At 34.6% G+C, this 57,671-nt stretch carries 42 protein-coding genes (1 of these 42 running past the window's edge); 15 read left to right on the top strand and 27 right to left on the bottom strand.

Annotated elements, in window-relative coordinates:
• Positions 1–1,308, top strand: the 3' portion of a protein-coding gene (fumC, locus tag A6I66_RS09290; RefSeq protein WP_067148237.1) for a class II fumarate hydratase. The gene continues 90 nt to the left of window position 1, outside the view; only the last 1,308 of its 1,398 coding nucleotides appear in the window; its start codon lies beyond the left edge, outside the window; the stop codon is at positions 1,306–1,308.
• Between the two features lie 216 nt (positions 1,309–1,524).
• Here fumC and A6I66_RS09285 read toward each other — a convergent pair whose 3' ends face one another.
• Together A6I66_RS09285 and A6I66_RS09280 are read right to left on the bottom strand one after the other, a co-directional pair.
• Positions 1,525–2,100, bottom strand: coding sequence for a Crp/Fnr family transcriptional regulator (locus tag A6I66_RS09285; protein WP_067148234.1), 576 nt, complete (start codon positions 2,098–2,100; stop codon positions 1,525–1,527).
• Positions 2,101–2,272: 172 nt separating this feature from the next.
• Positions 2,273–3,157: a chromosome partitioning protein ParA gene (locus tag A6I66_RS09280; protein WP_067148231.1), complete on the bottom strand. Its 885-nt coding sequence runs from the start codon at positions 3,155–3,157 to the stop codon at positions 2,273–2,275.
• Positions 3,158–3,264: 107 nt separating this feature from the next.
• Between A6I66_RS09280 and A6I66_RS09275 the strand changes: the two genes are divergently transcribed.
• The gene (locus A6I66_RS09275) at positions 3,265–4,284 is read left to right on the top strand and encodes a formimidoylglutamase (RefSeq protein ID WP_067148228.1); all 1,020 of its coding nucleotides are present in this window, start codon (positions 3,265–3,267) and stop codon (positions 4,282–4,284) included.
• Between the two features lie 50 nt (positions 4,285–4,334).
• Here the strand turns inward: A6I66_RS09275 and nudK are convergent, their stop codons facing one another.
• From nudK to A6I66_RS09260, 3 genes are all read right to left on the bottom strand, one after another.
• A complete protein-coding gene (gene nudK, locus A6I66_RS09270) occupies positions 4,335–4,919 on the bottom strand; it encodes a GDP-mannose pyrophosphatase NudK (RefSeq protein ID WP_067148225.1) in 585 nt (194 codons plus the stop codon).
• Between the two features lie 78 nt (positions 4,920–4,997).
• Complete coding sequence (gene ettA, locus A6I66_RS09265) at positions 4,998–6,689, bottom strand: energy-dependent translational throttle protein EttA (protein WP_067148222.1); 1,692 nt, start codon at positions 6,687–6,689, stop codon at positions 4,998–5,000.
• 30 nt (positions 6,690–6,719) lie between these two features.
• Positions 6,720–6,902 (bottom strand): CAL67264 family membrane protein, encoded by a 183-nt coding sequence (locus tag A6I66_RS09260; protein ID WP_067148219.1) that lies wholly within the window; start codon positions 6,900–6,902, stop codon positions 6,720–6,722.
• A 454-nt stretch (positions 6,903–7,356) separates the two neighbouring features.
• Between A6I66_RS09260 and A6I66_RS09255 the strand changes: the two genes are divergently transcribed.
• The gene (locus tag A6I66_RS09255; RefSeq protein WP_067148215.1) at positions 7,357–8,538 is read left to right on the top strand and encodes an MFS transporter; all 1,182 of its coding nucleotides are present in this window, start codon (positions 7,357–7,359) and stop codon (positions 8,536–8,538) included.
• A gap of 87 nt (positions 8,539–8,625) precedes the next feature.
• On the opposite strand, the gene A6I66_RS09250 is transcribed toward A6I66_RS09255, so the two are convergent.
• From A6I66_RS09250 to A6I66_RS09240, 3 genes are read right to left on the bottom strand one after another with little or no spacing between them, the layout of a single operon-like run.
• Positions 8,626–9,348 carry a pirin family protein gene (locus A6I66_RS09250; RefSeq protein WP_067148211.1) on the bottom strand — a complete coding sequence of 241 codons (723 nt, stop codon included), beginning with the start codon at positions 9,346–9,348 and terminating at the stop codon, positions 8,626–8,628.
• 18 nt (positions 9,349–9,366) lie between these two features.
• Complete coding sequence (locus A6I66_RS09245; RefSeq protein ID WP_084399604.1) at positions 9,367–9,804, bottom strand: MarR family winged helix-turn-helix transcriptional regulator; 438 nt, start codon at positions 9,802–9,804, stop codon at positions 9,367–9,369.
• Positions 9,805–9,806: 2 nt separating this feature from the next.
• Entirely contained in the window at positions 9,807–10,337 is a 531-nt protein-coding gene (locus tag A6I66_RS09240) for an NADPH-dependent FMN reductase (RefSeq protein ID WP_067148205.1), read from the bottom strand.
• 193 nt (positions 10,338–10,530) lie between these two features.
• Here A6I66_RS09240 and A6I66_RS09235 point away from each other — a divergent pair, with 193 nt between their 5' ends.
• Both A6I66_RS09235 and A6I66_RS09230 read left to right on the top strand, forming a co-directional pair.
• Complete coding sequence (locus A6I66_RS09235) at positions 10,531–12,159, top strand: acyl-CoA carboxylase subunit beta (protein ID WP_067148202.1); 1,629 nt, start codon at positions 10,531–10,533, stop codon at positions 12,157–12,159.
• 69 nt (positions 12,160–12,228) lie between these two features.
• Positions 12,229–12,651 carry a DoxX family protein gene (locus A6I66_RS09230; RefSeq protein ID WP_067148199.1) on the top strand — a complete coding sequence of 141 codons (423 nt, stop codon included), beginning with the start codon at positions 12,229–12,231 and terminating at the stop codon, positions 12,649–12,651.
• Between the two features lie 133 nt (positions 12,652–12,784).
• Here the strand turns inward: A6I66_RS09230 and sppA are convergent, their stop codons facing one another.
• From sppA to A6I66_RS09190, 8 genes are read right to left on the bottom strand one after another with little or no spacing between them, the layout of a single operon-like run.
• Positions 12,785–14,548, bottom strand: coding sequence for a signal peptide peptidase SppA (sppA, locus tag A6I66_RS09225; protein ID WP_067148196.1), 1,764 nt, complete (start codon positions 14,546–14,548; stop codon positions 12,785–12,787).
• Positions 14,549–14,598: 50 nt separating this feature from the next.
• A complete protein-coding gene (locus tag A6I66_RS09220; RefSeq protein ID WP_067148193.1) occupies positions 14,599–15,669 on the bottom strand; it encodes an AMP-binding protein in 1,071 nt (356 codons plus the stop codon).
• On the bottom strand, positions 15,653–16,630 hold the full coding sequence (locus A6I66_RS09215) for a CPBP family intramembrane glutamic endopeptidase (RefSeq protein WP_067148190.1): 978 nt from the start codon (positions 16,628–16,630) through the stop codon (positions 15,653–15,655). The genes A6I66_RS09220 and A6I66_RS09215 overlap by 17 nt, the downstream gene beginning before the upstream one ends.
• A 5-nt stretch (positions 16,631–16,635) precedes the next feature.
• Entirely contained in the window at positions 16,636–17,670 is a 1,035-nt protein-coding gene (locus tag A6I66_RS09210; RefSeq protein WP_067148187.1) for an o-succinylbenzoate synthase, read from the bottom strand.
• Positions 17,671–17,675: 5 nt separating this feature from the next.
• Positions 17,676–19,997, bottom strand: coding sequence for a patatin-like phospholipase family protein (locus A6I66_RS09205; protein WP_084399602.1), 2,322 nt, complete (start codon positions 19,995–19,997; stop codon positions 17,676–17,678).
• 21 nt (positions 19,998–20,018) lie between these two features.
• Positions 20,019–20,696: a metal-dependent hydrolase gene (locus A6I66_RS09200; protein ID WP_067148183.1), complete on the bottom strand. Its 678-nt coding sequence runs from the start codon at positions 20,694–20,696 to the stop codon at positions 20,019–20,021.
• A 34-nt stretch (positions 20,697–20,730) separates the two neighbouring features.
• Positions 20,731–21,645 (bottom strand): 1,4-dihydroxy-2-naphthoate octaprenyltransferase, encoded by a 915-nt coding sequence (gene menA, locus A6I66_RS09195; RefSeq protein ID WP_245683450.1) that lies wholly within the window; start codon positions 21,643–21,645, stop codon positions 20,731–20,733.
• Entirely contained in the window at positions 21,633–22,472 is an 840-nt protein-coding gene (locus tag A6I66_RS09190) for a 1,4-dihydroxy-2-naphthoyl-CoA synthase (protein ID WP_067148177.1), read from the bottom strand. Before A6I66_RS09190 ends, menA begins: the two co-directional genes overlap by 13 nt.
• Positions 22,473–22,934: 462 nt before the next feature.
• Between A6I66_RS09190 and A6I66_RS16655 the strand changes: the two genes are divergently transcribed.
• Positions 22,935–23,111, top strand: a complete 177-nt coding sequence (locus A6I66_RS16655) for a hypothetical protein (RefSeq protein ID WP_157614167.1) — start codon at positions 22,935–22,937, stop codon at positions 23,109–23,111.
• A 72-nt stretch (positions 23,112–23,183) separates the two neighbouring features.
• Here A6I66_RS16655 and A6I66_RS09185 read toward each other — a convergent pair whose 3' ends face one another.
• Positions 23,184–23,849: a uracil-DNA glycosylase gene (locus A6I66_RS09185; protein WP_067148174.1), complete on the bottom strand. Its 666-nt coding sequence runs from the start codon at positions 23,847–23,849 to the stop codon at positions 23,184–23,186.
• A gap of 15 nt (positions 23,850–23,864) precedes the next feature.
• A complete protein-coding gene (holA, locus tag A6I66_RS09180; RefSeq protein WP_067148171.1) occupies positions 23,865–24,869 on the bottom strand; it encodes a DNA polymerase III subunit delta in 1,005 nt (334 codons plus the stop codon).
• 104 nt (positions 24,870–24,973) lie between these two features.
• On the opposite strand from holA, the gene A6I66_RS09175 reads away from it, so the two are divergent.
• The 3 genes from A6I66_RS09175 (at position 24,974) to A6I66_RS09165 (ending at position 27,335) form a co-directional block, all read left to right on the top strand.
• The gene (locus A6I66_RS09175) at positions 24,974–25,417 is read left to right on the top strand and encodes a type I restriction enzyme HsdR N-terminal domain-containing protein (RefSeq protein ID WP_067148168.1); all 444 of its coding nucleotides are present in this window, start codon (positions 24,974–24,976) and stop codon (positions 25,415–25,417) included.
• Positions 25,417–26,412 (top strand): glycosyltransferase family 2 protein, encoded by a 996-nt coding sequence (locus A6I66_RS09170; protein ID WP_067148165.1) that lies wholly within the window; start codon positions 25,417–25,419, stop codon positions 26,410–26,412. The genes A6I66_RS09175 and A6I66_RS09170 overlap by 1 nt, the downstream gene beginning before the upstream one ends.
• 86 nt (positions 26,413–26,498) lie before the next feature.
• Positions 26,499–27,335 carry an OmpA/MotB family protein gene (locus A6I66_RS09165; protein WP_067148334.1) on the top strand — a complete coding sequence of 279 codons (837 nt, stop codon included), beginning with the start codon at positions 26,499–26,501 and terminating at the stop codon, positions 27,333–27,335.
• Positions 27,336–27,408: 73 nt separating this feature from the next.
• Here the strand turns inward: A6I66_RS09165 and A6I66_RS16650 are convergent, their stop codons facing one another.
• Positions 27,409–27,576 (bottom strand): hypothetical protein, encoded by a 168-nt coding sequence (locus A6I66_RS16650; RefSeq protein ID WP_157614165.1) that lies wholly within the window; start codon positions 27,574–27,576, stop codon positions 27,409–27,411.
• Between the two features lie 285 nt (positions 27,577–27,861).
• Here A6I66_RS16650 and A6I66_RS09160 point away from each other — a divergent pair, with 285 nt between their 5' ends.
• The 5 genes from A6I66_RS09160 to A6I66_RS09140 all read left to right on the top strand — a co-directional run bounded on the left by A6I66_RS09160 (position 27,862) and on the right by A6I66_RS09140 (position 35,520).
• The gene (locus A6I66_RS09160; protein WP_067148162.1) at positions 27,862–31,179 is read left to right on the top strand and encodes a SusC/RagA family TonB-linked outer membrane protein; all 3,318 of its coding nucleotides are present in this window, start codon (positions 27,862–27,864) and stop codon (positions 31,177–31,179) included.
• 4 nt (positions 31,180–31,183) lie between these two features.
• The gene (locus A6I66_RS09155) at positions 31,184–32,611 is read left to right on the top strand and encodes a RagB/SusD family nutrient uptake outer membrane protein (RefSeq protein WP_067148159.1); all 1,428 of its coding nucleotides are present in this window, start codon (positions 31,184–31,186) and stop codon (positions 32,609–32,611) included.
• A gap of 15 nt (positions 32,612–32,626) precedes the next feature.
• Positions 32,627–33,574 (top strand): substrate import-associated zinc metallohydrolase lipoprotein, encoded by a 948-nt coding sequence (locus A6I66_RS09150; RefSeq protein ID WP_067148156.1) that lies wholly within the window; start codon positions 32,627–32,629, stop codon positions 33,572–33,574.
• Between the two features lie 36 nt (positions 33,575–33,610).
• Positions 33,611–34,939, top strand: coding sequence for a DUF4302 domain-containing protein (locus A6I66_RS09145; protein WP_067148154.1), 1,329 nt, complete (start codon positions 33,611–33,613; stop codon positions 34,937–34,939).
• A 155-nt stretch (positions 34,940–35,094) separates the two neighbouring features.
• A complete protein-coding gene (locus A6I66_RS09140) occupies positions 35,095–35,520 on the top strand; it encodes a copper resistance protein NlpE N-terminal domain-containing protein (RefSeq protein ID WP_157614163.1) in 426 nt (141 codons plus the stop codon).
• Between the two features lie 227 nt (positions 35,521–35,747).
• Here the strand turns inward: A6I66_RS09140 and A6I66_RS09135 are convergent, their stop codons facing one another.
• The 7 genes from A6I66_RS09135 to A6I66_RS09105 form a co-directional block, all read right to left on the bottom strand.
• The gene (locus tag A6I66_RS09135) at positions 35,748–39,230 is read right to left on the bottom strand and encodes a T9SS type B sorting domain-containing protein (RefSeq protein WP_157614161.1); all 3,483 of its coding nucleotides are present in this window, start codon (positions 39,228–39,230) and stop codon (positions 35,748–35,750) included.
• A 113-nt stretch (positions 39,231–39,343) separates the two neighbouring features.
• Complete coding sequence (locus A6I66_RS09130; RefSeq protein ID WP_067148142.1) at positions 39,344–41,212, bottom strand: OmpA family protein; 1,869 nt, start codon at positions 41,210–41,212, stop codon at positions 39,344–39,346.
• A gap of 18 nt (positions 41,213–41,230) precedes the next feature.
• A complete protein-coding gene (locus A6I66_RS09125) occupies positions 41,231–42,166 on the bottom strand; it encodes a PorP/SprF family type IX secretion system membrane protein (protein WP_067148138.1) in 936 nt (311 codons plus the stop codon).
• A 34-nt stretch (positions 42,167–42,200) separates the two neighbouring features.
• Positions 42,201–48,710 (bottom strand): choice-of-anchor J domain-containing protein, encoded by a 6,510-nt coding sequence (locus tag A6I66_RS09120; protein ID WP_067148136.1) that lies wholly within the window; start codon positions 48,708–48,710, stop codon positions 42,201–42,203.
• A gap of 159 nt (positions 48,711–48,869) precedes the next feature.
• Complete coding sequence (locus A6I66_RS09115; protein ID WP_067148133.1) at positions 48,870–49,997, bottom strand: tetratricopeptide repeat protein; 1,128 nt, start codon at positions 49,995–49,997, stop codon at positions 48,870–48,872.
• A gap of 29 nt (positions 49,998–50,026) precedes the next feature.
• A complete protein-coding gene (locus A6I66_RS09110; protein ID WP_067148130.1) occupies positions 50,027–51,583 on the bottom strand; it encodes a helix-turn-helix domain-containing protein in 1,557 nt (518 codons plus the stop codon).
• Between the two features lie 347 nt (positions 51,584–51,930).
• Complete coding sequence (locus tag A6I66_RS09105; protein ID WP_067148128.1) at positions 51,931–54,948, bottom strand: T9SS type A sorting domain-containing protein; 3,018 nt, start codon at positions 54,946–54,948, stop codon at positions 51,931–51,933.
• 530 nt (positions 54,949–55,478) lie between these two features.
• Here A6I66_RS09105 and A6I66_RS09100 point away from each other — a divergent pair.
• Positions 55,479–56,588 (top strand): T9SS-dependent choice-of-anchor J family protein, encoded by a 1,110-nt coding sequence (locus A6I66_RS09100; protein WP_067148124.1) that lies wholly within the window; start codon positions 55,479–55,481, stop codon positions 56,586–56,588.
• Between the two features lie 144 nt (positions 56,589–56,732).
• Here the strand turns inward: A6I66_RS09100 and A6I66_RS09095 are convergent, their stop codons facing one another.
• Positions 56,733–57,353 (bottom strand): L-threonylcarbamoyladenylate synthase, encoded by a 621-nt coding sequence (locus A6I66_RS09095; protein ID WP_067148120.1) that lies wholly within the window; start codon positions 57,351–57,353, stop codon positions 56,733–56,735.
• Positions 57,354–57,671 lie beyond the last annotated feature (318 nt).

Below are 57,671 nucleotides of genomic sequence, written 5' to 3'. Positions count from 1 at the left end.
AACTTTAAAATTGGACCAGTGGCTTCTATGCCTTTAGAAATTGTTTACGGATTTGCCTACTTAAAAAAAGCGGCTGCCCATACCAATTGTGAATTGGGTGTTATGGATGCTGAAAAACGTGACTTAATTTCTCAAGTTTGCGATGAAATTTTAGAAGGAAAACACGACGATCAATTTCCTTTAGTAATTTGGCAAACAGGTTCTGGAACTCAAAGTAACATGAATGTGAATGAGGTGATTGCAAATAGAGCGCACCAAATAGCAGGAAAAGTGATTGGAGAGGGCGAAAAAACCATCCAGCCTAATGATGACGTAAACAAGTCACAATCTTCAAATGATACCTTTCCTACAGGCATGCATATTGCAGCCTATAAAAAGATTGTTGAAACAACGATTCCTGGTGTTAAAAAACTAAGAAATACCTTAAATGATAAATCTAAAGCTTTCAGTGATGTGGTAAAAATAGGTAGAACACACCTTATGGATGCTACACCTATTACTTTAGGTCAGGAAATCTCTGGGTATGTCGCTCAGTTAGATCATGGTTTAAGAGCTTTAGAAAACACATTACCTCACTTAAGTGAACTAGCACTTGGAGGAACAGCTGTAGGAACTGGCTTAAATACACCTCAAGGTTATAGTGAATTAGTTGCAAAATATATTGCAGATTTTACAAAATTACCATTTGTAACAGCTCCAAATAAATTTGAAGCTTTAGCAGCACATGATGCGCTTGTAGAAACTCATGGTGCTTTAAAACAATTGGCTGTTTCTTTAAACAAAATAGCAAATGATATTAGATTAATGGCTTCTGGTCCACGTTCTGGTATTGGTGAAATCATCATTCCTGCCAATGAGCCAGGAAGTTCTATTATGCCAGGAAAAGTAAACCCAACACAATGTGAGGCTATGACAATGGTTTGTGCTCAGGTTATGGGTAATGATGTTGCTGTTTCTGTGGGTGGTTTACAAGGTCACTACGAGCTTAACGTTTTTAAACCTGTTATGGCTGCAAACGTATTACAATCAGCTCAATTAATTGGTGATGCCTGTGTTAGTTTTGAAGAGAATTGTGCCGTTGGTATTGAACCAAACCAAGAGGTTATTACCAAATTATTAAACAACTCTTTAATGCTTGTAACGGCGTTAAACCCTAAAATTGGTTACTACAAAGCTGCTGAAATTGCTAATACAGCACATAAAAATGGTACGACCCTTAAGGAAGAGGCTATCAATTTAGGATATGTTTCTGCTGAAGATTATGATGCTTGGGTAAAACCAGAAAACATGGTTGGAAGTTTAAAATAAACAATCAACATACTTAAAATAAAAAAGCAGGTTATATAAAATGACCTGCTTTTTTTATGGTTGGTTAATTAGTGTATCATTAAAGAATAAACCTTTAGTGAATTACCCAAATATAAAACTAACCATTTAACCTTTAGTTAACATTTGTTAATAATGTTAATGAAAACATAAATTTTAACATTTCCCTACAAAATACTTACAAATTTTTGTAAGCATTTATTGTGACTTTAATTTCTTTCGGATTCTACTTAACTGAACTGGAGTAATACTTAAAAAACTCGCTATTTGAAATTGTGGTAAAACTTTTTCGATATCGGGCATTTCCTTTTGTAGTTTTAAATACCTAGCAGTTGCATCCATAGAAATTAATTCTAATTGTCGCTCTTCATATTTAATAAAAATGTGCTCTAAGACTTTATTATATAGTGCACTTATATTTAAATCCTTATTACAAAGTTCTTTGAAGTTAGCAAAGTTTAATTCGTACACCTTGCAATCGGTTAATGCTTCGTAAATTAATTTTGATGGACATTTTTGTACTAAAGCCGTTAATGACCCAACAAAACTAAAAGCAGTAAAAAAGCTTTTAGTGTACTCCTTACCTTCTTTGGAACTCAAATAAGCACGCATCGTACCAGATACTAACAAATAAATCTTAGTAGGAACCTCTCCATTTTTAGAGACTTGATCTCCGGCCTTTAAATCTCTAATTGTAGACAATTCTAATAACTGCTTATAACTCTCTTCGGAAACATCTAAGAAAGTGTTTAAAAAAGCATGGTTTACATCCATGTATGCATCATTTAAAAATTAGCATTAATAATTTGGGGAGGGAAGTGATAGCAATATAGTGCTATTAAATTTGGTTTAAAGATATGTAAAATTAAATAATTTCATATTCGGGTATAAAAAAACCTCAAACTTGACATTTGAGGTTTTAGGTACTTTAAGTGTTTATATTTTATTATTTCAAAGTAAATTCAGTTGTAGAAACTAAATCCTTTTGGTTGTAAACATTAACAATGTAACGTCCTTTTTCAAAATCAGCATCACCTTTTAGATCTACAAATTCACATATATTTAAATTAGCATTTTCGTAGTTAAATTTACTAATGATACTGTAATTAAAAATTTTACCATCAAACTCAACTTGTTCGTTAAGGCCTAATGTCGTGTTTTTAGGATCGATAACTTGAACATATAATTCTTGATCTCCTGCTTGAACTAAAGCGTTTTTAGCAACTGTAAAACACACACGAACTTTATCTGCTCTTCTTGCACGCTCGGTAGGAATAACTTTCCCTGATGTTCTTTCAATAACCCCAGATCCTTTCAAATCTATAGTATTCAAAATCGAAGCATTCTCTACAACTTCAGCCAAAGCATTATTTTGTACTAATAATGAATCGGTAAATACAGTACGCTCCTCTAAACGAACACGCGTGCTATCTAATGATGTTGCTAAGTATGAGTTTTCAATTCTAAGTGAATCGTTTTGAGCTAAAATAGCATCCATTTCTTTTTGAAGTGAAGCATATTTCTGCTTGTATCTCCACAAACTTTTCACATTAGTTTCAGAAATTTTTAAAGAATCTATTAATCCTTGAATTCGACCTCTAGCTTCAATTAAGTTATTATTAGTGATTTCACTTTCGCTAATCGCCTCATCATATTGTTTTGCCATGGCGTTTAGATCATTCATCACTAATTGTTTTTGTTCTGCCAATTCCTTTTTATCATCATTAGACTGCTTATAAAGGTTCATGGTATAAAATGCGGTTCCTAAAAATAAAACAATGGCGATACCTAAAGCAATTTTTAATCCAGAACTAGTTTTGTTATTTTCCATAATTTTGTTGATTTAATTTCGATAAAGTTAAACGTAATTTTTAATTTTTGGTTTTTAAGGTTATAAAATATTTATAATGTATTTTTAATACTCAAATTTCACTTATCATGGATAAACTGGTTTTATTTAACACTGCTACACGTAACAAGTTATTAAACAAACGATTGGGTGAATCCAAGTTCGGTCAACATATTAAAATGCTGCCGCGCGTCACTAATATATACGAACAACTTTTAAATTTGGATGTTGATTTTGTAATCATAGGACTTCCTGAGGATGTAGGTGTTTTTGCCAATTACGGTAAAACGGGCACCTCCAATACATGGGAATCTACCCTGAAAGTACTGTTAAACATACAGAGTAATTCGTTTACAAAAGCAGACCACGTATTAATACTTGGTCATCTAGATTTTAGTCCAGAATTAGAAACTTTAGAAAAGTTAAATGGCTCTAAAAAGAAAGATATTTTAAAAGCCAGAAAGTTAGTTGAAACCATAGATGAATATGTTTCTCATCTTATTTATCAAATTGTTTTAGCAGGAAAGAAACCTATAATAATTGGTGGTGGTCATAATAACGCTTATGGTAATATCAAAGGATCCAGCTTGGCTTTAGGACAGCCGATAAATGCCATTAATTTAGATGCGCATTCCGATTTCAGATCTGAAGAAGGCCGTCATAGCGGAAATGGTTTTAGTTACACTGCCGCGGAAGGCTTCCTCAATCATTACTTTGTTTTTGGTTTACATGAAAACTATTCGTCCGATCAAATTTTAAAAACACTAAACGATTCCAAAAACATTAAGTATAATACTTTTGAAGCCTTAGAAGTAAGAAATGAATTAAAGTTCAGAAAAGAATTAAAACGAGCAGCCTTATTTATTTGTGAAGAACCTTTTGGTATAGAAATCGATTGTGATGCTATTGAAAACATAGCGAGCAGTGCTATAACTCCAAGCGGATTTAGCGCTACTAAAGCAAGACAATTTCTTCATAAATTTGCGATGCATGAAAATGCCGCTTACCTTCATTTATGTGAGGCAGATGCCTCAAAAAAGAAAGGCGCTCTTGTTGGAAAACTACTTACTTACCTCATTACCGATTTTATAAGAGCTGCGACTAAATGATATGAATAGGGTTACTTAATCCAAATTTGTATTAAAATATGACATTGTAATTAGCATAAAAGTCTATGAATTTGAGCGTATTGCAACAATACAATAGTTCGGGTGTCATGTATTTCACCTTGATTAAGCATTTCAATAGCTTCAGAAAAAGGGATTTCTAAAACCTCAATATCTTCATGTTCTTCTTCTAAACCTCCCCCAGAACTAACTTTCATGTCATCGGTATATTCGCCAATAAAAAAATGCATCTTTTCGGTCATAACACCTGGTGAAGAATAAGCTTCGAATACTTTTTTAACCTCTTTTAACTTATAGCCTACCTCCTCTTCAGTTTCTCGAATAACACATGCTTCTGGATTATCTTTGTCTAACATCCCAGCACAAATTTCAACCAACATACCATCTGGATTTTCATTTAAATAAGTTGGCATTCTAAATTGTTTTGTTAAAATAACGGTCTTTTTTAATGTATTATAAAGAAGAATTCCGGCACCATCGCCACGATCGTAAACTTCTCGCATTTGATTAACCCATTTTCCGTTAGACATTAGGAAATCAAAACTGAATTTTTTAAGGATGTAATAGTTGTCCGAAAGCAAGCTGCTTTCAATATTTTTAATTTTAGGATCTGTCATTTTTAATTAAAATCTTTCTAGTCTTAAACGAATTGACATAAAAAACGCCCACTTTACAGTGAGCGCTTACTATTAAAATTATCTTACTAACTTTCTATATTTTATACGTTTAGGCATTAAGTCTCCTCCTAGTCTACTTTTCTTGTTTTCCTCATATTCTGAGAAAGAACCTTCAAAGAAATACACTTGAGAATCGCCTTCAAAAGCTAAAATGTGTGTACAAATTCTATCTAAGAACCATCTGTCATGCGAAATCACCACAGCACACCCTGCAAAGTTTTCCAAACCTTCCTCTAAAGCTCTTAACGTATTTACATCTAAATCGTTGGTTGGCTCATCTAGTAATAAAACGTTTCCTTCTTCTTTTAAGGTCATGGCCAAATGCAGACGGTTACGTTCTCCACCAGATAGTAAACTTACTTTTTTATTTTGCTCACTTCCCGAAAAGTTGAAACGACTTAAATAAGCTCTTGAATTCACTTGTTTTCCACCCATCATCACTAATTCTTGCTCGTCGCTAAAATTTTGCCAAATGGTTTTTTCTGGATCGATATTGGAGTGACTTTGATCCACATATGCGATCTTAGCCGTTTCTCCTACAGTGAACTCTCCTTTATCTGGAGTTTCTTCACCCATAATCATTCTAAAAATAGTGGTTTTACCTGCACCATTCGGACCAATAATACCAACAATTCCAGCTTGAGGTAGGTTGAAATTTAAATTATCATATAATAGTTTATCGCCATAGCCTTTCGCAACACCCTTTGCTTCAATCACATTAGTTCCTAAACGTGGTCCGTTTGGAATATAGATTTCAAGCTTTTCATCAAGCTGTTTTTGGTCTTGACTTAATAACTTATCATAATTTTTTAAACGTGCTTTTTGCTTCGTTTGGCGTCCTTTAGCACCTTGCTTCACCCATTCTAGCTCACGTTCTAATGTTTTCTGACGTTTAGAAGCCGCTTTACCTTCTTGAGCCATACGTTTAGATTTTTGATCTAACCAAGATGAATAGTTTCCTTTCCATGGAATACCTTCTCCTCGATCCAATTCTAAAATCCATCCCGCTACATTATCTAGAAAGTATCTATCGTGCGTAACAGCAATCACTGTTCCTTTGTACTGCGCTAAGTGATGCTCTAACCAATGCACAGATTCCGCATCCAAGTGGTTGGTTGGCTCATCTAAAAGTAATACATCCGGTTCCTTTAAAAGTAAACGACATAAAGCAACACGACGTTTTTCTCCACCAGACAACACGCCTATTTTTTTGTCTCCGTCTGGAGTTCTTAAGGCATCCATAGCAATTTCAAGCTTGGTGTCCAGTTCCCAGGCGTTAGCCGCATCAATTTGATCTTGCAACACCGCTTGGCGAGCCATAAGCTTCTCCATTTTATCAGGATCAGAATACACTTCTTCCAATCCGAAACTATCGTTAATCTTGTTGTATTCGTCAAGAATCGCTACCGTTTCTGCAGCTCCCTCACGAACAACTTCCATAACCGTTTTATCATCATCTAGTTTAGGTTCCTGTTCTAAGTACCCTACAGAGTAATCCTGAGAAAAAACCACATCACCTTGGTAATTTTTATCAACACCAGCAATGATTTTTAACAGGGTTGATTTCCCTGAACCATTAAGACCTAAAATTCCAATTTTAGCGCCATAGAAAAAGCTTAAATATATGTTTTTAAGTACAGGCGTATTTGCACTTTGAAATGTCTTGGTTACACCAGACATTGAAAAAATAATTTTTTTATCGTCACTCATAGTAAAAGTAATTTTCTGTATTAATATCGATTATACACGTCCTTTTAAAGCATTAAACACCCAGGCTACAGCAAAAAAGCCGATGCCTACAGCCGCAAATCCCCAGCCTGCCACATCGTTATATCTAAAAGCACCAAGTGCAATTAATGCCAATCCTACAATTATCATAATCCATGTTGCCCACGCTAATACCGTGTTTTTATTCATCGCCATAATTTAATTTCTTGTTTATACATTTAGTTTTAATTAAAATTCACTAAACGTTATAGTTTTAAGTTGTCAATTCATATAAAATAAGGAAAAACAGCCACCTACTCTTCCTTGAAGTCAAGTAGCAAATATCGTATTTTTAACAGTAATTTTTAGTAAATATTATGAAGATTATTACTTCAACCAAGATTTTCTCATTTTCATATGTAAAAACCAAAATTTAGTATTTATAGTTAAGACATAAAATTGAAGCATGTTTTTTAAACATTTTTAGTGAATTTTCTCCAATTCACGCTATCAAATTAATAATAGATTATATGATTAATTAAAATAATTTAATGGTTAGATTAAAAATTTCTCAGTTTTACAATTAACTTTTATTTAAATCTTTTTGCCAAAATAAGTTGTCATTTTAGGCTTTACTTTGTGTCTTTAATAAAATGTAGGTTTTACTAAAATGAATAAAGCTTTATTATCGTTATCCATAGGAGGTTTTGGCATAGGATTAACAGAATTTGTAATAATGGGAATTCTGCCAGAAGTGGCCACTGCATTAGATATTAGCATTCCTAAGGCCGGACATTTTATTTCGGCGTATGCCCTTGGTGTTGTTATTGGTGCCCCTGTGCTTACTGGATTAGGTAGCAAATGGCCTGCAAACAAAGTGTTATTGGTTTTAATGCTATGGTTTACTGTATTTAACACGCTTTCAACCTTTGCTAACGGGTATCATTCGTTATTAATTTTAAGATTTCTTTCTGGTTTACCCCACGGTGCTTTTTTTGGAATTGGTGCTGTTGTTGCTGGAAAATTATCTAAACCTGGAAAAGAAGCCCAGGGAATTGCCATCATGTTTAGCGGCTTAACATTTGCAAATCTTTTAGGTGTGCCCTTAGGCACATACCTTGGTAAACACTTTAGTTGGCATGTTTCGTTTTATATGGTGGGCATAGTTGGTATTCTAGCAGTTTTAAGCGTTCATTTTTGGATTCCGGCTTTAAAACAATCTTCAGAAGTCTCTTTTCTAAAGGAATTAAAAATTTTTAAACGCCTAGAATTATGGCTTATCATTTTACTTACCACTATTGGTACCGGCGGATTCTTTGCATGGTATAGCTATATTGCCCCATTAATTACCGATGTAGCTGGTCATCCTGACTCTATGGTATCAATAGCAATGATTTTAGCTGGTCTAGGTATGGTCATCGGAAACTTTCTTGGAGCCAAATTGGTCGAAAAGTTTACTCCTATTTACGCCATTATTATCACTTTAATTTTCATGGTAATCTGCTTGGTACTAAATACCTTTTTGGCTTCAGATAAAATACTTGTTTTAGTGATGACTTTTATTATTGGAGCGGTTACATTTTGCTTATCAACGCCAATTCAAGTGGCTATTATCAACGCTTCAAAAGGTTCTGAAACCTTGGGGTCTTCATTAAATCAGAGTGCTTTTAATATAGGAAATGCTTCGGGTGCGTATTTTGCAGGACTTCCCATTGCAATGGGTTATGGCTACACTTCTGCTGATTTGGTTGGCGCAGTTATGGCAGGCATAGGCGTTCTTATTGCTATTGGAATTATTTTCTTAAGAAAGAAACAAGTAAATCACAAAAACTTAAATCCTGTCTGCGATTAATTATTCAAAAGACTTCAAAAAATAAATCACAAACTCATTACATTTTAATGAATTTGTGATGTGTTGTATTTCAATCAGTTTCTATATTTAAAACTGCATCGGTACTTCAATAAATAGTAACGAGGTATCTTCTTTCGCTTCCGCGGAAAAAGTTGCCGTTTCACTTATACCAATGGCATCTCTGGTTTCAAGTACTACATCACCAAAAGCAACTTTCCCATAAACCACCATGACATAAACGCCGTGTTGAGCGGATTTCACCTTATAGTTTAATGCTTTACCAGCTTCCAAATCTATGCGTGATATTTTAGCGTCTTGATGAATCTTCAATATGTTTTCATTTTCATCATCCATTGAAGATACCAATAATTGAAGCTTGTTTTTCCTATCCGCTTCTTTAAATGCCTTTTGATCGTAACGTGGTTCAACCTGTTGCTGATTTGGCATAATCCAGATTTGAAACAATCCGAGATGCTCCTCCTGAGACCCATTAATTTCTGAATGTTGAACACCCGTTCCTGCCGACATCACCTGCACTTCTCCAGGTAGCACAGATTCCCAAGAATTATGCATAGAATCTCTATGTTTTAATACGCCTTTTAAGGGAATGGTGATGATTTCCATTTTATCATGAGGATGTGTTCCAAAACCCATTTTAGGCGCTATAACATCGTCATTTAGCACACGAAGCGCACCAAAATTGATTTTAGCTGGGTCATGATAATTTGCAAAACTAAATGAGTGATTGGCTTGTAACCAACCATGATTTGCAAAACCACGACTATCTGCTTTATGAATAACTGTTTTCATCTTATTTATTCTTTCTATTTATCTTATTTTATCTAGTAAATCACTTAATTGTATAGCTTCCGATTCGGTAAGGTTTACAAGCAAGTCTTCTTTAAAATCTTTAGAAATTTCTTCTAATAAAGTTAAACCTAAATCGGTAATTTCTATATGAACAACGCGTCTATCCCCTGGACAAGGCAGTCTATTTATCAACTTTTTAGTGCATAATTTATCCATTAAACGCGTGGCATTTGGGGCACGCTCTAACATACGCTCTTTAATGGTTTGCACACTAATAGGCTCACCTGCTCCTCGCAAAATTCTTAAAATATTAAACTGCTGAGGCGAAATTCCAAAAGGCTTAAAAAATTCATTTTGATGGCTATTTATCCAGTTTGCCGTATAAATAATATTGATTAATGCTTTTACTTTAGCATTTGGGAATTTTGATTGAATGTCCTTTGAAATATCTCCCATACCTACAATGCATTTTGAAAAGTTTCCACTTTTTTTGTTAAATCGGCATTAAAACCACTATCCGCTATTTTATTATCAGCAAAGTGTTCTCCAAAAAATGGTAAAGAAAAGGTCTCCACTATTTCCGCATTATGAAACGGAAACCTTCCTGAAGCAATTTCCAAAACTGATTGCCCCCCTCTACCTCCTGGTGAAGTAGCTAAAAGCAACATTGGTTTACCGTAAAAAGTTTTACTTTCAATACGTGTCATCCAATCGAATAAATTTTTAAAAGCTGTGGAATAGGCTCCGTTATGTTCGGCAAGTGATAAAATAATACCATCTGAATCCTTTATTAAATTTAAAAAATCATGAGCCTTTTCTGGAACGCCTATTTCTGATTCTAAATCGACACCAAAAAGCGGCAGTTCAAAATCATTTAAATCCAAAATGTTAACGTCTATATTTTCCAATAAACTGGAAGCGTAAACGGCTAATTGCTTATTTATTGAGGTTTTACTATTACTTCCTGCGAATGCTATTACTTTTTTCATATCTATATTTTTGATGATACAAATTTAAGCAAAATAAATTTATATTCCAAGGAATATATTTCCATGTAAAATATATAAACAACCATTAACTTACAATAAAAAATAATTAGACTGATTAAGGATCACACAATTTACTTGTATACATTAAGCTAGAATAGCTATTTTTGTGCTTAGCTTAATAATCAAACACATTATGGATCTTAACTTCAATAAAAACGAAGATCACAATAAACTTTTACTCTCAGACCTTAACCAACGCTTTATAAAAGTTAGCCTTGGCGGCGGAAAAAAACGCATTGAAAAATTACATAGTCAAGGCAAAATGACGGCTAGAGAGCGTATTGACTATTTATTAGACGAAAAATCTAAATCCATTGAAATTGCCGCCTTTGCAGGTGAAGACATGTACGAAGAGCACGGTGGATGCCCTTCTGGCGGCGTAGTTGTAAAAATAGGATACATACAAGGTAAACAATGTGTTGTTGTGGCAAATGATGCGACTGTAAAAGCTGGTGCCTGGTTTCCTATTACAGGAAAAAAGAATCTTAGAGCACAAGAAATTGCCATAGAAAACAAGCTCCCAATTATTTATTTAGTTGATTCTGCAGGCGTTTATCTCCCTTTACAGGATGAGATATTCCCTGACAAAGAACATTTCGGTCGCATATTCAGAAACAATGCGATTATGAGTAGTATGGGTATTACCCAAATAGCTGCTGTTATGGGTAGTTGTGTCGCTGGTGGTGCTTATTTACCTATTATGAGTGATGAATCTATAATCGTGGATAAAACGGGCAGTATTTTCCTTGCTGGAAGTTATTTAGTTAAAGCCGCGATTGGAGAATCCATTGACAATGAAACTTTAGGCGGTGCAACTACTCATTGTGAGATTTCTGGGGTTACCGATTATAAGGCTAAAGATGATGAAGATGCTTTAAATACTATAAAAAATATCGTAGGTAAGATTGGTGATTATGACAAAGCTGGTTTTAATCGTATTGAAGCCAAAAATCCTCTAGAGAATCCAGAAGATTTATTCGGAATTATTCCGAAATCTAGAGCCGATCAATATGATATGTATGAGGTTATCAAGCGTTTAGTGGACAACTCCGAATACGATGAATATAAAGCTGGTTACGGACAAACCATAATTACCTGTTATGCTAGAATTGATGGCTGGGCGGTTGGTATCGTAGCTAATCAGCGAAAACTGGTTAAAACCAAAAAAGGTGAAATGCAATTTGGAGGTGTTATTTACAATGATAGCGCCGATAAAGCCACCCGTTTTATAGCAAACTGCAACCAAAAGAAAATTCCTTTAGTTTTTTTACAAGATGTTACTGGATTTATGGTTGGTAGTAAAAGTGAGCACAGTGGCATTATTAAAGATGGCGCTAAAATGGTAAATGCAGTAAGTAATTCGGTGGTTCCTAAGTTTACCATTATCATCGGTAATAGCTATGGTGCTGGTAACTATGCCATGTGTGGAAAGGCCTACGACCCTCGATTAATAGCCGCTTGGCCAAGTGCAGAATTGGCTGTAATGAGTGGTAATTCGGCCGCAAAAGTTTTGTTACAAATAGAAAAAGCTTCCTTAGAAAAATCTGGAGAGAAAATAACTCCTGAAAAAGAAGCGGAATTATTCAATAAAATTAAGGACCGTTACGACAATCAGGTGTCGCCATACTATGCAGCAGCCAGAATTTGGACCGATGGTATTATTAATCCGTTAGACACCCGAACTTGGGTAAGTATGGGTATTGAAGCAGCAAACCACTCTCCTATTGAAAAAGCTTTTAATTTAGGTGTCCTACAAGTTTAACAAAGGGATTTATTTTTAAATACAAGTAATATTTCGTATCTTATTGATTGAAAATCAACAACTTCAGTCATGGATACAATTAAATCATTAAACAAATGGGCGAACACACACACCTATTTGCCTTTAGATATGGTTCGTGTGGCCTTGGGTGTATTTCTTTTCTTTAAAGGCATTAACTTTATGGCCCATACCGAATTGCTTATGGGACTTTTCGAACCTATTGAAAACTTTGCGGGCGGCATGCTTGTACTGCATTATATTGCACCTGCTCACTTTATTGGTGGTGTGCTTATTGCCTTCGGACTATTAACTCGTTGGGCTATTATTGCACAGCTCCCTATTTTAATTGGAGCCATACTTATCAATTTTGTTGGAGAAATGCATGTAAACAACCTGATACTCGCTATTTCAGCACTATTAGTATGTAGCTTCTTTTTAGTTTACGGTTCTGGAAGACATTCAGCGGATTATTATTTTAAAATGCAGCAGTAAATGGCTTATTCCATTAATCTATGCTTAGATTTTTAGATTCCTAAAATCTAAATGACCACAAAAAAAATTCTTTAATAGTTCTAAGTTTAAATGACCTAGAACTATTAAAGAATTATAAAATCAAATAATTTTATTATTTAATTTCCGTGCTAAACGGAAATAACAATTGTACACCTTTTTTATCAGTTAAGGCTTTAATTTCCTTTAAAAGCTTATAGTTTTCTACACCTAGTTCTTCTTCTAAAATCGTTTCTTTTGCTTTTACCAATCCAAATTCTCGAAGCATTTTATCAAGGTCTTTTTCAAAAACAGGAAATTCATTAATTCTATACGTTTCAATATTTGCAGCTTCAGCAGCGCGTTTAAGCGCCAAATCTAAACCACCTAGTTCATCTACTAATCCTATTTTAATCGCATCAGATCCTGTCCAAACTCTTCCTTGTGCAATTTCTTCTACTTGCTCTCTAGTTAAATTTCTTCCGTCGGAAACGCGAGTAGAAAACAAATCATAAATATCAATGATGCCTTCCTTAATATACTTATGTTGTGCTTCGCTTAAAGGCTCAAAAAAGCTGTAGGTTACAGCATTTGTATTAGTAATAACTTGCTCGGCGTTAATCCCCATATTTTCCGCCAATTGTTTTCCATTAGGCAACATTCCAAAAACACCTATACTTCCAGTAATTGTAGTAGGTTCTGCAATAATTTTATGTGCATTTGAAGCGATGTAATAACCACCAGAAGCAGCCAAATCACCCATAGAAACAATAACAGGCTTAACCTTTTTAGTCAGTTCTATTTCTCTCCAAATAAGCTCACTAGCTAATGCCGATCCTCCTGGAGAATTGATTCTTAGTACCACTGCTTTTACTTTTTCATCTTCGCGTGCTTTTTTAAGCGAAGCATTCATAGAGCCCTGACCAATAGTATTTTCATCACCTTCACCATACATGATGTCTCCCTGAGCATAAATCACAGCAATTCTATCTTTTGCCGAATAATCTCTAATTTTGGACGACGCATAATTTGAGTAATCAAAAATAGAAACCATTTCAAGAGTTTCTTTTTTCTTTACTCCAATAGCCTTCTTCATCCCATTCACATATTCATCATGGTATGCTATTTTATCTACAAGGCCAGAAGATTTTGCTAGCTTAGGTGTTCTAGCTAATAAACTATCAGCAATAAGATTTAATTGATCTACAGGCACTTTTCTGGTAACAGAAATATCTTGTTTAATATCTTTCCATAACGCATTTAAGTAAACAGAAATTTGTTCTCTGTTGTTATCACTCATTTCATTACTTAAAAAAGGCTCTACAGCACTTTTATACTTCCCTAAACGTACCACTTCCATTTTAACGCCCGATTTTTCTTGAAAATCTTTAAAATATAAGCGCTCGGAATACAAACCTTTGAACTCCATCATTCCAGCAGGATTAATGTAGATGGTATCAGCTACAGAGCTTAAGTAATAATCTTTCTGTGAAAAAACATCGGCGTAAGCTACAACAAATTTTCCTGATTCTTTAAACTTCAGCAACGCACCACGTAGGGCTTTAACTTGGGTAATTCCTGCATCAACGAAATTATTATCAATAGAAATTCCTTTTATATTATCGTCGGTAGCCGCGTAATTAATGGCATCAATAATATTAAACAAACCATTTTTTTTAGATTCGTTTAAAAAGGTATACTGTTTAAATTCAATCTTTCCTGCGTAATCCTTAATAGGAAAGTCTAATTTTAAATTTAAAACTGAATTTGGTTTGATACTAACCGTGTCACTAGACGTAGACCCTGCAATAACACCAACAATAATTAATCCGACAACACATAACATGCAAAATAAAATGATACCTGTTAATGTTGATAACACACGTTTAAAAAAGCTCATATAAAATGTTTCCTAGTTAGTATAAAAAGAATGTGGTTTGTTACAAATTATTAAGAGTTAACCGAGTCTAAAGTTCTTTGTCGGTGAATTTTTCCTGAAGAAGTTTCTACAAATTTTGGAACATTAATAATTTCTTTTGGTTTTTCATATTTACCTAAATCTTCAAAAACCGCAGGTTCTAATTTATTGGAATCACTTTGAATCACTAAAACAAGTTTTTCACCTAAAGTATCATCTGGCTTAGAAGTTATGAAAAAGTCCGTTTGAATTTTATTCTGAAGTTTACGTTCTATTTGCTCAGGATATAATTTAATACCACCAGAGTTCACCACGTTATCGTAACGTCCTAACCACTCAAAGCTGTCTTCCGAATGAATTTTAACAATATCATTAGTTACAATCGTTTCATCTGAAATGGCAGGTGCTTCAATAACCAAACAATCTCTATCATCAGTAGAAATAGTAATATTTGGTAAAGTCTTGAAATATGATACTTTTTCAGTACTCTCTAAATTATTAAGTTTTCTCACAGCAATATGCGACACGGTCTCTGTCATACCATAAGTTTCATAAACCATAGGTTTTTTATCCTGAATTAAATCAACAATATGCTTAGAAACCATACCTCCACCAACAATAACAGCTTTAATACTTTCTATATCTTTAGCAAAATTTTTAAGTTGCATTGGTGTAAAGGCGCAAAAATCATAGTCTTTTTCATAATCAATTCTTGGAAAAGCAGAAGGTTGGACCATATCCAGTTCCAAACCTAAAATAATCGCCCTTACAATGGTCATTTTACCAGCAATAAAATTTGATGGTAAACAATGTAACACCTTGTAACCTGGTTTTAAATTAAAGAAATCGCCAGTCGCCAGAGCAGAATTTACCATAGCTTGTTTCTTTATTTTTAATTTTTTAGGTTTTCCTGTAGACCCCGATGTTTGTACTTCAACATAATCATAATCATCTAACCAATCCAACAAAAAGTTACCCAGTTCTTGCTGAAAAGGCAAACCTTCCTTCACATAGCTGTAAGCTACTTCCATTAAATCTTCATGTTTATAACTTACATTATCTAACTTAAACTTGTTGTGAACATTTCTATAATTCGGCATCATAACTATTCAAATTTATATTATTTTCTATCTCTGGTTCTACTAATTTTCCGGTAAGTTTCTCTTTCCAATTGGTCCATTTATATTTTTTGGAAAATACAAAAAGTAACGCTGGAAACACAATAAAAACTGGAACAAATATTTCCATAAATCCCATCTCTGTAGGGTCTGATAAATCTTTAAATATGGAATGGGTTTGAAAGGCTGTCCAGTCTGCAGACACTAAAAGCGCTGTAAATAAATTATTTGCTGCATGAAAGCCTAAAGCCAGTTCTAATCCATCGTCCATAAGCGTCATGATTCCTAAGAAAAAACCCGTTCCTATGTAATAAATCATAATAACGTAACCCAATTGTTCTACCTCTGGATTTGCCAAATGCATTAAACCAAAACCAACAGACGTTATTAATAATGGCGTCCATCGGTTTTTAAAAATCATGCCAAAACCTTGCATTAAATAACCTCTAAAGAAGTATTCTTCAAAACTCGTTTGTATTGGAATTAAAACGATCCCTACAGCACAAAGAATTAAAAATGGTTTAAGCTGAAAGTTCCATTGAAATTCTTCTGGGTAGATAAAATAATCAATAAAAATAAAACTTACTGAAATAATTCCCCAAAGCACAAATGTAAACCAGAAGCGTGACCAGTCTATTTTTTTTCTAACCGTAGTTAAGTTTTTTATAGGAAGTTGGTGTAAATATTTCGAGGTTATAAAAACCCCAATTAAGCCCACAGAAAAAGCAATAAGCATGACAAACAGAAACAGATTACTACCTAGCAACAACATGATGTCCTGAGTACTCGAAATTGCAGGGTCACCACCGTATCGTATCATTTTATAGGCTACCGCAAGCCCCAAAGGAATCATACCAATAATCTGCCAGAAGCAAAATATGATTAACACACCAACAATGTAGCGCCACCAATCGTATAATCCTTTAAAAGCTTGTTCTATATACATTTAAATTATAAATTAAAGTTCCAGATTAAGTCATTTTTATATACTAATTCACCTTGACTTACCTCTAAAGGGCTTTCAAAATTATTGGTAAATAAACCACCAGTACCTAAACCTTGCGGCAAATTACTGTTCAGTTTAAAAGTAAATTGCGCTATGGCGTTTAATCCGATATTACTTTCTAAAGCGCTTGTAATCCACCAATTAATATTTTGATTTTCAGCGGCTGTTATCCAATCTGTACTACCACCAAAACCACCAATTAAACTTGGTTTTAAAATGATGAATTGCGGTTTAATGGTTTGTAACAATTCTACTTTCTTAGTTACAGAAAACACGCCTATTAATTCTTCATCCAATGCAATGGGAAGTGGCGTTTTTTCACATAAACTCGCCATATGATCCACCTGACCTTGCTTGATGGGTTGCTCTATAGAATGTAAGTCTAAATCGGACAAAACTTTTAATTTTTCTAAGGCTTCAGTAGGTTGAAATGCGCCGTTTGCATCAACGCGCAATTCGATTTCTTTTGATGAAAACTCTTTTCTAATGGATTTTAAAAGCTCTATTTCCGTTTGAAAGTTGATGGCACCAATTTTCATCTTAATACATGAAAATCCGGCTTCAATTTTAGATTTAATTTGAGATTTCATGAAACTTTCATCACCCATCCAAATTAATCCGTTGATAGGAATACCTTTTTTTCCTTGTGTAAATTCTGAAGGAAACAACTCAAATTGATCTTGACTTTGAAGTGACTGAAAAGCCATTTCCAATCCGAATTGAATGGAAGGAAAATTATAAAGCTCCCTTAATAAAGCCTCAAGACCTAGATGAATGTGCTCACAAGTCCATTTTAAAACGTCTTCATAATTAGGCACATCATCAATACTTAAACCACGAAAAACACCGGACTCCCCTACACCTTGTTTATTATTTTCGTGTAAAACAATAAACCATGTTTCCTTTTTTCGAAGTACTCCACGAGAAGTTCCACTAGCCTGTTTGAAATCTAAAATGTATTTATGATAAGTTGCTATCATTTTCCTTAATTATATCTTCCAAATTGAAATCCAATTCCTAAAAACACGCGAAATTGATCTAAATCATTTACATAAGAGACATCTAAGTTAATAGGTCCAAATAGTGATCTGTATGAAAATGTAGAACCTGCTGAAAACAGAGCACTAGGGTCTTCACCTTCAGACCAAGCCCCTTTAGGTGACAAGGCCGAATCTGTAAAATTGGTAAAATCTTTAAAACCTACAGTACCCAAACTAACGTGAGGCTTTATATAAACTTTATTAATCGGATTGTATTGAAGTCCTAAACTAACTGCCATGAATTGTGTTACTGGAAGTTCATCCTCATTTAAACCATTAAAAATAAAGGTGTTATACAAGCCACGATTTAAATCACCACCAACAAAAAACTTTCCGCCATAGCCATATTCATCAAAACTAAGTTCATCAGAATCTTTGGATTGCTCAAAAGTAAAAGCTCCCTTCGCTCCTATTATCGCTGTTAATGAAGATCTAACTGGGATTCGTCTTTCATATCTAACGATGGCATTTGTATAACCATTGGTGCTACCATCAATTTTTTCTTGATAATTTGTGTATCCCTCATCTACATTATGAACTAAAGATTGCCCTAAAGAGGCGTGTAACAAAGTACCTCTTTTACAGTAAAATACTTCTTCAAAACTATTGTAGTTAAAATGCACATCAACCAAAACATTATTGAATTTATAATGATCGAGAAGTAATGTGTCGTTACTTTTTGTAACTGCTATTTTCGGATCTAGCCTTAACCTAGTAGACAAAGCTGAAAAACCAAAATAACTTTTATTAGGTATCACATTACGGTTAAATTCATATTCGAATTGTAAGTTATTATTATTAATACCATTAACACCATAACCATCGGAATATACCTTTTGCTTAAGTTTAAGCCATAGCATTTCTGCACGCCACCACCACATATGTCGCTCACCAAATATTTTTTGATGCTGAAGTAGAAGTTTAGGTTGCTCGGCAATATCCAATGTAAACAATGACCTAGAAGCATTTCCTAATAAGTTTCTACCGGTATAATTCACAATAGCCCCTAATCCTCTATAAGTATCGTAATGCAAGGCTAATTTAACCTGGTGTTTTGAATTTTCAACGCCATTTATTTCAAGACCTAATACACTATCTTTCACTTTAGGTACAACCACTATTTGATTAAACAGATTGGTCCCCATTGCTCTATCGATTCCTGCTACAATATCTTTTGGCGTATAATTGGTATTGCTTTCAAAATTTATTCGAGATTTTACTAAGTTTAAGCTTCCCTTACTTATTCCTTTATAAATGACAGTATCTAGCTTGAATTCTTCTGGTACTTCAGGTACTTTTGGTCTTCTTTGCTCGAAAGTTTTTAACTTTTCTGCCAATTCTTTTAGCGCATCAGTTTGTTCGTTTGTTGCTATTTTACCTTCTTCGTAAATCTGACTACTTTTATTAAAATCACCTGTTGAATATGTCAAATTAGGTGTATGGTTGACTAACACATCACACAACTTTCTATTTTCGGGATTTTTCATACTACTCACCAACATACTGGTTTGAAACAGAATAGTTGTGATACTATTTAATTGGTCTTTAGCTTTTAATCCACCCCCAACATCACTTCCAATAATGATATCTGCTCCTAGGCTTTTAGCTATATCTGTTGGAAAGTTGTTTAGAATCCCGCCATCAACCAATAAGGTTTCTTCATATTCTACAGGCTTAAAAATAGATGGAATGGACATACTGGCTCGCATAGCCGTTAATAAGGAACCTCCTTTTATAACGACTTCATTTCCATGTACTATATCGGTTGCAACGGCGCGATACGGAATAGGTAATTCATCAAAATCATGCACGCCATAAACAGGATAAGTTAAAAGCGCAAGAAGTTCACGTAGATTTTGATCATTTAACAACCCCGTGCTAATAGATGGCTTTTTGTTTTGCCAATTTAAACCTACTAAATAGTTATCAAATTCACTTTTTTCTTCGTTTCCTACTCGAGCTAATGTAACTCTACCACCTAAAAGGTTTGTCCAATCTAATTTATTTAAAATCGAAGCAATATCATTACCCGAATACCCCATGGAATATAAACCACCAACTACACTACCCATACTGGTTCCCACAACTAAATCTGGAACAATCCCTAAGGAATCTAATTTTTGTAAAACAGGAATATGAGCAACACCTTTAGCACCCCCACCACTTAAAACCAAAGCTACTTTAGGTTTCTTTTCTTGAGCATTTAAAGGAAATTGAATACATATTATTAAAATAAGTAGGCAAATGAATTTTATTTTCTGACTCATAAATGGGGTTAGGTTAAGGTACTATAACTCAATAAACTCTCCAATTTCTAAAAGCATTAAGTCTTTATTTTTCTCAAAGAATTTACGTTTAGCTAGTTCATGATCAATCTCAATATATCCAAAAGTATCATAATGATAGCCCATTACTTTATCACATTGAATAAAATCACTAGCCAGAATGGCATCTTCTGTACCCATGGTAAAGTTATCTCCAATAGGCAAAATGGCTAAATCTAATGTGGTTTGAAGCGGAATAAGCTTCATATCATAAGTAAGCGCTGTATCTCCTGCTATATAAATATTTTTACGTTCACCTTCAATTACAAATCCTCCTGGTTCTCCGCCATAACTACCATCTGGAAAAGACGATGTGTGGATTGCATTAACGTACTTTACGGTACCAAATTCGAAATCCCATTTACCTCCGTGGTTCATTGGGTGACCTTCAATACCTAGTTTTTCGTAGTAACTTACAATTTCAAAATTTGAAACCACAACTGCTCCTGTACGTTTTGCAATGGCTTCAACATCTACAATATGATCCTGATGGGCATGGGTTACTAAAATATAATCGGCTTTAAGCGTTTCAATATCGATACTAGAAGCTTTTGGGTTTGCTGTAATAAAAGGATCCACAAGAATATGTACATCATTCACTTCAATACCTAAACTAGCGTGTCCATAAAACGTTATTTTCATCTTAAAAAATTTAGAAGATTAAATTACAAAAAATCTATAACAATTGCCCGATTCCCATTAACAATGCCAACAGGACCGTAGTTAATGCTAATTTCTTTAATTCTGGATCTAATAATTTTAAATCCACATTATTTTGCACTGTTTTTAAATGAATAAATAAAGGGATGTATGCGACCACATAAATAAAATTAAACGGTGAATCGTAATACATTACACCAAACAAAATGGAAAGTACAATAGCTGATATTATTAATACATAATGATATTTTTTCGCCTTTTTAGCACCTAATTTAACGGCAAGGGTTATTTTATTTGATTTTTCATCAGAAATACGATCTCTCATATTATTTAAATTCAAAACCCCTGTACTTAATAAACCAATAGTTATGGCTGGTAAAACCGTGATGAAGTTCACCGTTTTAGCATAGAGCACATAACATCCTATAACACTTACTAAGCCAAAAAATATAAAAACAAACACATCACCCAGACCTTTATAACCAAAAGCACTACTCCCAACCGTGTATTTAATGGCAGCAACAACGGCTGCTATACCTAAAATTAAAAACGTTAAAGACAGTAAAAAATGTTCTGAGCCAAAGGCTACAAAAATTAATAAAATTGCTAAAAACAGAGTTATTATAACCGTTATAATAATCGCATTTAATAATTGTTTCGGAGTAATTTTACCTGATTGAATGGCGCGTTGCGGACCAATTCTGTCATCATTGTCTGTACCCTTTATACCATCGCCATAATCATTAGCGAAATTTGACAGTATTTGTAAACCCAAGGTTGTTAAAATGGCTATAATACAAATGCCCCAGTTAAATACTTGATCATGTTTGGCTAAAAACGAAGCTAAAATAATGCCTGATACCGATAAAGGAAGCGTTCTTAAACGCATCGCGGAAATCCACGTGGAAAAGTTCCCCATTATGGAATCCATTTTTTATTAAAATTAGGCTTGCGTTTTTCTAGGAAAGCATTTCTCCCTTCAACCGCTTCATCGGTCATATAGGCTAAACGTGTTGCTTCTCCAGCAAAAACTTGTTGCCCTACCATACCATCATCAGTTAAATTCATGGCGAATTTCAGCATTTTAATCGAAGTTGGAGATTTCGCTAGTATTTCTTGAGCCCACTCATAAGCGGTACTTTCTAATTCATCATGAGGAATAACGGCATTCACCATACCCATTTCAAAAGCTTCTTGTGCCGAATAGTTTCTTCCTAAGAAAAAGATTTCACGTGCTTTTTTCTGCCCAACCATTTTAGCTAAGTAAGCTGAACCATAACCACCATCAAAACTGGTTACATCCGCATCGGTTTGTTTAAAAATAGCGTGCTCTTTACTTGCTAAAGTTAGATCACATACCACGTGTAAACTATGTCCGCCACCAACAGCCCACCCAGGAACCACGGCTATAACCGCTTTAGGCATAAAACGAATTAAACGTTGTACTTCCAGTATATTTAATCTGTGGTACCCATCTTCCCCCACATAACCTTGGTGACCTCTAGCCTTTTGATCGCCGCCACTACAAAATGAATAAACGCCGTCTTTTGTTGAAGGGCCTTCGGCTGATAATAACACAACACCAATATTAACATCTTCATTGGCATCATAAAACGCATCGTATAATTCACTTGTGGTTTTTGGTCGGAATGCATTTCTAACATTTGGTCTATTAAACGCTATTCTAGCCACACCATCACATTTTTTATAGGTAATATCGGTATATTCTTTTACTGTAACCCATTTAGGTTCTTCCATGACTTTAATTTTAGCCAAAAATAATTTTTATTTCCTTAAAACCCTTATTTCACCACTTAAAAATGATTTTTCAGAAACTTTAATTTACTTATATGGTATGAACTTTTCAAGAAATAAAGAATTGCTTATTATGGAAAGTGAATAGCTTCAAAATTACTACAACTATGATTATAAATTGATTTTACCTCTAAGGCTTTCCAAATAAAATTACCAAAATCCTATTTTATCCCTCCATTAAAAGTGAAAAAACAAAAAACTTAAGAAGCAATAATCTTCAACAATATTTATATACATTAAGATTATGTTAATTTTTTAACTTTTATTTTACACTTTTCCTAAAAAGAATAAATAGATTTTAAAAGCCGTTGGCTTGTAGTCTTTTATTGGTTAAATTTGCAGCAGTTAAAATCTATAAATAGTGTCATGACAACTACTTGACATTACACTGATAAACAACTATTTATGCTTGTAACCGCCACCATAATCATATCTACTTTAGTTATTTTAAACTTTTTATTGTTAAAATTCAGCTGCAATAAAACCATTAGAACTACTAAAGTAAATGAAAAGCCTATTGTATTAAAACCAGAGCATGGTATTAAAACTTTAACACCAAGATTAGCTCCAACTGGAAGTTAAATCTATAGCTAGGCGAATTCATAAAGTAAAAAGCTCTTACTTCTGGCAACAACAAATCTACTGCCAAAGTAATTACCATTGAATTTCCTTTTTTCCAACCTCTTTTAAGTACAAATTGGTAGCACTAAAACAACGGTTACCAAACCAATACCCTCTATTAGCACTTAACGGAGAAGGATGCCCCGAAGTAAGCACATTATGTTTTTTAATATCAATGAGTTTTACTTTCTTTTTCGAATAACCGCCCCAAAGTAAAAATACTATATTTTCTTTTTTGTCGCTCACTGTTTTAATAACAGCATCTGTAAATTGCTCCCAACCATTTTTTTGATGACTGCCTGCTTCATGAGCTCTAACGGTTAGAGTCGCATTTAAAAGCAACACGCCTTGCTCTGCCCATCGCTCTAAATTACCTGTTATAGGGTAAGCTTCGTCCAAATCCGTTTCAATCTCTTTAAAAATATTCACTAAGGATGGTGGATGTTTTACTCCATCGTTAACTGAAAAACACAACCCATTAGCTTGTCCAAATCCGTGATAAGGGTCTTGTCCTAAAATAACCACTTTTACATCTTCAAAGTGACAAGCGTCAAAAGCTTTAAAAATTTCATTTTTAGGTGGGTAGCACGTATGTGATTCATATTCAGAAGCTACAAAATTTTCTAACGCTTGAAAATAAGGTTTCTCAAATTCATTTACTAAATAAGGTTTCCAGCTATTATGAATTTCGTTATACATATAATATGGAGTGAATTAATTTAATATACGAACCATTAACTCCTTTAACAAATCGCCTTGAGATACCGCATTAGATCCTACGCCTTTACTTTTTACATCAAATTCTCTTAATGTAGCCACGACTGAACTTACTTTTCGCATGGGATAGTTTTTTGCAGCTGTAAGGTATTCATTTACAAAATAAGGATTCACTTTTAAGGCTTGAGCTACATGTCTTGACGACTTATCGTTTAATCCGTGAAGGTGTAATAGTTGAGAAAAAAAGTTGAACAACAAAGAAACGGTTACAACCATAGGGTTATCCTTGGGGTTGTCTCCAAAGTACTTTATAATTTTATAAGTTTTCTGTGTATTGCGTTCTCCAATCGCTTTTCGAAGTTCGAAATTGTTATAATCTTTACTTATACCAATATTTTCTTCGATATGCTCTGGCGTAATTTGAGTTTCTTTAGGAAGAATGATTTGAAGCTTTTCAAGTTCGTTATTAATTTTACTTAAATCGGTCCCTAAAAATTCCACAAGCATTTGAGCGGCTTTTGGTGTAATGGTATATTTTTTTGATGCCAAAACACGTCTAATCCAATCGGAAACTTGATTTTCATAAAGTTTTTTACTCTCGAATACTACACCTACCTTATTAATTGCCTTATAAAGCGCTTTTCGTTTATCTAACTTTTTATACTTATAGTCAATTACCAAAATGGTTGTAGGCTGCGGATTGGCAGCATAGCTAGCAAACTTTTCAATGGTTCGGGACAAATCTTGAGCTTCCTTAACAATCACCACTTGATACTCTGCCATCATAGGAAATCGCTTGGCATGACCTACAACATCTTCAACCGTAACATCTCTACCGTAAAGTACCATTTGATTAAAACCACGTTCTTCCTCAGAAAGCACTGAGTTTTCAATAAAATCGGAAATTTTATCTATATAATAAGGTTCCTCACCCATTAAAAAATAAATGGGTTTTAAATTGCCGTTTTTTATATCGGTTACCAGTTGTTTGACTTCGTCCAAATTAAAAAGATTTCAGATTAAAAAATAACACTATCCAACAATTATCTTAGGATATTTGGTATTTATATATTGTAGCGTAACTTTGAAAACTAAATAAATGTACTGTGCAAGCACTTAATTTTCCAGAATATTCATTTCGATTCAAAAGTAGCGAAAATAAAGCATCTATTTTTGATCCTATTCGTAAAAAATTTGTGGTTTTGCAACCGGAAGAATGGGTACGACAACATTGCATACAGTATTTAATGGAAGTAAAGAAATTTCCAAAATCATTAATCAATGTTGAAAAGGAACTCGTTATTAACAGCTTAAAAAAACGCTATGACATTGTCGTGTTCAACCCAGACGGTTCCATCCATTTAATTGTAGAGTGCAAAGCACCAAAAATCACTATAAACCAAAGCACTTTCGATCAAATTGCGCGTTATAATTTAGAGTTAAATGCTAGTTATTTAATGGTTACAAACGGACTAAATCACTATTATTGCCAAATGGATTTTAAAAATGAATGCTATCACTTTCTAGAAAACATTCCTAATTACAATTAATGAAAGTCGCCGTAGTTATATTAAATTGGAATGGTAAGGCCCTGCTTCAGCAATTTTTACCTTCTGTTGTAAAGTTTTCAAAAGAAGCCACCATTTATGTAGCCGACAATGCATCAACCGATGATTCGGTTCCTTTCTTGAAAACGACCTTTCCTTCAGTAAAAATCATTCAGAATGAAACCAATGGCGGTTATGCCAAAGGATATAATGATGCCTTAAAAAATATTTCAGCTGATATATTTTGTTTAATAAACAGCGATATTGAAGTTACCGAAAATTGGTTAACCCCTATTATAGAAGCTTTTAAAGCTGATGAAAATACTGCCATCATACAACCTAAAATTTTAGATTTTAAGCAGAAAACACATTTCGAATATGCTGGTGCTGCTGGTGGATATATTGACAAGTACGGATTTCCTTATTGTCGAGGACGCATTTTTGACACCCTTGAAAAAGATCTAGGTCAATATAACGACACGACTGATGTTTTTTGGGCATCGGGAGCCTGTATGTTTATTAGACAGCAAACCTTTAGTCAACTTCATGGGTTTGATGAGCATTTCTTCGCTCATATGGAAGAAATTGATTTATGTTGGCGCGCAAAAAACTCAGGTTACACAATTAATTATGTAGGCAATTCTACAGTGTTTCATGTTGGTGGTGCGACATTAAACGCTATAAACCCTAAAAAAACATTTCTCAATTTTAGAAATAGTTTGTTTACCCTGACAAAAAATGTAAACAGTTATTTATTTGGCATAATACTTGCAAGATTATGCCTCGATGGCATGGCAGGGATAAAATTTCTTGTTGAGTTAAAACCGAAACATACCTTTGCAATAATTAGAGCACATTTTAGTTATTACAAGCATATAAATCGGCTATTAAATCAGCGGAAACAAACAAAACAACGTATAAAATATTATAATAGGACATCGATTGTTTTTGACTATTTTATACTTAAAAAAAAGACTTTTAAAAGTTTAAAGTCTTAAGTAAAAGTTTTGTTAAATTGCTTTTGTCAGCAGAATTTTATATATTTTTGTTCAACCAATTATTGAAAGTTAATCCTAAAATTATTATGAAGAAAATCTTATTACTTAGTGCATCTGTAATGTTAGCCCTAAGCTCATGTGTATCAAAAAAACAATTTACAGATCTACAGGCAAAACAAAAGGAAACTCAAGATTTGCTTAATTCTGCAACGGTAAAACTTAATTCTTGTTTAGAAGACAGAGCAACAGCAACAGCGAGAGCCACTGCTTTAGAAGAGCAAGTAGCAGATTTACGTAAAAACAATGATAATTTAACGATGCTATCATCAAAGGGTGCTAGTAATATTGAAAAAACCTTAGAGAGCATCAAAGAAAAAGAGCTTAAAATTAACCGCTTACAAGATGCCTTAACACAAAAAGACAGTGTTACTTTAGCATTGGTAACTAGTTTAAAACGTGAAGTTGGAATTAACGATCCAGACATTGAAGTTAATGTTGAAAAAGGTGTGGTGTTTATTTCAATTGCTGATAAATTATTATTCCAAAGTGGTAGCTACAATGTAACCTCTAGAGCTAAAGAAGTTCTTGCCAAAGTGGCTAAAGTTGTAAATAGCAAACCTGATTTTGAATGTATGGTAGAAGGTCACACTGATTCTGTACCTTATAGTAAAGGTGTATTAATTGACAACTGGGATTTAAGTGTTAAGCGTTCTACTTCTATTATTAGAGTATTGGAAAGTTTAGATGTAAACCCAGGACAACTTATTGCAGCAGGACGTAGTTCATATGTTCCTTTAGTTGACAATGATACTGCCGAGAACAGAGCTAAAAACCGTCGTACACGTATTGTTGTATTACCAAAAATCGATCAGTTCTACGACATGATTGAAAAAGAAATGAAAAATCTTTCAGCTGGAAACTAAGCTGTAATGTTATAACATTAAAAAACTCAACTGAAAGGTTGAGTTTTTTTTTGCAATAAATCTTCTTTGCCTTCTACTCTATATTAAAAATTACTTCCAATTCTTCGATAGAATAATAAACAAAACCAAATTTAATATCGCTGTTATAAAGGGTATAATTTACCCCTTTTTTTAGAGGAAAATCATTTTTAAATACCAAGATCCATAAAATGGAGATATTGGTTTTAGTGAGATTTTTCATAAATGCATTTTAAGTTTGTGTTAGCAAAACATCAACGTTTTGGTGCTTTGTCTAACAAAATTCATGAATTTTTAAATTTTTGAAATGTGAAAATCATAAATAATATTCACTATTACTCGAAATTAATTAACATTTCATCAATACAAACCTATTTTTTTAACAATACACTGAAAATTCATCAATCAAGCAGCTCAAACTGCTCCGAAAGGGGTTTTGACTTCCAATTCTTTGATTCTTTAAGATTATATTATGAGTTTTGTCAAGTACTAACTCAAATTCCAATTTATGAAAAAGAAATTATGTGCATTGGTGATGTTGCTTTTTGCATGCTCAATTCAATTTTCTTATGCACAAGAAAACACAGTTTCTGGAAATGTCAAAGATGAACAAGACATTCCCATTGCCGGTGTTACGATTATTGTAGAAGGCACCACAACAGGTGTTGTTACAGATTTTGATGGTAATTATGCCATTGAAGCAAAATCAGGAGATATCCTTCAGTTTAGTTTTGTTGGTTTAAAAACCAAAACGATTACTCTAGGAAGCTCCAATTCAATTAACGTAGTGATGGAAGAAGACATTGCTGCACTAGATGCCGTGGTGGTTACAGGGTATCAAAAAATTGATCGAAAATTATTTACAGGATCGGCTTCTACTGTAAAATTAGAAGAAGCTAAATTAGATGGTGTTCCAGACGTAAGCCGCTCGCTACAAGGACAAGTAGCCGGTGTTGAAGTAGAAAATGTTTCGGGTACTTTCGGTGCTGCACCAGTTATTAGAATTAGAGGTGATGCTTCGATTAACGGTACTAACAAACCTCTATGGGTTGTTGATGGGGTTATTTTAGAAAACGCCATTGAACTTTCTAATGAAGAAATTACTTCTGGTAACTTAAGTACCTTATTAAGTTCTTCTACAGCAGGATTAAACCCTGAAGACATCGAATCTTTTCAAGTGTTAAAAGATGCCTCTGCTACCGCATTATATGGTGCACGTGCCCTAAACGGTGTTATTGTAATTACTACTAAAAAAGGTACTTCTGGTAAGCCTTCTATAAACTTTTCAACTAATATTACGACTAGAGCAAAACCTACATACGACCAGTTTAACTTTTTAAATTCTGGTGATGAGATGAGTGTTTATCAAGAGCTTTATGAAAAAGGATGGATCGATATAGCCGGTGCTAATGCAAGTAATAGTCATGGTGTATTTGAAGATATGTTATATAGCATTGTAAAAGGTGATATTGATTGGGGAACCGGTGGAACACCAAACTATGATTACCTTCAACGTTATGCCGATGCTAATACTGATTGGTTTGATGTGCTATTTAAATCTTCATTTATGAGAGCCAATAACTTCAGTATATCATCAGGTTCAGATAAATCAAGATTTAGAGCATCTATAGGTACTATGGTCGATGATGGACAAACCATAGCCGATAAAGTAAAAAACTACACAGCTAATTTAAATGGTAATTTCACTTTATCTGATAAATTATCCCTGGGCATGAAATTAACTGGAAACGTAAGAGATCAGCAAGTAGCTGCCTCTCAAGATAGAGAGTTAAATGAGATTACTGGTTTGTATGAAAGACAGTTTGATAACAACCCTTTTAATTATGCGCTTTATACGAGTAGAAGTATGACCCCTTATGATCAAAATGGAGATCGTCAATATTTCAGAAAAAACTACGCCCCTTTTAATATCTTACACGAGGTTGATCACAACTTTGTAAACCTAGATGTTTTAGATTTATCTTTCCAAACCGATTTAAAATGGAAAGTAACAAAAGACCTTAATTTTACTACTGTATTACAAGGAAGATGGTATACAAGTAATGCCGTTCAAACCATTCACGAAAACTCTAATAATGCTGAAGCTTATAGAGCTGATAACCCTTTAATTAGAAATAGTAATATATTTTTATTTAGAGATCCAGATGCCCCAGAGTTAGAACCTTATAGTGTTTTACCTAATGGCGGATTTAGAAAAACGAGTGATCATACCTTAACAAACTATTACGCTAGAAATCAGTTTGATTACTCGCACACTTTTAACGATATACATACCGTTTCTGCTTTACTAGCTCAAGAGTTAACCTATAGCAACCGATCTACACAGAAAAATGATGGTTGGGGTTATATGTTTGATAAAGGAGGATTAATTTTAAGTGACCCTAACTTTATTAGATATTTAGATTCTCGTGGCTTAGATTACTTTAGCGCCTTAGAAACCAAACAACGTGGTTGGGGTATGTTTTCTAACATAGCTTACTCGTACGATAATCGTTATGTTATTAACGGTACTTATACTTATACTGGAGATAACAGAACGGGAGACGCATCAAGCGCAAGATATTTGCCAACCTACAACATAAGTGGTGCTTGGAATATCCACCAAGAAACGTTTATGGACAACGCTGCTTGGGTAAACTTATTAAAGCTTAAATCGACTTACGGTCTTTCAGGATCTAACCCATTTAACGCTAGTGCCGGTTTAATTGTTTATGGTGCCGAACCTTTACGTCCTCAAGACTCTGAAAGTGAAGTATCTTTAATTATTTCTCAATTAGAAAACAGCGAATTAACTTTTGAGAAACTATACGAATGGAACATAGGTTTAGAAACTAGCTTTTTTAATAATGCGGTAAGTCTTGAATTAGAATACTACAAAAGACATTCTAAAGACCTTATTGGTTTTATTGAAACTAACGGTGTTGGTGGTGAAGGTACTAAACTTGGTAATATTGGAGAGTTTATCCGTAATGGTTACGAAGCTAATTTAAGCACACAAAATGTAAATTCAGGAAACTTTAGATGGTCTTCAAACATTAACTTTAGCCACTCCGAAAGTGAAATTACACAATGGGAATCTAGAGACAATATTGGTGCAGCCGTAAGTAGAAATGGTGCTAATATTGAAGGATATCCGGTTAGATCATTATTCTCTATTCCATTTGCTGGATTAGATTCTAATGGTGTACCAACTTTTTATGCAGCCGATGGCAGTATCATTCAATCTATGAATTTACAGAACAGAACTGATATCACGGAGCATTTAAAATATGAAGGCCCTACAGAGCCTATTTTCTTTGGAGGTTTCAATAATAACTTCTCTTATAAAAACTTAAGTTTAACGATTGGTTTCTCATATCGAGGAGGTAATAAAATTAGATTAGACGAATCGTTTTCTAGCAGTTATTCTGATGACAGCTCTCTACCAGGAGAGTTAATTAACAGATGGACATTACCTGGTGATGAAAATATCACTAATATTCCTGCCATTTTATCTGAAACAGCTGCACAAGCCTTAAACTACCAAGGCTTAAATGCTTACAGTTTATATAATAAGAGTGATGTACGTGTTGCCGATGGTGATTATGTAAGACTTAAAAACATTAAGCTTGCCTATGCGTTTCCTAATAGTATTACGGACCACACATTCATTAAATCTGCAACAGCGAGTATTTCAGCATTTAATTTATGGCTAATTTATTCTGATGATAGATTAAACGGTATAGACCCAGAATTCTATCAATCTGGAGGTGTTTCATTACCATTAACCAAAAGTTTCACCTTTAGCCTAAACTTTAACTTCTAGTCCTATGAAAAAGAACATATTAATAACCATATTTAGCTTAACTCTATTTTTTGGGTGTGATGATTACCTTGACGAAACCCCAGATAATAGACAAACCATAACTTCTTTAGATGATGTATCGGAGTTATTGGTTTCAGCTTATAACGAAGGATCTCAATTTTTTCTAGAATGGAGAACCGATAACGTGACTGCTATCTTTGACAATACGCAGGTAGATTGGATGACAGAAAACTATCAATATAGATTGGTACAATCTTCAACCCAACAAGATACGCCATCTTACCTTTGGGAAACCTCTTATAACGCCATTGCTCATGCCAATCAAGCTTTAGAGTCTTTAGATCAAATTGAAGGTGGTGATGCCGATTTTAGAAATGCATTAAGAGGTGAAGCCCTAATTTGTAGAGCTTACAACCACTTTATTCTTGCTAATGTGTTTTCACAACACTACAACGATGCTAATAAAGGAACCTTAGGTATTCCTTATATCACGGCTCCTGAAACTAGTCTAAAGGTAGAATATGAAAGAGGAACCCTAGAGGAAACGTATCAATTAATTGAAAAGGATTTATTAGAAGCCTTACCCTTAATTTCAGATGCTTACTATACAGGATTAGGGAAATATCATTTTACAAAAAATGCAGCAAACGCTTTTGCTTCAAGATTCTACCTATTTACCCAAGACTATGATAAATGTATAGAATATTCTAACAAAATTATAGGCACTGGTACTATAGGAACTACCTATGTAAGAGATATGGCAGCCGTTTTCACAGGAACATCATCTGCTCAAATAGCAGATCAGTTTAATGATATCTCTCAAGCCTATAACCTATTTGTAAGTAGAAAAGAAAGTACTGGAGACAGATACTACTTTGGATACAGAACAAATACTAATATTATTAATCAGATACTTCGAATCAATATCCAAGGTGATAGTGACGAAAGAGACTACTTCTATAACTACGGTACCCAAGCCCGTTCTCAACCAAAATATAACGAACTTTTTAGATACACTACTGCAACTACAGGATTCCCTTATATCGTGGTAACTGAATTTAGAAGTGAAGAAGTTATTTTTAATAGAATGGAATCTTACGTGATGCAAAACAGATTGCAAGAAGCTTTAGACGACTACAATGTTTTAGCAACTTTAAGATATGCTAATGGTGGGCAACTTACTTTACAAAATGTGGTTGATTATTTTGGCGGATCTGATCAAGATGCCATGTTAGAGTTTGTACTTTCTGAACGCAGAAAAGAATTTTTAAACGAGAGTTTAAGATGGTTCGATATAAAACGACACAGTATGGAAGTTACTCATATTGATGTTAATGGAGACACCTATGTTTTAGGTGCCGAAGATTTAAGAAAAGCGATACAAATACCACAAAGAGCTACGGTTAACGGTATAGAAGCTAACCCTAGATAATAAAATACATTTGATATGAAAAACACTATAAAACTAATCGGATTAATGTTTTCGGCTACTTTGTTTATGCAATGTAGTTCAGATGACACGAACACGCCATATACACCACCTGAAGATCCTGCAATTACGCACCCCAATGATGTGTATTTATACGATAACGACGGCCATAGTTTATTCGAACGTTACGGTACTGCAACACGTTGGAGATGGAACGACAATTTTATTTCTGCCAGTCAGAGTGCCACACCAATCGAATCAGATTTGGTGATCGATGCTACTAAAATTATTGACTACTTATGGATTGAACCTTATACAGAAGTGGGTGATGATGGCGAGAATTTTATTAAAGAATTATTCCCACCAGAACTTGTTTATATCGGATCTTACATCTACAAAGATGACGGTACAAGGCTATTAGGTTATGCTGAAGGCGGTGCAAGAATCACCCTTTTAAACATGAATAGTTTAGACTTACAAAACGGTGATTGGTTAGCTAACCCTAGTGGAGGAATTTTAGCTACAGCGCACCATGAGTTTTCACATATTATTCATCAAACTTATGGTATTCCAATTGGTTATAATACGATTTCAGACACTTACTTAGGAAACGGTTGGAGTAATGGTGTAAGTCTAGCAGACGCCATTAAACTTGGTATGGTTAGTCCTTATTCAACACTAAATGAGTTTGAAGATTTTTGTGAAGTTATTGCTCATTATTTAGTACTTGAAGACGACATTTTTAACTACTACTTCTTAGATCAAGAAGACTGTAGTGTATATACCGATGGAGATGTTGTGTTAGAATGCCAAGAAATTAATCAAGGACGTTTAAAAATTAGACAAAAATTAGATTTAATTCTAGCTTATTTTAAAAACAACTTTAATATTGACTTGGTTGCTGTGAAAGCTACCCTACAAACAAGATTAACAGAAGTTATAAACACGGGGGTTATTCCGGAGTAAATATTAGTATATCTTTTAATTAAATAAAGTTATAAAATGAAATATATATATAAACTATTAAAATTGACTTTAAGTGTTTGTATGCTATTATTAACGGTTACAGCTTGTACCGATAATGATGTAGAACCACTTTTCGATCAATCCATTAACGAAAGAATTGACGAAGTAAAAACGGAGTATACCGACATTTTAACTTCATCAGAATATGGTTGGGTGGGTTATTACTCTCCTAACAAAGATTTTGGTGCCTTTACCATGCTTATGGATTTTGATGACAGCGGCTATGTATCCATCGCTTCAGATTATTTAAAAGGCGCTGAAGATAATACCATCACTTACAGAATTGCTAAAACTTTAAAACTGGAGTTGGTATTAGAAACACATGCTGTTTTCCATGCTATTTATGAAATCAATGACAATAATAACGACGGAGAATATGTTTTCAATATTCTATCTGTAACCGAAGATGAAGTGGTATTAGAAAGTAAAACCGATTACGGTGATGATATTACTATTTTCACATTAAGAAAAGCTACTCAAGCAGATTTAGACCTACAACCTACTTTTGATTCAGTAGACAACCTAACAGGTGATGGTAGCGAATCTGTTTTCAGAAACATTCTACTTAATGATCAAGCTATAGCGTCTTTTGAATTTGACGCTTCAAGCAGAGTGGCAACAATCACTTACATTCAAAATGGACAAGAAATAACAACTACAAAACCTGTTGTTATTACGGCAGAAGGTTTTTACTTCATTGAGCCAGTAGAAATTAATGGGACAATTTTAACTAGTTTCACTTACGATGCTACAAATAATGAGTATGTTAATACAGAAGATGGCTTAAGAATTATTTACGACCAATTACCTTTATACATTGGTAATGACGTGCAATATTTGGTTCAAACAGGTAACCCTGTATTTTTATACAGACCTAGCTTAGGAAGCTTCCCTCTAACCTCTCCTGCTCATGATACCATGTACGAGGCAATGAATGCACAATTAAATGCAGCAGGCTTCACATTGTTTGAATACAGTTTAACACTTGATTTTAATAGTGATGCTACTTGTGCTAATCAAATTCGTGTTGTTGTACAACGAAATTCTGATGGAGCAAACTTCTTTGCATTCTACTGCTTCGATAAACCAGTAGTTCAAGACGGAAGATTGTACTTAGATTATGTTGGTACTTATGGTGATGGCGAAGCTCTAATTTACGTTTTAGCACCTATAGTTAACATGTTTAACTCGGCTGAAGGGCTTTTATTTACACATGAAGGCAACTTTGGTTCATACTCTAATACCGCTGGAACTTTTACAAGTTTAGATAACCCAGCTTTAAGAGTTTACGGTGTGTTTCTATAATTAGAATTTAATACCTCTTTAAAAAGCCTAAATCAGCTATTGCTGTTTTAGGCTTTTTTTTTATTACTACTACCCTAATATTTTAATTTAGAGAGTACATCCATATTTAATGGCAAGATAATTGTGCCTGGCAGCGTACTAACCTATTAAGTACAATGAAAATATTATTTTCCACTATCGCTTTATTACTCCACCTGGTTGCTTTTACCCAATCAGAGTCTATTTCCGGCATTTATACACGAACTTTGGGTCCAAGCAATGGTATTGAGATAATGTACAAACTAAGCTTAAATAACGACGGTAGCTTCACATTTCATTCTAATACAAAACAAAAGGGAGCACCAGCAGATAAAAACCTTTATGGTAAAGGAACTTGGAAGATTGAAAAAAAAGTCGTTACGTTTATCACAAACGAAAAAACTGATATTAGTGAGGACTACACGTTAGATTTTAATGGTTCGAAAGCAAGATTTATTTCAAAATCTCCTAGAGATAAAAGTAACCGCATTATTGAAACTGCTTTGCAATTTTACGAGTCTAATATTTTCTGGATTGAAACGTTAAGACTTCCTAAAATGTAAAACTGAATGCCAATTAAGTAACCAGAGTTCTAAGTTATTTAAGCTTTATAGTTCTATAATTTTTATTCAGCTGTAGTTACTAATTATTAGCAATATACAGTGAAAATCGTAAACGATTTAAAAACCACTTCAAAAAAGTAGAGGCCGAATTATAAGTTTAAAAACAAATAATTCAACCTCTTTAAATTGAATGTGATAATAGTTAAATATTATCCACTCCCCTTAACCTATCGTTTTAACGTAAAGTGCGATTTAAACTGTTTTGGAACACCAGATTCTTCGTAATTCAAAATGAACCAGTAATCGTTTGTTGGTAGATTTTCTCCTCTATAGGTACCATTCCATCCTGTTGAAGATGGTAAAATTTTCTCCAAAAATTTGCCGTAGCGATCATAAATTTCAATATAGGACCCAGATTGATTACTCATGGCTGTAATGTTCCAAGTATCATTTATTCCATCGTTATTAGGCGTGAAGTATTTAGGATAACTAATGATTCTAATATCGTCGATAACTAACGGTGGATCACATGAAGGATTCTCTGTTTTTCTATCATATACCGTAACCGAATGTGTTCCTCCACTTACATTTGTAAACACCCCACCATTATCTAAAATATGGCCATCGTCAAGCTGAAACCAATACTCACCATAGCCTTCTACGGTTACATTTATACTCGGATTAGCTTCAAATGTTCCTGTTTGAGTAACAGAAACCAATTGGGCTGCACCAGATTGAATGATTTCAAAAGATTCACTAATTTCTGAAGTACAATTGGCTATCAATTGAATTTCGGTAACAGTAAGTGTATACAAACCAGGAGCTGCTGTGTCTACTACATATTGATCTTGATTTGCTCCTGAAATTTCAATACCATCTAAATACCAGGTATATGCATAATTAGAACCTTGTAAATCACTCATTAAAGTAATACTGTTTTGTAATTGTCCAGTGCTGTAATCCACACAAAGCGTGTTAGAACCACTACTAGAAGAAATTACGGGCTTTAAAATCGGACTCACCTCATAATCGAAAGTGGTTGTCGCGTAGCATACATCTGGAATATTACTGTTTTCAACTCGAATATAAATAGTTTGATTATAAGGCGTTGAATTCACAAAACCTTGCGGATTCAAAATAGGATTGGTTCCATTTTCAGCATCAATTGCAGTTTCATAATAGCTTACCTTATAAATATTTTCGTCTTGACCATTTAAAACTTCTTGATTTAAAACGGTTAAATCGAAAGCGAAAAGGCCATCATTTTCTCCATCGTAATCACATACCATTTCTGGCATCGGCATGGTTGCTTGTGCACCATCTAACACCTGAAGTTCAAATGGAAAAATACCTGGACAACTTGCGTTTGACGGCGTAATCATAACATAAATGATTTGATTATAAGCCGTTGTGTTTGTATAAGGATTTGAGGAAATACTATTCGTGGCTCCTGCATCCTCATAAAAAGTGACGGTAAAATCGGCCGTACTTTGAGTACTACCAAGAATTTGAGGAATTTCTGCATTTAGATCAAAACTACTAAACCCATCAGCAGATAAACTACACCCTATCATACTATCCATTGCTTTTATAGGTAACGGACTTACTATAATTTCCAAGGTTTGCGTTGTTGCGCATATTCCTGTATCGGGAGTAAAGGTGTAAGTAGTCGTTGCGCTGTTATCTAATGCTGGACTCCATGTTCCTGTAACACCTTCTATAGATGTTGTTGGTAATGGCGCTAAACTTTCACCACTACAAATTGGAGCTATAGCTGTAAAAGTTGGTACTGTAGGCTGATTAACCTCAATGTCAAGGGTTTGCGATAAAGCGCAACTTCCTGCATCGGGTGTAAACGTATAGGTTGTTGTTTGAGTATTATCTAAAGCCGGAGCCCATGTACCTGTAACGCCCTCAATAGAAGTTGTTGGTAACGGCGCTAAAACATCACCACTACAAATTGGAGCTATAGCTGCAAATGTTGGCGTTGTTGGTTGATTCACCACAATGTCTAAAGTTTGTGAACTCGCGCACTGCCCTGCATCTGGTGTAAACGTATAAGTAGTTGTTAGCGTATTATCTAAAGCTGGTGCCCATGTACCTGTAATACCTTCAAGCGATGTGGTTGGTAAAGGTGATAATGTGTCACCACTACAAATAGGATCCACATCTGCAAAAGTTGGATTACTTAATGGATTTACAACAATTTGTAAAGTTTGAGTAGCCGAACATTGTCCGGGATCTGGAGTAAACGTATAGGTCGTGGTTGTTGTGTTATCTAAAGCTGGTGACCATGAACCTGTAATACCTTCGGCAGAAGTTGTTGGTAAAGGTGCCAGCGTATCGCCATAACAAATAGGGTTTACAGCATTAAAAGTTGGCGTCCCCCCCATTACTATAATCTCCATAGTTTGAGGAACCGCACATTGCCCTGGATCTGGTGTAAAAGTATAATTAGTAGTTTCGGTATTATTTATTGTCGGGCTCCATGACCCCGTAATACCCTCTAATGACGTTGTAGGCAAATTGCTAAGTGCATCATTTATACAAATAGGATCTACAGGTGTAAACGTTGGAACAGCTCCTGTTGCGACAGTTGTTGAAACACTTTGCGACAATGAGGTTGAACACGCTACTTTTCCAGAGGCCATTATAATTTGTACGTTAATTAATTGTAACGTGGTATCTGCCCATGCTGTAGTCACTAAAGTGGCATTTCCAGAACTATCTAAAACAATACTTTCGGTGCCTCCTCCATCTATTTCGTAATGCACTGTAGTATTTGGTGATCCTGTAAACGAGTACGTGATCTCCTCACTCTGACAAATAGCTGCTGGTGAACGCGTAATAGAAGCATCTGGAACCGCTTCTACAACCAAATTAAAATCGGTTAAGCTATAGCACTCCGTTCCTGGTGAAACCACCTTAGCATAAATTTGTTGTGGACTAGACGTTATAGCGTGTATCCCATAAGGGTTTGAGATGGGATCATTTAGTATATTAATACCATCGGTAGCATCGGCTAAATTTTCATAAAACTCTACTGAAGCTCCTGGTGTTGACGTTATACTGCTTTTTAAGCTATTTAAATCGAAAAGTCCAACTCCTGGTGTTGTACTGCAGGTAATAACATCATCCACATCGTTAGCTGTTGGCGGTGTTGGAAAGGCTCCTGTACCTTCCATTGCTGTACCGCTCCATCTTAATTCAAAGCCCCCTTCGCCATGAGGTCTGTCTACAGCAATATAATAAGATTCTCCAGGTGATACATCCAACCAATACACATAACCACTTCCATTCGCACCAGGTCCGGATTGATTTACAGTAGTGCTTCCATTTAATCCCGTATGGTTGTTAGGAAGTCCTGCCAGTATAGGGTTTGTTGTTGCACATCGAATAGGCGCTCCTAAATCAGAACAACTTCTGTTTGCCTCAAACACCCAAAAATCGTAATCAACTGCAAGGCTTGGATCGTCTGGAATTAAATCGAAACCTAAGGTACCTCCTTTTACAATATCAATTTTTAGCCAAATAGAGTTATGCTCAAAACCTTCACAAGCCGTAAACTCAAGTTCACCAGGTCCTGTTGAATTCGATCTAAACACCCCATTACCACACACCGTAATGGCATCAATACAATCGTTTGGTTCTTGAGCGTTAACTGCTAAAGTTAAACTTAGAACACTAAATAACATTAAAATTTTTCTCATAGCCATATTTTCCCCCTTATAACAAACAATAGCCAAACGCATCTATGCATGCTGTTTGACTATCATTTTTTTAATCTATTTTTCTATTTCACTTTAGCCACTTAACTGCCAATTTATTTTATAATTAAAAACTCCGAACGTCTATTTTGCGCGTCTTCTTCGCTAGTACAATTTGATTTACAATCAATTTTTGGTTCTGTACTACCAACACCTTCAGCCGACAATCTATCCTTATTAATACCTTTAGAAATGACATATTGAACAGTAGATTGTGCTCTTCTTTCTGATAATTTCAAGTTATATTTCGAATTACCTTTTGTATCGGTATGAGAACGCACTAGAATTTTCATCTCTGGATGATCATTCATGATTTTTACCAGCTTATCAAGCTCTGATGCACCAGATTGTGTAATGTTACTTTTGTTAAACTCGAAGTAAATGTTATTCAGTTTCACCTCTGTTTCAGTAATCATTTCATTAATTGGAGACAATAATACTGTTTTAGAAACATCATTTCCATTGGTCTCACTTACGGTTATAGAGTTTGACTTATAACCTTCTTTAGCAACATTAAACACAAAAGATAATTCACACTTAGACTCATAGCTCATTGTTCCATCTTTTGAGGTCATGGCATTAGAAACCACATTACCATTTACGTCTACTACAGCAACTGTAGCATTAGGAATAGCAGTATTTGTTTCGGCGTCTTTTACAATAAGCTTCGTTTGAAACTTACAAATTGGAAAGGCCATATAAATTTGATCTACTCCAGTTCTGTTAGATGAAAAGTACCCGATTTCCTGCTCCATATTAATACTAAAAGCAAAATCGTCTCTCCTAGTATTTATCTCCTTTCCCAGGTTTATAGCTTCTTCATTTTTATTTAAATCCACTTTAAAAATATCAAAACCACCAAAACCTTGTTTTCCGCTTGAAGCGAAATAAAGAATGTTGTCGCTGCTTATAAATGGATAGCCTTCTTTTCCTGGCGTATTGACATGCTTACCTAGGTTTACTGGTTCTCCATAAGTGTCCTTATCAACACTAACTTTCCAAATGTCTGTGTCTCCAAAACCGTTTGGCATATTCGAAGTAAAATAAAGCGTTTTACCGTCATGACTTAAACATGGGTGACTTACAGAATACTCCACACTATTTATAGGTAATGCTTTAATATTGGTCCAATTACCATCAACTAAAGAGGCTTTATACAAACCTTGTTGCGCTAATTTTATCCCTTTGTCTTTCATTTTTTTGAAAGATCCTTCACGGTAACCATTACTTGCAAAAATCATGGTTTTTCCATCAGCACTTATGGTTATGGGTCCGTCGTGATAATTGCTATTTAAGCTCTTTACAGGCTCTGGAGTTGAAAATTCACCATTTTCATCACGTACCGATTTATAGATATCTAAATAAGATTCGTTGGTCGATTTATCCTTTTTACTACCCTGATTACGGGTACTTACAAAGTATAAAATATTGTCGTTAGACATTATGGGGCTAAAATCGCTCTCTTCAACATCATTTATAGGAGCCTCCTTAACATGGAATAAAATGGATTTATCATCTAAACTAGAAATATAGTCAGGATTTTTTCTATGCTCTATAGCGCGTTGATCTGAAGGTGTCATTGTAGCAAACGTATCCATTTGTTCGATGGCATCCTGATATTTACCTTGCGATTTTAAAACCTGTGCATAACGGTAATAAAATTCTGAATCTTGTTTAGATTTCGAAGCCATTTCATAATATTTTGAGGCTTCATCAAGGTTAAACAGGTTATAATAACTATCGCCTAGCTGTTTGTAATCGTTGCTATTGGCTTGGTTTTTATCAATCATTTTTAAGTAGACTTCAATAGCATCTACATACTGGTAAGTTTCGAAGTATTTATTAGCTTTTTCCCTTTGACTGTTTTGCCCATAACTGGCTGTTACAAAAAGAACCAAGCATAAAAGACTATATATATGTTTCATTTTTAAGGTGGTTTTTAGTTAGAAAAATCTAGGTGACACAGATACTTTTTTAGGGAAATTAAGATCGAACAACAGCATGATTTCATGAGAACCAGAAGATTCAACATTAAGCTCTGACGTTGTATAGTCGTATGCATAGCCTACGCGTAGGCCTGATAATATTTCAAAATTAACCATAGCGCCAACGGAATCGTCTAGCCTATACGTTGCTCCTGCTTCGAAACGATCGAAAAACAAGAAGTTAGCCGACAAATCCAATGATGTTGGTGCGTTAAAAGCCGATTTCAACATAAAGGACGGTTTAAATTTGGTGCTTTCAGAAAGGTTGAAAACATATCCTGCCGATAAAAAGTAATGCAGTACATCGGAACCAAACTTATAGGTATCACCGTTATTACTAACATCCAGATACGTATTTTTTAACATGTTGGGAATTGAAAACGACACATAATAATTATCGGTATAGTAAAAAATACCGGTACCAATATTTAAATAGGTATTGTTTGTGTTTTCACTAAAGGCTTCATCGTTAGCATCAACTAGGTAGCCGTTTCCAATATCATTAAACAGTCCGATGTTTTGAAAACTAGCGCCCCCCTTTAAACCCAGTGCTAAACGGTGTGCACCACCAAGGTTTAAAGTGTATGAGAAATCAGCGTAAACATTGTTTTCTTCAATAGGACCAATTTGATCTGAAACAACCGACAACCCTAGTCCTACATTTTTACCTGTAGGACTGTGAATTGAAAAAGTTGATGTTTTTGGTGACCCTTCGATACCTACCCATTGCGATCTGTGTAATAACCCAATGGCTAAGTCGCCTCTAGAACCTGCGTAGGCAGGGTTAATCACGTTCATATTATACATATACTGTGTATACTGAGGGTCTTGTTGTGCATTAACACCTAGTAAAACTAAGAGTGCAAATGTTAGTGTGAGATATATTTTTTTCATTGCTATCTTAAATTGCTGGTTGTATAAATTTTAATTATTGAATTCTATTAATAAAAATCCAACCTGTAGTTTTACTACCATCTCCGTTTACAACACTATAGAAATATGTGCCATCTGGAAGATTTTCACCTTTATTAGTTTGACCATGCCATTGGTTGGTATAAGTACCTTTAAACTTATAAACCTCTGTGCCGTTTCTATTAAAGATGTATAGCTCGGTAACTCCGTACCCTGTTAAATCTAGGTCATCATTTTTACCATTTCCATCAGGAGAAATACCTCTAGGAATATCGATACAGCTAGATCTTTCTGCGATATGAGTAACTTCTGAGGAACAACCACCGTATGCCACTTCTACTGAAAACAATAAAGAACTAGTGGTATTTTGGCTGGTGTACTCTGTTATATTAAATATTTCAGAATTCTCTCCAACAACATTTCCATCGGCATCTTTCCAAGTGTAAGTAGCTTGAGATCCATCAAAATCACTATTAATAGGTAATGCTTCAAGAATATAATCACCCTCTTGACATTCTCCTGCTATTTCAAATTCTATAAAATCATTTACAATGACTACAATCTCGGCACGAGGACCATCACAACCTTTAGTGATATCTCTATAAGCCACATAGTATGATGTGTTTCCTGCTACAGTAGTATTTGGTGTAGGTGCCATTGTACTAGCAGTACCTCCTGTTGCTTGAGTGAACCAAACAATCTCGTAACCCGTTAACGGCATTGCTTCTAAAGCCACTGGGGTATCATTTATACAATATTCAATTGGTGTTTCTACAGATGGAATGTCCCCAATACCATTATAGTTTAATTCAATACTGTATTCACAATAGCGTGTTTTCCATGTAAATGAATACACCCCAGGAGCTAAGAAGTTAGTAATATTTACTGTACTGTTGTTTTCATCATCAAATGTTACTGGACTTGGATTGGTATCACTTTGTATCCAAGTACCTGTACCACGAGCTTCTAATGTTGCCATTGGATTTGTACAATCGACATCAAATGGCGCGGTAATAATTTCATTATTAGAACCAAATTCTATAGCATCTAATAAATTTCCAATATTGTCTGTTCCATTAGCTCTAAAAATAAAGCGCGTAACAGGTTGTCCTGTTGGCACGGCATATTCGCCTGAGATAACTTTCCAAGCCTGTTCTGCAAAATTTTCGGTAACTAAAGTATAAGGTCCGCCAGGAGCTCCAGCATACATTTGAATTTTATTACCATCAAAACGACCATAATGCGCAAAACTATATGTCATTAAGGTTATTTCTGAAGTATCAAAATCCCTATACAACCCTTTAATATTCGGATCGTTTTGGTCGATCGTTGTACCCTGATCTGATCGCAACTGGATAAGTTGCCCCCCTTCATAAGGTGAAAAACCAGGTGCATTTAATGATTCCCAAACAAATGCTGAGTTGGTTGTATCTAAATTTTGTCTCCAACCAGGAATTGAATTCACCGAAAGGATTGAACTAACTCCACTTAAGCGTCCGATTCCTGGGTGTTCAAAACCACCGTTTACAATCTTAACATCACACAAATCGTTTGGTGTAGTAATGCATAAACTCAAGCGGTATTCAGTTGGTTCTGCATGTACTTTTGTTAATCTTACTTTATAAGTATCTCCCACAACTAACTCGGAAGCGTACATCGCTGTAATCGTATTATCATAGCTACAGATTATTTCTTCTAAACCTCCAGCTGAATTCTCTCTATAAAGAGTCATCACTAATTCAGAATAATCAGCATAACCTGTTTCTCTAAAAGTTCCTGTCGTATAATGCGCTACAATTTGATGAATTTTAGATTGAGCCGTAAAACTGAACCAAACATCACCGTTATTATCGCCCTCACAACTCATGGCTTCTGGAGACGTTGTCACATTTTTAAAAGAGATCTCTTTCATTGGTGTGCTACAAATTTCGTCGGCACTCACCATAACATCAACTGCTGTAGATACATCATCATTTCTAACAAAAACTAAAGGTCCCGCCCAATTACTTAAATCGTCGTCACCACATACCGCACGAACAAAAAACTCGTAGGTTGCTATGTTAGGGTCTACAAAATCTGAAGCTGTAGGTGTGTATGAACTATTAGAAACTATAGTCCCCGATTGTGGTATAGTACCATTGCCTATCGGCTGAAAAGCAACTTCCCATTGCGTTTCACTACCGGCTGCTGTCCAAGAAAGCGTTGATAGTTCATTAGAGGCTAAATCTTTAGGCTCAGGACAGGTAATATCACCACATGAAGAATAACCAGTGTATACAGTCGTTCTTGATGCCAAGCCTTCTGGACTTTTATATACAGAGTTTCCATCTGGGTCTAAAATTTCAAATTGGTAATTCGCATATTGCTCGTCATTCCAACCTACAGTATCAAAATATAAAGAGTATTGAACTCCAGAGCATAAATTCACTAGAAAACTTTCTTCTACATTACCATTAAAAGGTAAAGACTGGTAACTTTGATTGTTTTGTGTTAACACTAACTCTGACGAAATATCCGTATCACTAGTCAATAAAATGGTATACTGACATAAGTTCTCGAAACTACATAAAGTAGTCACTTCAAGAGGCCCTGTCCAAGGACCATCGGCATCACAAGTACTTCTTACATAAACATCATATTTAGAAGATGCTGTTAATCCTGTAACAGTAAAAGGATTAGACGTTGCGTCGTATAAATAATCTGGATTTGCACTTCCAACAGGAGCTTCTGTTCCTGATGGTTGTACTGAAATTTCCCAAGAGGTTTCACCATTATCATCCCAGCTTAGATCTAATTGGGTATCAGATAAATTACTAGCAATAACATTTGTAACTTCTGGGCAATCTGGAATATCTTCAATATTGAAATTATCAATCACCAAAGTTTGACCTCTATAAGCTCCCGTTGATGCGAAAAATGGCACGTGGAAAGCTATATTTACATCACCAACATAACCCGCTAGGCTAATTATTTTTACTTTATACTCTACATTATTAATGATTACTGGATCATCATCAGAATCATATAACACATGGGTAAATTGATCTAAACCAACACCATTGGTAGATAATAACACTTCTAAATCTTCTGTAAAGAAACTATCATTAACTCTATAATAATATCTTAATTGTTGATTTTCGGTAAGCGTAATGGTTGGCGATATTAACCAATCTTCATTTCTACCATTATGACCAGTAAACATGGCCGCTGCTTGATCGCCTTCATAAGGAAAAGTTGCACTATCAAGTTCCCAAGTATCTAGGTCGTAATTATCATCTATAACCGTCCAACATCCCTCAGTTGTAGAATCTGTATTAAAGGTTTCTACAAATGGTGATGGAAATGCTGTACATGTGGTTGAGAAGTATAATGGACCTATCCATTCGCTGTTATCATCTCCACAATTAGATTTTACGTAAACTTCATAATCTGTATCAGGATTTAAATCTGTAGCAGAAAATGTTGTTTCGGTAGATGTGACACCTTCGTGATTTGGCACCCCAACCCCTGCAAATTGAACAGCCACCTGCCATGAGGTCTCTTGATAACCTGCCGTCCAAGAAAAATCTACACTATTAGAAGTTACAGTATCTAAAGAAAGATTCCCTGGTACCGGACAAGGTGGTGGATCGCCTATGCTAACATCATCAATATGTAAAGTAGAGGATCCTCCAGAAAAAGAAGGCACTCTAAAGGCGATGTACACCGGACCGTTAGCTTCAATAATTATCGATTTTTCGATATAATTAGAATGTGTAAAAACTTCGGCCTGCGAAATCACAGAAAAACTTGTAGGGTTATTTGTTGTTGTAGACATTAACACCTCCAAACCATAACGTGGTGGTATAACAACGCCTAAGTAGAACCCTACTTCTGCTCTATACTTAAATTTTAACTCTTGTACCCCATCGATATTAATGGCTGGAGAAATTAAATAAGCGTCTGTAGATCTTGATGATGTTTCAGCTCTGGTATCGGTTACAGACCAGCTGTCATCTGAGGTATCCCAACAAAATTTCTGTGTATCAGGATCAACTTCATTAAAACTTTCATAAAATGGTGTATCGTAAGACGTACACAAAGTTGTAAAAGTAGCAGGGCCTACCCACACACTCTGATCGTCATCGGCACAATGTGCTCTTACGTAGTATTCGTATCTCGTTCCAGGCTCTAACCCTGTAGCCGCATAAGGGAAATTGCTATCTACAATAACACCATCTCCTGTAGGAATACCTGTTCCCGCATCTTGAATAGCCACTTGCCATTGTGTTTCTTCATCACCTTTAGTCCATGTTAACCACGCTGAATCAGTTTTTACATTTAAACTCGAAGGATTAAGTGGTTTAGGACAAGAAGGCTTGTCTTCAATATAAACATCATCAATCGATAACCTAAGAGCATCTTCATTAGCGCTAGGTTCTACATACCATGCAATATTTACCTTTCCAGTAATCCCTTCTGGTATATCTACAATAACTTCTTGAAAAGCTGTATTTGTAATTCTTGTTACAGGTAAAATTTCGGTTGTGAAATTATTTGGTCCAATACCTGTTGTAGATAATCTGATCGAGTACACAGAAGCACCTTGTGTTGCTCTGTGCTTATAACGTATTCTTTTTTGAGAAGCGTCAAAATTAATTTGAGGAGACACTAACATATCATTACTGATACCATTAACTCTATTAAGTTCAGTTACAATAGTAGCATAAGTCTCCGCTGCTCCTAAATAACCCCAAGTATTTCCATCTTTATTGATATCAAGGCTTGTCCAACAAGGTTCTGGAGTAACATTTGCGCCATTGAAATCGGTAAAATAAGGGGTATCAAAAGCAGTACACTGCGTTGTAAAAGCATAGGGTTTACTCCATGCTCCTGGCAAACCACCACAAACCGATCTTACATATAAATCGTAATCTGTACCTGGCGTTAAACCTGAGTTTATAACAACATCGGTATTTGTACTTGTTGGCGTTCCTCCTGCAGTTGGTGTACCTGCATCACGTGCTACCACTTGGTATTCCCATGAATCTGAAAAACCACCTACATTACCCCATGAAAACTTAACGCTATTTTCAGTTAAGTCACTATAGTCAAAGTTTCCTGGAGGTGCACATGTTAAACCTGAAACGTTAAGTTTAAAACAAATCCCTGCTCCAGAACTAAGCTCAGACGATACAACGATAACGTAGGTTTTACCTTGTTCTACAAATAGGTTTTCTATTGATTTAGGTGAAAAAGCGTTATTGATAGTAAAACCAGCAAGACAATCTGTTCCTACACCACTACAATCTTCGTAAACAAAAAGGGATATTCTGCTATTATAACAATTGTCATCACCTCCACCACCTTCGGTACCAGTCTCTAGGCTAATTGAAAGTAAACCATCTTCGGTTGGTGTATAGGTATGAAATATTTTATCACCATTTAAATAATTGGTTGTTGAAGTCGAGCCACCTGGAACACAGTTAGTTCCTACTGTAGTGTAACTCACTTCTGCAGGATTAGGGTGCACGTAGTTTTGTAAATTTTCAACTAACTCGTAAGGATTCGTTCCAATATCTTCTAAAACTATAGGTTCAACACATGTTAATCCTAATTTAAGCGTTTCAAAACTATATGGTCCCGCCCATTCACCTTTAATGCCATTATCACAAACAGGACTAATATAAAAAACGTATTCTGTTTCTTCATCAAGGTTTATTAAGCTATAACTCGTTCCTGAAACAGGAAAACCACTTGTTGCTGGAACCCCACCTTTTGGTAAAATTTGTAATTCAAAATTAGTAGCTGAAGGATGTGTCCAACTTAAATTGGCAGTAGTCGTCATAATATTGTCGACTTCGACATCAGATATTTCACCCAAACAACCTTCTAATATTTCAACATCATCAATAAACCAAGAATCTCCTGTAGGATTATCTCCATTTTGCGTATTTGTAGCAACAAAAGCGATATAAACATTTAAACCAGCAGGAACAGAACTTGGAAATTTAATCACCTTTTTCTCGTAAGCTGTTTGAGATACATTATTAAGATTGGATTCTGTGTAAGACTGCAGTGTAACACCAAATGCAGTAATATCTGGTTGCGCCGCTGTAGAAATTCTTACTTCATAGGTTGCACCATGATCTATTTCACTACTTTGCTTGGTATAAAAGTGAATTTCACCCTTTTCTGGAACCGTAAATTGCGGTGTCACCAAAAAATATTCTGCAGTATTTTGATCGCCTATATTATCGGCACTTGGTCTTACGTAAACACCATTTGTGTTTAAAAACCCATCGGTGGTAGTTTCCCAATTAGAAGTCCCTACATTATTGCTAACAATAGACCAACTACTGGGTATACCGCTGTTAAATGATTCTGATACTTGTGCGTAACTTTTTCCTGAAGCTGATAAAACTAAAGTTAGTACTAGAATAAAAATCCAGTGACTAAAAATTGAATTTCTAAAACCGAATTCAATCAATCCTTTAACAGAAAAAGGATCGGGTTTTACCAGAGCAATCTGCAACTTGTTTTTCATGCTATGTTTTTTGGTTAGTAGTTTATAAAAATTAAAGATATTATAATACCTTCTTAACATAAACCTTGTGTCTTTGCCTTTTACTGAAATTTGAAAGCAAAAACACCAAACCAACAAACTAAAAAACAGTCTGTTACAATAAAAAATTATTTTTTGAAATTACTTTTTGATTTTACTACCACCTTGAAGAGAATCCACCTTTTTTGTAAGGTTTTGGATGGTTTTTTTATTTTTAATCTCAAGAAATAGTACCCCTAAAACAAAGATTACTACCAATAAAACAGACCATTTAAGAAGAGAATTAAATTGCTCTTTGATATTTACTACTTCAGTGTTTTGAAGCTTGTAACTCTCGTTAATAGAATCACCTATAGAGTTACGTTCAGAGGTTTTTATCTGAGCCTGAGTCTTTAAATATAAATTGTAAAATTCTTGAAATTTTTCTGGTTCATTCAATGCTAAGTGGTTTTCAAAAAGGCCTTTGTAAATCCCTAAATTTAATACCAAATCGCCTACACCTTTAGAGCGCTCTAAGGCTTCTTCTAGTAAATTTACGGCTTTTTTATAGTTACCTTCTAGTGTATAAACTTCGGCTAAACCTTTCTCTGCAAAGGATATTAAACTATCTGCATTCTCTCTTTTTGCCAAGGAAATAGACCTTGCAAAACTATTTTTAGCATTACCGTATTCTCCTAACATAGAGTAACAGTTTCCAATATTATAGTAGATAATACTTAAATTTCCATTACTTTTTCGGCTATTTATTTTTTGATACTCTAAAATCCCCTTATTAAAAAAATCTAAAGCTATATCGCAATTTAAATTGTCTTTATAAATAAAGGCTTTAACCACATAACTATTAGCTAGAAACAAACGAACCGCATCTTTATCTGGATAAGACAAACAGAACCGCTCTGTTTTTTCCATAAACTCGATGGATTTATCATAAATTTTAAGCTGTTGATAAAGCACTCCAGTACGGTAAAGAATTTCTATTTCAAGCAATTCATTGTCTAACTTATCTGAAATCTCGTCAACTTTAACGATGTACTCCAAAGCTTTTTGATAATCACGCTTCGATGTGTACCCAAAAGACACTAATAAAAGCGCCTTAACTCTTACTTCTTGAGCGTAGTTTTCATCTTGATAAATAGACAACCCTAATTTTATAGATTCATTAGGTGTTTTATAAACTTGCCTACGGCTTTCCTCTAATAAACTATCTACTTCTTGGGTTTGAACCAAGCTACTCGTCGCATAAGCACTTAATTGAAAAACAAGTGCCATGCATAGAAATATAGATTTAAGTGCTATTTTCATGATTCTTCTGTACTTGATTTTAATGCTTCACGCTCTTCTTTTATCAAATTGATAAATGTTGCTGGAGACATCCCAACAATGGATTTAAATACCGTGGCAAAGCTACTGTGTGATGAGTAACCACTTTCTTCGGCTAAAAAACTAATTTTATAGTTGATATAGTTATTGTCTTTCTTAAGCTTATTGATGATATAGTTAATACGAAGCTTGTTAATGAATGTATTAAAGTTATCGTTGTAATGCTTATTAATAATTTCAGACAGGTATTTAGTATTCGTTTCAAACTGTCCTGCTAAAACAGCTAGCGACATATCTCTATTTAAATACTTTCTAGAGTTTTCGAACTTTTTAAGCTTAATAAGTATCCCTCGTTCTGTTTCTTCAGGGATCATTATTTTATTCTTGCTTGCTCGTTTTGTTGGTTTTATCTTGCTAAAATAAGCTCTACTTATTTCAAGATATTTTATAATTTCATGAAGTCGTTTTTTTCTTAATTCACTCTTTATCAACACAAAAGCTCCTACTAATAAAACTAGAAAAGCTATAGCAATGACTATATTTCTATAATTCTGATAGGTTTTCTCCTCTTTTAAAACCACCTTATTATGCTCTTCCGTAACCAAATTATAAACGGTATTAATAGATTTTTGATCCATTAATTCCACTTTATTATTTAATACTAAGAACTTATCGTTATAAACAAGGTATTTACTTTTTTGACTGGTTGCCAAATAATTTATGGCTAAATCGCGATTAATTTGCATCAATAATGACGGATTATCAATCACTTCGGCACATTTTAAGGCCATAAATAAGATTTCTTCACTTTTTTCAAATTCATTTTTTTGAAGATACAAATTACCTAACTCGCTATAAAAAATCGCTTTTTCATATAAGTTATTTTGTTGACTATTTTCAAATAAAAGATTGGTTTTATTGATGTAGGTAAAGGCAGAATCATGCAAAGACAAATCCTTATAAACCATTTCCTTTGCTAAGGTGATTTTTAACTTTTCATTGCTATGACTGTCAAAATATGCTTTAAACTTCTCGTTCGTTTCATCAATGATTTGTAAGGCATTTAAGTTTTCATGCCTATCAATTTTCATTTGAATATCTTCAAGAATAATTAAGCTTTGAAGAGAGTCTTTAACCGTACTTTCGGTTTTCATATTTGAAACAACCTCCTGAGCTTTAGATAAGTAATTTTTAGCTTGTTTATCTAAATACAATTCTCTAAACAGCTCGGTTCTAACCAAATAGTTTCTAAATTGAGCTATTGGGCTAACCTTAGGTAATTCTTCAGTATTACTAAAAATAGGAATTGCAGCATTGTTAAAATCTCCCTTTACCAAATAACTCTTACTTAGAATAAAATTAATATGAGCACGAGTTTGTTCGTCTTCAGCACTCTTAACGATGTGTTCGGAAATTTTAATCGCCTCATCAGGGTTAGAATAAATAAGCTCTTCAGCTTTTTCTAATAGCTGATGATTTTGTCCGAAACTCGCTGTAGAACCAAGTAGACACAAAAGCAAAGTAGCGCAAGACATGCACTTATCGAGAGTTGAGAACGAAGCTTTTATTCCTATCAAAATAGCAATTAGATTATGGGGTTCTGACCTAACAATTATCAATGATTTATCATAATTTAACAATGTTTTTACACTGAATATGCGCCTCTATTGAAATATTAAGATAACAAATATAATAAAATCGACAAGACTGTAAGGGTATATCAATTGGATTAACAGTTCTTTTAAAATTGAGATGTCTTTATTATAGAATTGCAAAAAAATTAACACGGGAAATGCATAAAACAAAAAAGCATCGCTTTCGCGATGCTTTCGTGACTAAATCAAATTTATACAAATTCAATTTAAAGCAAGTATTTACTCACCTATTCTTTAATAACTTTAAAAGTTTTTACTGCAGTACCAATAGATACTTTAACGAAGTAAATACCATTGTTTAAGTCATTCATATCTACAGTTGATTTGATTGTATTAGGAGCAAAACGCTTTACCTCTTGTCCTACGATATTGATGATACTAATATTAGAAATACTATTTTTAGCCTGAACCGTTAATGTGTTAACCACAGGGTTAGGGAAGTATTTGAAGTTCTCAAACTCAATAGCATCAGTACTTAATGTTGCGTCTGGATAGATAAATAATTCAAACTCCGAAGCACTAGTGGCTCCACAAAATAGTGATACTAAGTAAGTTTTTCCAGCTTCAACAGTTATGGTTTTATCAACGGTGTTAGAACAGGAAGAAATTCCAGTTACATAGTCCTCTGAAACTGCAGCACAATCACCCGTATTGTAAATCGTATAATAAGTTGTTGATCCGCTAGTTTTTGTAAAATCAACATGGTAATCGCCTGTATAAGTTGGTGTAAACGCATACCAAATATGCTTATAATTAGTTGAACAAGCTGCTTCTTGTGACGGATAAGCATTATCCATATTGCCAACAATTTTATTGTTTCCATTAGCATCACTAGACTCTACTAATGTTGTTGCTGTTGTACAATCATCATTTGAAACGGCATCATCTGGTAATTGGAAAACACATAATTCGAAATCTATGCCTTCACCAGAACTTGCTGATCTTACAACAATATAATAGGTGACACCTGCTCTCATCGCGTGAGTTTGATTAAAATCTTGGTTACAAGCCGTACTTTTTTGAGTAAATGCTCCACAAGTACCACTATACACCACATAACTATCACTAGTAGACCCGTTTAAAACGTTATAAGAAAACTCATAAACACCTTTTGTTGCTGGTGTAAAACTATACCAAACATCATTGTAAACAGTTGAACCGCCTCCACAATCCAAAGCATCGGCAGACTTTGTAGCTCCTATTGTAGTACCTGCTACTTTATTATCACATAAATCGTTAGTAGACAAGCTAAGCGCTACAGCATTCGAGCATTCATCATTTGCTGGTGCTGCGAAAGGCTCTTTAATACAAATGTCATAATTTTGAGCATAGTTACCACTAAGGTTCGTTTTGTTCTTAATATAGTAGGTGTTACCAACAGTTAAGCCTGTTAATGTAACATAACTACCAGTCGAACACATTAAACTTGTAAGTGAACCACAACTTCCTTCAAATAATTCGGTAGCTTGCAACTCTCCTCCTTGGTCATATCCAGGGGCAGAAACCACGTTTAAATACTCTAAAATTTGAATTTCGTTTGTTGCCACAAAACTAAACCAAACACTGTTTCCAGATGTAGAACAAGCTCCTTCCTCATTTGCAGCAGCCGTTGCACCGGCATTACTAGCGCTCACAAAGCTTGTACAAGATTGATCGGTATTAACTGTTATAGGCATCGCATTAGCACACTCGTCATTTGATGGTGGACAGTAAAAAAAAGTGGAGTCGGTATACGAACAACCACTATCATCATTACTAATTAATGTAAAGTTAACTGTGGTTCCACTCGCGTAAGGACCAACAGTAACGACTCCAGTAGATGAAATATTGGTAATATCTGCCGTAGAGGCAACATCATCACTTAACGTTAAAGAAGAGGCATCGCCTAAGTAAGACACATCAACATCTACATAAAACTGACCGTTAGCACAATCGGCTACTGGTGTTAAAGAACCAATCGTTGGACTAATACAACTGTTTTGGTCAATAAATAATTTGTAAGCATAAGTTCTTGAAGCACTTGAGCTACTTAAAACAATATAGTATGTTTTTCCTCCTTTTAATACAACCTCATTCAGTTGTCTTTCAGCATCAAAAGCACTTGCACCTACATAGGCAACACATTCTGTAGCAGCATCAATACAACCTTCAACAACATGAATTCCAGCCCCATTGTCATCTACATCTGTTAAACCAATATTTATAGACATATCGGTAGCTGGTGAAATTTCGTAAAACACATCATTTCCTCTCATGTATCCCGTATTACAAGGACTAGCACCTATATTATTTTCAAAATTTTCTGTATCGCCTTGACCTAAATATGGAAAATTAGAAATCACAATAGGCTTAGAACAGGTAGAACCATCAAGTGGCTCTGCACGTGTTGTAAAGCTTTCTTCAACACATCCCGTTGCGTTACCAATACCATTAGTTGGTACAATATTAATAAAGTACTCGGTGCTGTATGCTAAATTTAAACTTGCTAAAGAGTAAAATGTATCCGTAGTCGTTGTATCTAAAATATCGCTAGCTCCACTCGTTGTTCCTATAGTAAGGTTATAGCCTGTAGGTAATCCCGTAGCTCTATTCCATGTTAACAAAGCATCTAAATCGGCATCTGTTGAACCATTAACTGGAGATATTAACGTAGCATCACAATTTGGTATTTCCGTTGCTAATTGAGTAAAAGCTAGATTATCAATATCCATTCTTAAAAAATTACTAGTAATTACTGACGCTGTTGCAGTAAAGCGTACTTGAAAATTACTTCCAGATGGAATTCCAGTAATCAAAAAATCTGCAGAGTCTGTACATGTTGCTGGATCTACATACGAATAATTAGAGTCATCAATAGTTGTAATAGTTGTCCAAGTAGCACCACTATCTATAGAATATTCTAAAATTAACGAACCCCACCCTGCTGCTGGTGCTGAATAAGTTCTATAAAAGGAGGCTTGATACATCTTATATGAAAAACTAACAGTTAAATCTGTCCCATTTGAAATATTCGCATAATCTGTTGTTAAAATTGATTCTGAAGTCCCTTCAGTTGAAAATAAAGTAGATAAAGTACTTCCTGTAGCACCACATGCAAAAGTAGAAGTTGCTCCAGTAGCTCCTGTTACTGTCCAACCTGTTGGTACTTGATTGTTTGCTGTACTGTCGAAATTTTCTACTATTTCGATTTGAGCAAACACCGTGACGCTTAAAAGCATCATCATAAAAAATGTAATTCTTTTCATTTTGGTTATTGAATTAGTTAATAAATATGGTTTAAAACATTGTTAAGCACCTATTAGCTTAACAATATTATTACCTAAATATATTACCGTACAATGAAGATAAAAAGAGAAGGGATTTGCTATTTACCGAAATTTAAAAGCCAAAAATAAAGCATAAACAATTAGCTTTCAACTGTTTACAAAATTAAGTTAAAAATTTAATGATATTTTAAAGAAAAGCTAATAATGATATAAAAAATTAAATGTTTCAATCTAAATACTAGAAAAAAAACAACTTTAGAATGACTCTCTAAATTCTATCAAAAATTTTAACGTTTTCTTATTTGGATTTACGACAACTGCAATAAATAAAAGGCCTGAGCCAAATTGTCTATTTCTTCAACTCTTTGATTTTTACATTTCAAATTTCGGTAAAACCACAAGACATTGCCTTTATATAATGTAATTATACTAATATTTTTAACCATCCTTTCGTGGGATACAGATGAAATTTACGATAACACGACAAGAACCATTTTTAATTGAAGAACATGAAAAAAACTACCTTACTCTTAACTTTATGTATAGCCTTTTCATTTGCGGCTAACGCACAATATTTACAAGATTTTACAAATCCGCCTGCAGGATGGGTTAGTTACAAAGGCACTGTAACTAGCGAACAAAGCAAATGGGAACATTATGCTGAAGGTGGCTACATGGTTGTATCGCCTTCTGATGCACCAACCCAAGATTGGTTAGTAACACCAACTGCTCCTATTACTGCGACAAATTCAAAATTAGTTTTTGACCAAACTGATATTCTTGCAGCCGACAATAAATCGGTACTTACGATTCGTGTAGCGGAGCACGTCGATGCCAACACGCAATACGATCACGCTGCTTTTACAACAGTAGACACGCAAACCGAACTTGAAGTTAACAATGGTGCCAATGGTAGATTTTCGCAACATGCCGTGGACTTAACAGCTTATGAAGGCAAAACCATATATATCGCATTCGTATGGGAGCAAACTCAAGCTGTTGGTGATGCTTTAGCTATTGATAATGTGGATTTAATTGATAAAAATTTAACAGCACCACATGCACCTATAAACCCTGCACCTGCTCATAACAGCACGAATGTTGATTTAGATGAAAATAACGGCGACTCTGTTATTCTATCTTGGGAACCAGCTACAACAGGTGGTGCCCCAGCAAGTTACGATATCTATTTTAGTGAAAATGGTGGAGACTTAGCCTATGTAGGTAGCCTTGCAGAAACCACTGTAGCAATTACTTTAAATTACAATTCAACCTATAACTGGGCAGTTGTGGCTCGTAATGGTGCTGGTAATTCGGGTGCTAATGCTACGGTTTGGGCATTTTCTACAGAAACAGATCCTAGTTTATCGACTGAAGAACACGATATTAATGCTATAAGTGTTTACCCTAACCCTGTAACCGATGTTATTAACATTAATGCTAATACAGTAATCGATCAAGTTGAAATCGTAAACAGCTTAGGACAACAAGTATTAACTCTAAATGGCGGTCAAGTATTTGATAACAGAATTGATTTAAGCCATTTAAACAATGGTTTATATTTAATCACAATTAAAAGTGACAACAAAGCAAAAACCATAAAATTCGTTAAAGAATAATCGAGTTTAATAAAACATCAGCACTATTTCTTGGTAAAGATTTTGGTAAATAAAAAGTGTTGATTTTTACTTTAGTTTAAGTGACTATAAAAAAAAGGCTGTCTTTGGACAGCCTTTTTTGTTTATGAGTAAAATGAATATTTCCTAAAAGATTTCCAATCCGCCTTTACCTTCACGAATTACTATAGGGGCATCTTCAGATAAATCAATCACGGTTGAAGCTTCATTATCGCCATAACCCCCATCAATAACCAAATCGACCAGATTATCCCATTTTTCTAAAATAAGTTCTGGATCTGTGGTATACTCTAAAACCTCATCTTCATCACGTATAGAAGTTGAAATGATTGGGTTTCCTAAGCGTTTTACGATCTCTAAAGCTATATTGTTATTAGGCACTCGAATTCCAACCGTTTTTCGCTTTTTAAACGGATTAGGTAAGTTTTTAGACCCTGGTAAAACGAAGGTGTATGGACCAGGTAAAGCACGTTTTAAAATTTTAAATGTACTGGTATCAATTTGCTTAACATAATCGCTTAAATCGCTTAAATCATGACAAACAAAGGAAAAGTTAGCTTTTTCCAGCTTCACACCCTTAATGCGTGCAACACGTTCTAAGGCTTTGATGTTTGTAATATCGCAGCCCAATCCGTAAACCGTGTCTGTAGGATAGATAATAAGACCACCCTGTTTTAAAACTTTTACAGCTTTATCAATTTCTCTTTCATTAGGGTTTTCTTCGTAAATTCTTATAAAATCGGCCATAGGATATCTTGTTAAGCTTGCTTACACAAAGTAAACGCTAAAAATGTGAGTGACAAAGTACACGGTTACAAAGTTACAAAGTTAAACGGTTATACGGTTATACGGTTAAACTCAAAATAACATCTAAATTACACCAAATGAAAAAAAGACCTGTGATAATCCGTGGCCAAAAAACCTTTCAAAGACACTGATTTCACAGATCTACACAGATGCTCATTAGTACGAAGATTATAATTGAAATGCCGGTTAAACGGTTAAACAAACTCAAAGTAACATCCAAATTACAACATCCACCCTATGAAAAAAATCCGTGATAAT

Source organism: Pseudotamlana agarivorans (assembly GCF_001642835.1).
In the GTDB taxonomy this organism is placed as follows: Bacteria; Bacteroidota; Bacteroidia; order Flavobacteriales; family Flavobacteriaceae; genus Pseudotamlana; species Pseudotamlana agarivorans.
The sequence above is the reverse complement of the archived record's forward strand: the minus strand, read 5'-3'. Positions and strand labels throughout refer to the sequence as shown.

Excerpts from the sequence above, each read along its gene's own strand:
- A6I66_RS09285 (WP_067148234.1), bottom strand. The coding sequence starts at position 2,100 with ATGGATGTAAACCATGCTTTTTTAAACACTTTCTTAGATGTTTCCGAA.
- A6I66_RS09280 (WP_067148231.1), bottom strand. The coding sequence starts at position 3,157 with ATGGAAAATAACAAAACTAGTTCTGGATTAAAAATTGCTTTAGGTATC.
- A6I66_RS09275 (WP_067148228.1), top strand. The coding sequence starts at position 3,265 with ATGGATAAACTGGTTTTATTTAACACTGCTACACGTAACAAGTTATTA.
- nudK (WP_067148225.1), bottom strand. The coding sequence starts at position 4,919 with ATGACAGATCCTAAAATTAAAAATATTGAAAGCAGCTTGCTTTCGGAC.
- ettA (WP_067148222.1), bottom strand. The coding sequence starts at position 6,689 with ATGAGTGACGATAAAAAAATTATTTTTTCAATGTCTGGTGTAACCAAG.
- A6I66_RS09260 (WP_067148219.1), bottom strand. The coding sequence starts at position 6,902 with ATGGCGATGAATAAAAACACGGTATTAGCGTGGGCAACATGGATTATG.
- A6I66_RS09255 (WP_067148215.1), top strand. The coding sequence starts at position 7,357 with ATGAATAAAGCTTTATTATCGTTATCCATAGGAGGTTTTGGCATAGGA.
- A6I66_RS09250 (WP_067148211.1), bottom strand. The coding sequence starts at position 9,348 with ATGAAAACAGTTATTCATAAAGCAGATAGTCGTGGTTTTGCAAATCAT.
- A6I66_RS09245 (WP_084399604.1), bottom strand. The coding sequence starts at position 9,804 with ATGGGAGATATTTCAAAGGACATTCAATCAAAATTCCCAAATGCTAAA.
- A6I66_RS09240 (WP_067148205.1), bottom strand. The coding sequence starts at position 10,337 with ATGAAAAAAGTAATAGCATTCGCAGGAAGTAATAGTAAAACCTCAATA.
- A6I66_RS09235 (WP_067148202.1), top strand. The coding sequence starts at position 10,531 with ATGGATCTTAACTTCAATAAAAACGAAGATCACAATAAACTTTTACTC.
- A6I66_RS09230 (WP_067148199.1), top strand. The coding sequence starts at position 12,229 with ATGGATACAATTAAATCATTAAACAAATGGGCGAACACACACACCTAT.
- sppA (WP_067148196.1), bottom strand. The coding sequence starts at position 14,548 with ATGAGCTTTTTTAAACGTGTGTTATCAACATTAACAGGTATCATTTTA.
- A6I66_RS09220 (WP_067148193.1), bottom strand. The coding sequence starts at position 15,669 with ATGATGCCGAATTATAGAAATGTTCACAACAAGTTTAAGTTAGATAAT.
- A6I66_RS09215 (WP_067148190.1), bottom strand. The coding sequence starts at position 16,630 with ATGTATATAGAACAAGCTTTTAAAGGATTATACGATTGGTGGCGCTAC.
- A6I66_RS09210 (WP_067148187.1), bottom strand. The coding sequence starts at position 17,670 with ATGATAGCAACTTATCATAAATACATTTTAGATTTCAAACAGGCTAGT.
- A6I66_RS09205 (WP_084399602.1), bottom strand. The coding sequence starts at position 19,997 with ATGAGTCAGAAAATAAAATTCATTTGCCTACTTATTTTAATAATATGT.
- A6I66_RS09200 (WP_067148183.1), bottom strand. The coding sequence starts at position 20,696 with ATGAAAATAACGTTTTATGGACACGCTAGTTTAGGTATTGAAGTGAAT.
- menA (WP_245683450.1), bottom strand. The coding sequence starts at position 21,645 with ATGGATTCCATAATGGGGAACTTTTCCACGTGGATTTCCGCGATGCGT.
- A6I66_RS09190 (WP_067148177.1), bottom strand. The coding sequence starts at position 22,472 with ATGGAAGAACCTAAATGGGTTACAGTAAAAGAATATACCGATATTACC.
- A6I66_RS16655 (WP_157614167.1), top strand. The coding sequence starts at position 22,935 with ATGCTTGTAACCGCCACCATAATCATATCTACTTTAGTTATTTTAAAC.
- A6I66_RS09185 (WP_067148174.1), bottom strand. The coding sequence starts at position 23,849 with ATGTATAACGAAATTCATAATAGCTGGAAACCTTATTTAGTAAATGAA.
- A6I66_RS09170 (WP_067148165.1), top strand. The coding sequence starts at position 25,417 with ATGAAAGTCGCCGTAGTTATATTAAATTGGAATGGTAAGGCCCTGCTT.
- A6I66_RS09165 (WP_067148334.1), top strand. The coding sequence starts at position 26,499 with ATGAAGAAAATCTTATTACTTAGTGCATCTGTAATGTTAGCCCTAAGC.
- A6I66_RS16650 (WP_157614165.1), bottom strand. The coding sequence starts at position 27,576 with ATGAAAAATCTCACTAAAACCAATATCTCCATTTTATGGATCTTGGTA.
- A6I66_RS09160 (WP_067148162.1), top strand. The coding sequence starts at position 27,862 with ATGAAAAAGAAATTATGTGCATTGGTGATGTTGCTTTTTGCATGCTCA.
- A6I66_RS09155 (WP_067148159.1), top strand. The coding sequence starts at position 31,184 with ATGAAAAAGAACATATTAATAACCATATTTAGCTTAACTCTATTTTTT.
- A6I66_RS09150 (WP_067148156.1), top strand. The coding sequence starts at position 32,627 with ATGAAAAACACTATAAAACTAATCGGATTAATGTTTTCGGCTACTTTG.
- A6I66_RS09145 (WP_067148154.1), top strand. The coding sequence starts at position 33,611 with ATGAAATATATATATAAACTATTAAAATTGACTTTAAGTGTTTGTATG.
- A6I66_RS09140 (WP_157614163.1), top strand. The coding sequence starts at position 35,095 with ATGAAAATATTATTTTCCACTATCGCTTTATTACTCCACCTGGTTGCT.
- A6I66_RS09135 (WP_157614161.1), bottom strand. The coding sequence starts at position 39,230 with ATGAGAAAAATTTTAATGTTATTTAGTGTTCTAAGTTTAACTTTAGCA.
- A6I66_RS09130 (WP_067148142.1), bottom strand. The coding sequence starts at position 41,212 with ATGAAACATATATATAGTCTTTTATGCTTGGTTCTTTTTGTAACAGCC.
- A6I66_RS09125 (WP_067148138.1), bottom strand. The coding sequence starts at position 42,166 with ATGAAAAAAATATATCTCACACTAACATTTGCACTCTTAGTTTTACTA.
- A6I66_RS09120 (WP_067148136.1), bottom strand. The coding sequence starts at position 48,710 with ATGAAAAACAAGTTGCAGATTGCTCTGGTAAAACCCGATCCTTTTTCT.
- A6I66_RS09115 (WP_067148133.1), bottom strand. The coding sequence starts at position 49,997 with ATGGCACTTGTTTTTCAATTAAGTGCTTATGCGACGAGTAGCTTGGTT.
- A6I66_RS09110 (WP_067148130.1), bottom strand. The coding sequence starts at position 51,583 with ATGTCTTGCGCTACTTTGCTTTTGTGTCTACTTGGTTCTACAGCGAGT.
- A6I66_RS09105 (WP_067148128.1), bottom strand. The coding sequence starts at position 54,948 with ATGAAAAGAATTACATTTTTTATGATGATGCTTTTAAGCGTCACGGTG.
- A6I66_RS09100 (WP_067148124.1), top strand. The coding sequence starts at position 55,479 with ATGAAAAAAACTACCTTACTCTTAACTTTATGTATAGCCTTTTCATTT.
- A6I66_RS09095 (WP_067148120.1), bottom strand. The coding sequence starts at position 57,353 with ATGGCCGATTTTATAAGAATTTACGAAGAAAACCCTAATGAAAGAGAA.